This is a genomic window from Pseudoalteromonas sp. SG44-17 (assembly GCF_014164235.1).
Classification (GTDB): domain Bacteria; phylum Pseudomonadota; class Gammaproteobacteria; order Enterobacterales; family Alteromonadaceae; genus Pseudoalteromonas; species Pseudoalteromonas rhizosphaerae.
Genome location: NZ_JACJEV010000011.1, coordinates 57,672 through 115,342 on the forward strand (window position 1 = coordinate 57,672; position 57,671 = coordinate 115,342).

The following is a 57,671-nucleotide window of genomic DNA, read 5'->3' on the forward strand; positions in this document are numbered from 1 at the left end:
AAATAGCTAGCCAATAATCGTGCCGACCAAACTTCACCGTGAGCAAGCAATGCGGCTTCCTGTAAGCTTTGCTGTTGAGTTTGCTGTGCAATTAAGGCTAGCTCTTGTTCTAATACGTTTAATGCCGTATGTCGCGCTGCTGGACTCAATAACTGCTCGATCAAAGTACGTTGATGATTATCAAGCTGCAATAAAATATCACTCACTGCCTGTTGATCACCTTGCTGGTAACTCTGCCATAGCGTAACTAACGTATTAGTAGTTTTACCGGCTGCGGATACCACCACACAATCACCGGCTTCCGTATGGGCTAGAATAATATTTGCTACGGCCTGATAACGCTCTGCAGAACTAAGGCTAGAACCACCAAATTTATGAACTATATTTACCATTTTTTATTACCACAAAGCCGTATGTGCAGGAGTCAGTTTAAATGAGCTTGATTGCTCATCATCTTGTTGTTGAACAGAGGAAGCGATTACTTTTGCGCCGTGCTGAGCTTGACCTGGTTTCACTTTATTGAATACACGATCTAAGTCAGCGATTAAATCTTTTACATCTTCAATGCCCACCGAAATACGGATCAGGGTATCACCTACTCCAGCAGCAAGACGAGCAGTTGCCTCCATACCTGCGTGGGTCATAGTTGCAGGGTGACAAATCAAACTCTCAACCCCACCTAATGACTCAGCTAAGCTAAATTCTTCTAAGCTGGTCAAAAATTCTGCAGCATCATTAATATCACCTTTGATATCAAAGCTTACCATGCCACCAAAACCACGTTGCTGCTGTTTAGCGAGTTCATGCTGTGGATGAGATACTAATCCAGGGTAATATACTTGGCTTACATAAGGGGAGTTTTCTAGATATTGGGCAATAATAAAGGCATTTTCTTGATGCTGACGTAAACGAACATTCAAAGTACGTAAACCACGTAACGTTAAGTAGCTATCAAACGGGGCACCGGTAATGCCAATGTTATTAGCCCACCAAGCAAGCTCATCACCCAACTCTTGGGTAGCGGCGATCACCGCACCACCAACAACATCTGAGTGACCGTTAATATATTTAGTGGTCGAATGCACCACAATATCAACACCAAACTCAATTGGGTTTTGCAAAGCAGGTGATAAAAATGTGTTATCGGCACCAACCAACGCACCGCACTGCTTAGCAATCGTGGTGATCGCTTTAATATCGGTTAACCGTAAGATAGGATTACTCGGTGTTTCAATCCAAATTAGCTTTGGTTTTATCTCAAGAATTTTTTGATGATTTTCAGATTTAGTTAAATCTAAAACCACTAACTTTAATAAGCCACGCTTTTCAAGTGAGGTGAATAAGCGGTAACTACCGCCATAGCAATCATGTGGGATCACTAAGGTATCGTCACTGTTTAGCAGCTGAGTAGCTAAATGCACCGCAGCCATGCCCGTTGTAGTGATAATCCCCTTAGCGCCACCTTCAAGCTTAGCGAGCGTTTCAGCGAGTAAATCACGGTTTGGGTTGCCGCTACGGCCATAATCATATTGGCGCTTTTTATCAAAATCAGCAAATGAGTAGGTGGTCGATAAATGAATGGGAGGCACAACCGCGCCGTGATGTTTATCTGCATCAATACCATTGCGTACTGCAATGGTTGCTTTATTCTTTTGACTCATACCGTCACCTACAATTAAATGGATGTTTAGACGTCTAAAAGGTTAGAGGATCAAATTTAATAAGTCAAAGCATTTATGCGGTTTTAGCCGCAAGATTAGAAGTAAAAACATTTAAGCCGCTAGATGGCTAAAAAACAAGTATTTGACTATCTTTTTTAACACGATAGAATTTCGCCATCTTTGCGCTGCAAAAGGTCGCGCAAACAATTAACAACCTGAGGCAACGATACATCCTATGGCTAAATGGAATGGTGAATATATTCACCCATACGCAGAACACGGGAAAAAATCAGAACAAGTTAAAAAGATCACCGTTTCGATCCCGCTAAATGTATTAAAAGTTTTGACTGATGAGCGTACTCGTCGTCAAATTAATAATCTTCGCCATGCAACAAATAGCGAATTACTTTGTGAAGCATTTTTACACGCATTTACTGGCCAACCACTGCCAAACGATGAAGATTTACGTAAAGATAATCCAGAGAAAGTGCCTGAAGAAGTGAAAAAAATCATGCTTGAAATGGGTCTCGAAGTACCTGTACTCAACGAAGATTAAGTTATCATTTGTATATATTCCTGCTTCAGGAATTGGCTACAAAAAACCTCAGTAACGTAAGTTACTGAGGTTTTTATTATTGTGCCATTACCAATTGCAGCTAAGCAGCTACTCCATGTAGTTTTCCGGCATATCAATTTGTGCAACACCAGAATCAATTGCCGCTTGCGCTACTGCTTTGGCAATGCGCGGTAATAAACGCGGATCCATCGGTTTTGGAATAATATACTGCGCACCAAATTCAAGTGTCTCAACACCCGCCGCTTTTAATACTTCCGCTGGTACTGGTTCTTTAGCAATGCTACGAATAGCGTCAACCGCAGCAATTTTCATTTCATCATTAATTTTGCTTGCACGCACATCTAGCGCACCACGGAAAATAAATGGGAAACACAGCACGTTGTTAACTTGGTTTGGATAATCTGAACGACCCGTTGCCATGATTAAATCATCGCGAGCACCATGAGCAAGCACTGGAGAGATTTCTGGATCTGGGTTTGAACAGGCAAACACTACAGGTCGATCAGCCATTAGCTTAAGATCGTCAGGAGAAAGTAAATTTGGGCCAGATACACCAACAAATACATCGGCATCAGCAATAACATCTTGCAGTGTGCGCTTATCTGTATTGTTAGCGAATAACTGTTTGTACTCGTTTAAATCATCACGACGAGTATGAATAACGCCTTTACGATCTAACATGTAAATATGTTCACGCAATGCGCCACACTTGATCAGTAGCTCCATACACGCAACCGCTGCGGCACCGGCTCCTAAACAAACGATAATCGCATCTTCGATTTCTTTGCCTTGTACTTCAAGTGCGTTGATCATACCAGCAGCCGTTACAATCGCGGTACCGTGTTGATCGTCGTGGAACACTGGAATGCTACAACGCTCGATCAATGCTTTTTCTATTTCAAAACACTCTGGCGCTTTAATGTCTTCTAAGTTAATACCGCCAAACGTATCAGCGATGTTAGCAACTGTATTGATGAAATCTTCGGTGGTATTGTGTTTCACCTCAATATCTATCGAATCTAGACCCGCAAAGCGTTTAAATAATAACGCTTTACCTTCCATAACCGGTTTTGAAGCCAATGGACCTAAGTTACCTAAACCTAAAATAGCGGTGCCGTTAGTAATAACCGCAACCATATTGCCTTTACCGGTGTATTTGTAGGCATTAGCGGGATCAGCAGCTATTTCACGTACCGGTTCTGCAACACCGGGGCTGTATGCGAGTGCAAGATCCTGTACGGTTTCAGCTGGCTTTGTAAGCTCAACGCTAATTTTTCCTGGAACGGGGTGCGAATGGTAATGTAAAGCTTGTTCACGAAAGTCTGACATAACGCGATTTTATCCTGCAAGTAAGTTAAGTTGAAAGTGAGAGTAAGCAGTTCTTATATCTTATAGGGAACGATACCTATATTATAATTAAATTCAAGCAATATCAGGTCTATCCTGTTATATGCTATATCCGTTAATTTTATGCGTTTTGTCAGCATTTTTTGCAAAAAAGCTTCAATTTTCGGCTATAAAAACGCCACAAAGCATCAAAAAACCCATCTTAAAATGCTCATTATGCAACGCTTTAAAGCAAAAATAATGGCCTATGACTAAAAACCATCAAAGTAAGACGTTAACAACATTTAACCGCAAAAGACCTAACTTTACCGACAAAAACGTTTAATTTATCGCTTTAACGAGAATGACAATATAGTCAACAAATCACTATTTGTCTGTTATTTACTCGCTATACTGGATATAAAAGTGGGAAATAGTCACAACATAATGAATGCGTAAAGCTGGAGTACTAGAGCAAGAAATAAAGACTAAAAGGCGGTGTTTTTAATAAATAGCAGGCATAAAAAAAAGCACCCTAAGGTGCTTTTTCCGACAAAACAACAAGAATTACTTGCTGCTAAGTGAACCGAAACGCTTGTTAAAGCGATCAACACGGCCACCTGTGTCTAAAACTTTTTGCTTACCAGTGTAAAACGGGTGACACGCAGAACATACGTCTAAGTGAATGTCTTTACACAGAGTAGAACGAGTTTCGAATTTATTTCCACATGAACATGATGCTGAAATTACTTCGTACTTAGGGTGAATACCTTCTTTCATAGAAACCTCTAGTTAAGGCCGCATCGCTCTCCAAACCCGGAGTCTGGCACCATACGTCGTTAAAACAAATTATTTAGGACGCGTATTCTAAGCAACAACCCCACTTGCTACAAGCTTTAAATGTCGTTTTTGCTAATAAAATGAACAAAAGTTTTAAAGAAGATATTTGCAGGTAGGTTTTCAGCCATAATTTTAGTACATTAACTCCCTTATTCGTTCTTGTTTGGGTTGTTATGAGTTTTGTTGAAGTTGCTATAAAAGTACCGTTGCATCGCACCTTTGATTATCGCATTCCAGAGCAACTCGATGGTTTATCGGTGATGCCTAAAGTCGGTGCGCGGGTATGGGTGCCATTTGGTAATCAGCGCAAAGTTGCGGTAGTACTGGCGCTAAAAACCAACACCGATGTGCCGGTTAATAAACTTAAAGCAGTGCTTGAAGTGATTGATGATGAAGCCGTTTTATCAGAGCGACATATCGAATTATTGCGTTTTACTGCGCGCTATTATTGCTACCCACTAGGTGAAACAATTCATATCGCCCTGCCTGGCGCGCTGCGTCAAGGACTGTGCCCAGATAAAAGCAGTATTAGTATGGTGGCACTAACTGAAAAAGGCGCTAAATTACCGTCTTTAAAAGCAAAGAGCCAACTAAGCTTACTCAAACAACTGGCAGATTCGGGTAAATCATCACTTACAGAATTAAAAGCGCTGGGGTTTAGTAAAAAAACTATCGACAGCTTACTTAACAAAGAGCTGATCAGCCAAACGATTGAACACGACAACCAATGGCAACAACAACTTCCCACCGTAGGCACTAAGCCGACTCTAAATAAAGAGCAAGCAGTAGCCTGTACCACCATTAATCAAGCGGTCGGTTTCAATAGCTTTTTACTAGAAGGTGTCACTGGCAGTGGTAAAACCGAGGTTTACTTACAATGCCTTGAAGAGGTTTTAAAACGCGGTGAACAAGCACTCGTACTAGTGCCTGAAATTGGCCTTACGCCACAAACGGTTAATCGATTTCGTCGTCGCTTTCCTGATACGCCGATTATGCTGTGGCATTCAGCACTGACCGATAACGAACGCTTACAAACTTGGCGCTTTTGTGAAAAAGCCAGTTGCGCAATTGTGATTGGTACACGTTCGAGTATCTTTTTACCATTTTTAAAGCTTGGTATGATCATTGTTGATGAAGAACATGACGGTTCATTTAAACAACAAGATACCTTACGTTACCATGCCCGTGATTTAGCCGCATACCGCGCTTTTCAACATAAAATACCGCTGATTTTAGGCTCAGCAACCCCGGCGCTCGAAACCTTGCATAAGGCAATTCATAATAAATACCAACTACTGAGCCTAACACAACGTGCGCAAACCAGTACCGACAATAAATTTCAGCTGATTGATATGAAAGGCCAGCCGGATCAAGCTGGTATAGCTCATGCCAGTCTTGCCACTATGCGTCAGCATTTAAAACGAGGCAAACAAGTGATGGTATTTTTAAACCGTCGCGGTTTTTCGCCTACCCTGATTTGCCATGAATGTGGTTGGTTAAGTGAGTGCACACGTTGCAGCACTAGTGCGACTTTTCACAAAGCCATCGGCCAGATGATTTGCCATCACTGCGGTGAACAAGAACGCGTGCCGCATCAGTGTCCAGACTGTGGTAGTACACAAATATTTCCTAACGGCAAAGGCACCGAACAAATAGAAGAGTTTTTAACAACCGAGTTTCCTGATACCCCGATTAGCCGGATTGACCGCGACTCAACGCGTCGTAAAGGCAGTTTAGAAAAAGCCCTAGACGATATAAACCAAGGCGGTGCACGGATTTTAGTTGGCACCCAAATGCTTGCCAAAGGTCATCACTTTGCTGATGTGAGCTTAGTATTGATCCTTGATGTCGACGGCGGCTTGTACTCGTGCGACTTTCGCGCCACAGAGCATTTAGCACAATTGGTTACTCAGGTGGCTGGCCGTGCTGGGCGCAGTGGCGAACCTGGTCATGTATTATTGCAAACTCACTTTCCCGAGCATCCTTTATTACAAGATTTAGTCAATAATGGTTATCAAGATTTCGCCCGTTTTGCACTGCAAGAGCGCGATGACGCACAGCTACCACCAATAACTAATATGGCGATTGTCCGCGCCGAAGGTCACAACATAAAGCAAGTGGTCGATTTTTTAACAGATTTAGTTCCAGTCCAAGGTCTAACTGGTATACAATTGCTAGGTCCGATCCCTGCACCGCTCGAGCGAATTGCAGGGAAATATCGCTTTCAATTGCATATTCAAGCGCTCGAACGCCCTCTATTACACCAATATCTCGCGCAAATGGTAGACTACTTAAGTACCAGTAAATTAGCGCAAAAGGTGCGATGGAGCTTAGATGTAGATCCAATAGATATGATTTAAGGTTAGAAGCCCAATACCACCATGGCACAACACGATTTTATTAATAAAAAACCGGGCAACCGTAACAGCAAAAAAACAGCGCCACCGAAAAAACCATTCCCCGTATTATTAGTACTGGTTACCGTGCTACTTGTTGGCGGTTTTAGTTTTGGTTTATGGTATGTCAAAACCAATGCAGATCCAAAGCTGGTTGAACAACAAGCAAACCCAACACCTGCAAAAGTGCAACAAGAGTTGTCTAAACCACGCCCTCCTGAATTCATAAAAGAAATCAAAGAGCATGAAATTCAAGTTGAAGTAAGAGAGCTTGAACAAAAAGGCCCTTATGTAATGCAATGCGGCTCATTCAGAACCCATGGCCAAGCAGAAACCTTAAAAGCTAAAATTGCATTTGCCGGATTAATCGCCGAAATTCGTGAAACAACTGGCACTAACGGTGTCTGGTATAAAGTGCGTTTAGGTCCTTATAAAACCAAACGTTTAGCCGAAAGTGATAAAAACAAACTAAAGCGTAGCAAAATAACTGGTTGCGGAATTTGGAATTGGACTTGATTTTAGCCCATTAACCCATATTAACTCATCATCAATCGCTTTTAACGAGTCGCCCCTGCGACTCGATGATGAGGAATAACATGACCACTATTGTAAGTGTACGTCGCGGCGATAAAGTCGTCATTGGTGGCGATGGCCAAGTTTCACTTGGTAACACCGTAATGAAGGGCAACGCCCGCAAAGTTCGACGCCTTTATAATGGCAAAGTGATCGCCGGTTTTGCTGGCGGCACTGCTGATGCCTTCACCCTGTTCGAACGTTTTGAAAGCAAGCTTGAAATGCACCAAGGCAATCTAACCAAAGCCGCTGTTGAAATGGCTAAAGATTGGCGTAGCGATCGCGCCTTGCGCAAACTCGAAGCATTGCTTGCTGTTGCCGACTCCACAGCCTCACTGATAATTACTGGTAACGGTGATGTTGTGCAGCCTGAAAATGATTTAATTGCCATTGGTAGTGGTGGTAACTTTGCCCAATCAGCTGCAACTGCCCTACTTGAAAACACCGATTTAAGCGCCCGCGAAATTGTTGAAAAAAGCCTGACAATTGCCGGCAACATTTGTGTATTCACAAATAACTTTCAAACCATCGAAGAATTGTAATAGGAACTGCTATGTCTGATATGACTCCCAGAGAAATCGTTCATGAACTTGACCTGCATATAATTGGTCAAGCAAAAGCAAAAAAAGCAGTGGCTATTGCCCTTCGTAATCGCTGGCGCCGCATGCAATTAGATGAAGATCTTCGCGCTGAAGTAACGCCGAAGAATATCCTGATGATCGGTCCAACCGGTGTTGGTAAAACTGAAATTGCCCGTCGTTTAGCAAAACTTGCCAACGCGCCTTTCATTAAAGTCGAAGCGACTAAGTTCACTGAAGTGGGCTATGTTGGTAAAGAAGTTGAAACCATCATTCGCGACTTGGTTGATGTATCAATCAAAATGACCCGTGAGCAACAAACTAAAAAATTCAAACATCGCGCAGAAGAAGCTGCCGAAGAACGTATTTTAGATGCACTACTGACTCCAGCTAAAGATTCGTCTGGTGAAAGCCAACGCGATGAAGGATCTTCAACGCGTCAGATCTTCCGTAAAAAATTACGCGAAGGTCAATTAGACGATAAAGAAATTGATATTGATTTAGCTCAAGCACAACCAAATGTTGAGATCATGGCACCACCTGGTATGGAAGAAATGACCAACCAGCTGCAAGGCATGTTCCAAAATATGGCGGGTGACAAGCGCACTAAACGCAAACTTAAAATTAAAGAAGCGTTTAAATTATTGGTTGAAGAAGAAGCCTCTAAATTAGTAAACCCTGAAGAGCTAAAAGAGCAAGCAATCTTCGCAGCCGAACAAAACGGTATTGTGTTTATCGACGAGATAGACAAAATCTGTAAACGCGGTGAATCATCAGGTCCAGATGTAAGCCGTGAAGGCGTACAGCGTGACTTACTGCCACTGATTGAGGGCTCAACCGTGAGCACTAAGCATGGCATGGTGAAAACTGACCATATGTTGTTTATTGCCTCTGGCGCATTCCAAATGGCAAAACCATCTGACATGATCCCAGAACTACAAGGTCGCTTACCTATTCGTGTAGAGCTTGAAGCATTAACCGCTGACGACTTTAAACGTATTTTAACCGAACCACATGCCTCACTGACCGAGCAACAACATGCACTACTTAAAACAGAGCAAGTAAGTGTAGAGTTTAGCGATGACGCCATCGAGCGCATTGCCAAAGCGGCATGGCAAGTTAATGAAAAAACCGAAAACATTGGTGCACGTCGCCTACATACGGTAATGGAAAAACTGATGGAAGAAATTTCCTATGATGCATCAGAGCAAGCTGGCACCAGTTTAGTCATTGATGCCGCCTATGTTGAGAAGCATTTAGGTGCACTGGTTGAAGATGAAGACCTAAGTCGCTTTATTCTTTAATTTTAAAACTAGAACTTAGGGCCCAGGCTCTAAGTTCTAGGTTCTAGGCTCAATACACAGGCATAACAATGAAACAAGTTATCAAGGTACATCATCATACCGTTAGCAAAACCCTTGATGTCTATTTTGACGATGACACCCACTGTACTTTTAGTAGTGAGTTTTTACGTGTTCATTCACCGTCTGCCGAAGTACAAGGCCATGGTAACGAACCAATGAAATTGGTACTCGGTAAATCGCAGGTTAGCATCAAAAACATCGAGCCAGTCGGCCACTACGCACTGCGTTTAGACTTTGACGATGGCCACAACAGCGGTTTATTTAGCTGGGCATATTTCACCCACCTACAAGCCCAACATGACGATTTATGGCAAACCTACCAACAACGCCTCGCAGAACATAATGCCAATAAAGACAGCGTACCGATCAAGTTTGTACCTTAGCGAGTTTGCGAGAGTATAGTTAGCGAGTTAAAAGGTTCAAGGTGAAAGTTAGCGCAGCTCGGCGTTAAAGTTAACTATGTGGTTGTGGTTGAGTGTAGCGAAGCGTAACGAGAAGGTGCTAGGTAAAGGTTTTAATAAGCCCTAAATAGTCTGATTGCCGTAAGCTACTTACAGCTGCATCGACAGACGATGTAAACAAATTTGTTTATTGATTTTAAGTTGGCCGTTACCGAATTTAAACCGTCAAAGGTAATACTATTGCCTATTGACTGAGTTAAGACTCATATATGTTAGGGTTGCTTTCTGACTTTAAACTTATGATAAATAAAACCAATAACAAATGATATTACTAAGCATGCCGCAATTAGTTTTACACCTAACATTTCAAGAGGAGACTGACCTTTTGGAAAATAATCAAAATATGAAACACCACTGTTAAAGCATTCACCAAAATTTGGCTCAATAATATCAACAAAACCTGAACAAAATAATGCAGAACTACCATAAGATAATATAAATAATATCAGTAAAATCCAGCTTAAAAGTTTCATTGATACTCTCGTAATCCTAACGAGCCTTTAGAATAACTCGTTTTTAATTTATTTTTTATTGATGCATTAACCATAGCCGAGTTGCTATTTTGATTCAATCGCTTAGTAATAATCATGTTAGATTATCAGTTATTTAAGCACGCCAATACTAAGCGCTACGTTTCCCTCATTTACTGCTCATTCCCTTCTCTTTGTGCAAAAAAATTTAGTGAATTATTTACAAAGTGGTTAAGAGGCGCTGCGCTTAAGAGGAAAATAAGCAAATGCTGCGCTAATAACGTGAAGGCTATTACGTTGCGCTTATATGTGTCTGCCTTAAGCTACTGCCTTAACAGCCACATCGTCAGACGAAGTAAACAAATTTATTTATTGATTTAGAATTGACGGTCAAAAAGAACACTAGTGCCTATTGACAGAGTTAAGGCTCATATGTGTTATATTTCTTTTGTTATTGACTTTGAAATCTACTAGCTAACTTTGAATATATACTCACAAATTTTTGCTGTAGAGTTTTAGATGGTACTTCATCATGGCTTTCTGGAAGAGCTTTAAAATGATTTCCTTCACCTAGCCACTCTCTATTTAAACCTGTTTTTTCATTAAATTCTTTTTGTTCTGATTTGTTAGCATAATCAATGACCCATTGTTGCCCGCCATTATCGTAATAGGTAAACTGTCGCGAAAAACCTAATTCTTTATTTAAAGATGAAAAACGTTCTACAAAATGATCTGGTATTATGCCCGTTTTCTCCAATTTCCATCGCTTAGGTATACCGTTAACTTTAAAATCAATCCATTCCCAATCATCTGAATCTGTATCTATTGTTATATCTGAAAAAATCATATCACCATGGGTAATAACTCCCATTCTTTCCATAAACCATTTATATTCAGATCTAGAATCAAAGAACTCTAAATCGTACCAAATACAATCATCTGTATAATTGCGTCCTTTTACAGCAGAATCTCTCCATCCATAGAAATAATATAAAATTGAAAAAGGGTTCTCTTCAATATGTTTTTCCGTTTCTTCTTCCCATGTCATTTCATATACATCACGAAGAATTAGCTCTTTAGTTACACCTTCTGCGAATTCGTAGCCTAAATCTTTAAATACTTTGATTTGTTTTTCAAGATCCATATATAACCCCTTTGATAGCATAGATGAAAGCAAAATTCTCATGAAATATAATGCCACAAGCAGCGGAAAACACACGAACGTTTTAGCGCAGCCAGTGAGTGATTTTCCGATGACTTGGTTTGTTAGAAGCATATTTCCAAAATGTCATTCTACGGCCTCAATCAATCGTCCAGTCATTGAGATACCAACAAGACTAATTGGTGAGTCAGCAGCGAAAACGTAAAACCAAACTATTTGCATTTCCTGGTCTATTGAACAAACTTGGCTCTTTAGGTGAACAAATGCAAAAATCACTTCTTCAACACTGTATTTATCACGAAGAAATGACATAACTTTTTCTGTTGCACTACCAATTGATATTGGTGGTTCGCCATCACCTAAGCCCCAATTAGGACGGTTTAACAAATCATCTGGTGTAATAAATAGCTTTTTACCATTCCTCTCAAAAGTAGAGGACTCAAAGCAGCTGGGAAAGTAAGCATCAGCACTTACATTGATAGAAACTAAAAATAAAAGTAAATAAAGTGCTCTCATATCCATCCGTGCTTATAACACACCAAAACGGTTTATATTATATACTCTTATAATTCCACCAATAATTACCTTTGTAAACAAGTAATTAAAATAGCTAAAATTCAAAGCTTGTTATTTTGCATCAAAACGGCGGTTAATAATGTTATCGGACAAAATTAGGATCCTACTCATCAAAACAGGACTAAGTTTAACTTTTACCAGCGACCGCTTTTGCTCATAAATGCCAGTTAGGTGAAGTCCAAGTCTATTTATCGAAACTGTAAGATAAGATATGAGCCACTACAAATAATCATAACTTTTCTATTATTTAAAGCACTGCACTTTAGAGTAAAAAGATTGATATCGCCCTTGCCTATTTACTTTAAGTTAGCTATCACTTGCTCTCTGGTAGCCTAACTTTTTTATATGTTTTATTACACTTTGGACAAAAGATGTCTAAATCAAACTTATAATTCACACATTGAAAAAAGAATCCATAAACCTTACTGCCAATTTTTATGAATGTGAGGATAAATGCTGTTGCAACCATTAAGTTAAACTCATACATTCCAGCCTTATCAAGAGCCCAGTCAATAACAAACTCAACGATTAAAAGTGCAACCACTTTTTCGTGTTTTTTAATTGCGGCAAAAATTAGAACGGCAAAAGCAATAAAGCGAGCAAAACTTTGCGACTCCTCAGCTAAGAAAGCCACAATCCCAATGGGTATAGATAAACAAAGGCTGAGAAAGATAAACCCAACCATGTCTATTTTTGACATCCAAAAATGTATTTTGAAATCTTTTTTAGCCGCACACTGATTACACTTTAGCAAAGAGGCTCCAATTAACTGGTTTATCGTCGAGAAATAAAACTGAGAGTAACCTTTAACCTAAAAATAAAAAAGTGTGAAAACAAAAAAGCCATAACTTTCAAACAACTCAGGGCTGCTTAAAACTTATGGCTTAGCGCTTAAAGCTCAGCTAACTCCTAGAGCCTAAACCCTAGAACCTAGCTTCTGTTTTTAAACCTTAAACTTATCTATCGCGGCGTAAAGTACCCGAGCTTGCTCTGATACCTCTTCGCTAGTTTGTGCATTTCTTGATGAATGAGCTGAGGCATCTTCGGCGATATCACGAATACGCACGACGTTTTTATTCACCTCAGAAGCAACTTGGCTTTGCTCGTCAATTGCGGTGGCAATATGCGTGCTCATTTCCATAATAGTTTGCACATCTTCGGTAATAGAGTTCAGTAGTTCACCCGCCTTTGTTGCTTGTGCTGCGCTTTCGCCGCCTTGTGTTCGGCATCGTTGCATTATGCTTACGACTTCTTGAGTACGCCCTTGTAAAATCGAGATAATACTCTCAATCTCTTTGGTTGACTCTTGAGTACGCTGTGCAAGTGAACGCACTTCATCAGCAACAACAGCAAAGCCTCGGCCTTGCTCTCCGGCGCGCGCAGCTTCGATTGCGGCATTGAGTGCTAGTAAATTAGTTTGTTCAGCGATACCACGAATAACATCCAATACTGAGCCAATAGTTTCACCGTCTTTTTCAAGCTGTGATACTACGGTAGAGGCATTACCCAGTGAATCGGATAATTGATTGATCTGCTTAACCGTTGCTTCAACTTCTTTGCGCCCCTGTTGAGCACTTTGATTAGTTGATTCTGCTTTTTTGGCTGCGGCCTCGGTATTATGAGAAATGTCTTGAATGGTGGCTTGCATTTCCGTCGCGGCGGTTGCAACCATATCAGCTTCATGCAACTGCTCTTGCATACCCGAGCTCGTTGCTGCGGTGCTCTCCGATAAGTGATCGGTAGCAATATTTAAAGTCGTTAAAGCTGTATTTACTTCGTAAATGAGTTTTTTGAAGTCACTTATAAGACTATTAAAATCAATTGTCATGGTGGTTACTTCATCTTTACCACTGTGTTCTATAACAAGTCTTAAATTATTATTTCGACGAATTTCATTGATGGTGTGATACACCCGTTCAATTGGGACGATAATCGAACGACTTGTAAAGTACACCAAGATCATCACCAGCAAGCTGGCAACAATAAAAATTATTATTGCGAGCATTTGCGTTTTTGCAGCAGTAGACTCAACTTGCTGCTGAGTTGCAGTTGTAATTAAAGTAACTAAATCATCACTTTGTTTAACGCTGTCTCTCATTTTACCAAGTGCACCTGAACCTAAATCCAGACCTAATGCAACTTGCTCATCAACTAACAATTTAAACTTACTTTTATAAATAGCAAGTAAACGTAACAGCTCTGACTGGTCACTTGAAGCTAAGTTTTCGTTGCGAATTTGGCGCTCAAGCTCCGATACACCGTCTTCAAAACGAGTTAAATATTTTAAGTCAAAACGCAGCATAAAATCTTTTTCAGAGCGTCTAAGCTGTAACATCAAAGTGAGTAAATGATAGTTATCTTGTTTGTCTAACAACGTTTCCATTTTATGTACTGCGTCTCGCAGTTCGCCATAAAGCGCATCTTTGGGGTGTAAGCCTATTTTCTTCTGTAATTGCACAACCTTTTGAAAATCATCATTATACTGCTTAGCAAGTACTGCAAATTGCTCTACTTGCACAGTGGCAATATCAAGCTCGGCTGATAATTGAGCCAATTTTTTAATTTTAATCTGCAACTGTTCATATTCTTGATCGAATAACTCTAAGCTGCTTTCTTGTTTATAAAACAAAAAGTCTTTTTCGTACTTGCGCATTGACAGTTCATGTATATCGAGTTTTTCAGCATACTGAATCGTTTCATTTAGTTTTAGCATAATGCGTGCCTCATAAATAATGACGCACAACATAACGACCATAGCGAGACCAACAACTAATGCATTGACTTGTAAACGACGTTTAATAGTCAAATTTTGGAGTAAACTCATTAACAACAGCCTATAAAATAAATCACTGCAAGATAGTATAGTTAAATAACTAACAATTGGCTTACATTATTATTGTTTTTTACTACAGTGTTTTAAAAAATCAGTTGATTTTAAATTTAGCCTACCGAAGACCACAAATTTTGATGTAATTCCTGTGTGTTATGCCACTGTCTTGCAGCTAACCACTCAACTAATGGCTGTGGATCACTTGGAAAATTAATCTGTTTTTGTGAGGTACTATTGAGCCAATCATCCAACGCATTGGGGTTTAAGTAATTCATTACGTGCGCGGCTTTCATTGCTAATAATGTTTGTGCATTGGCGTCTTGTTCAAACTGCCCTGACAATGGTTTCAATAACAGTTTTTTACCTAATTTTAGTGCTTCGCTAGAGAGCTCAAAACCCGCATTTGCGATCACACCACTGGCATTAGCTAAATCATTTAAAAAGCCACCACGTGAAGGGGCTCGTAGATGAATATTCGCGGTTGAACTATTTTGTGCTTGCGGGTGGTAACAATAGAATTCTTTTTCAGGAAACTCTTGTAAGTAATCAATCACACTTCGCAGTTCTTCAAAAGGTAAATATACCAATACTTTATTGTCAACATTGACTGGATTATCATGCTGATGATGAGCAATAAAAGGAGGAATGATATTTTGCGCAAATGGTTGCCAATGCACGCCTAAGTAGGTATCAGCAGGAGCATAATATTTTATGAATGAGCGGCGCAGCAAACTATGCCCAAACATTGGTACTTTGGGTGATAAAAATGCAGCTTGATGACTCATGCCTATGACTGGCACTGCTTGGCGTTTTGCTGCCCATGCGGTGATCGGTTCAAAGTCATTAAACACAAAATCATAACCCGATACATCTAACTGTTTAATGTCTTTTAGTAATCTACATATACGGCTATTTTTCACTGTTTGGTAACTATTGACTTGACCATTTTGAGTAGTAAAAGATAACCCCCGAAAGCTGCGATAATTAGTAAACTCGTCCATATCAAAGTAATTCTGCTGGGCTCGCCCTGAAAACACATAATCTACAGCAATCCCCTTTTGCTTAAACGCATTCGCCATCACCCGTGCTCGGGTTATATGACCATTACCAGTTCCTTGAATGCCATAAAGTATTTTCATAAGGTAGCCACTATCAAGATTGCCAATAAACCACAGCTTCCCCCCATCAATGCACCAAGCACTACATCAACAGGAAAATGTACCCCAAGTAACACCCGCGATGCTGCGACCCCAGTTGCCCACAAAAAACATAACTCTGCGAATTGCGGGAAATACTGCGCTAAGATAACGGCCACTAAAAATGCGCCAGCACTGTGCCCTGACGGTAAACTAAATTTATCACTGGGCGTAATGTAAGCGCCTTTTACTAAACAATCACATGGCCGAATTCTGGCAAAACTATTTTTAGCCACGTAATAAATGGGTCGCTCAATTAAAAAGCCCAGCAATAGAGTCATCGCCATAAGCCGTAATTCAGCTTCACTGCTAAGCCAGCCAAAACCAACAGCGATTAATACATAAAGCCCTCCATTGCCTGTTTTTGAGAAACCTAAAGCTGAATTTTTTAACCATTTTGGGGCATTGCCATTAAATAGCATCAAAAACAAACTTTGGTCCAGTTGGACAACTTTTTTTAGCATGTTGTTCTCACTCATTACTTGCTCCTTTAATTGTGCAAACTCTGTACACAAATTCAGCTTAGGCGGTGAAAATAACAATTGAGTGACGCTTTTAAGACACTAATATTGCTTTTCCTGTTTTAGCGCAATAATTGTTTAAAAAGAGCGCAATTTACTGTTATTAAGTCGTTGTTATTGCATTTAAGAAAGGTATACTGAACATCAGCTCACGTATCTTTAGAAAGGATAGAAAAATGGATTACAGCACTTCAGATTTATGCGATCACTTTGCCGATGTGGTCGATGTGCTCGAACCTATGTTTATTAACTTTGGTGGTCGCCACAATTTTAGTGGCCGTATTAAAACCGTCAAATGTTTTGAAAATAATGAACTGATCCGCGACATACTCTCTCAAGACGGCGAAGAATGTGTATTATTAATTGATGGGGGTGGTTCAACTCGTCGCGCATTAATCGACATCGAGCTTGCTGAACTAGCTGTAGAAAATAACTGGCAAGGCATTGTGGTATACGGTGCAGTACGTCATGTTGATGAACTTGAAGAGCTTGATTTAGGTATTCAAGCAATTGCTTCAATCCCTGTTGCAGCAGACAGCACCGGGGCTGGTGAAGACGGCATTGGCGTTAACTTCGCTGGTGTATCATTTTTTGATGACGACTTTATCTATGCAGATAGCACCGGTATTGTATTATCTGGTGAAGAACTTGAACTGGAAATCGTAGAAGAATAACGAGTGTCAAACCACCTACATATCTATGATGAAGCGACTGTAAAACCTTGGTGTAGCAGTCGCGCTAATGAAAGAAAAGCATGGCAGTCAATAGCCCTACTTGACACTGGTGTTGATCCTTTACAAGCCATGCACGATGCCGCGCAATTTGGTATTAAGTATGTATTACTAGGTATTTGCGAAGATATCGGGCCACGCGCCAACTTAGGCAATGGTGGTGCCGAAGATGGCTGGCAAGCATTTCTTAAACGCTTTTTAAATCAACCTGATAACCAATTTTTAGCGAACGAAAAAGTTTTGTTATTAGGCGAAGTCGCGATCAGCGATTTGACTCTTGCGGCGCGCGATTTATCAAACCAAAATCCTCAGCAACTAACACAATTACGCCAGTTATGCGCCCAACTTGATCAACGTGTTGAGCAAGTGCTGAGCTTAATTTTTACTGCAGGGTTAGAGCCAATCGTTATTGGCGGTGGCCATAATAACTGCCTTGGTATTATTCGCGCATTAAGCAAGCATAAACAGCGCCCAATAAACGCGATCAACTTTGACCCTCATGCCGATTTCCGTGACTGTGAAGGCCGCCATAGTGGTAATGGTTTTCGCTATGCATATAACGAGCAACACTTAAATAATTATCATGTTATTGGCATGCACGAGCTGAAAAACAATCAAGCAATTATTGATGCTTTAGCTGCTGCCCAATTTAGTTATGATAGCTACCAAGCGCTGCAAGTTAGGCGCGAAAAAACCTTAACTGAAGCATGCCAGCAGGCACTATATAATCTAATTGATGCACCACTTGGGGTTGAAGTGGATCTTGATAGCATTTCATTAATGCCCGTCAGTGCGTATACCAATTGTGGTTTTAGTGTTAGCGATGCCGAACACTTTGTGCATTTAGCTGCCAGTCAAGTAAACAGCCAATACTTGCATTTATGTGAAGCAGCCCCCAACCAACATCCTAGTGGTATACAGGCCGGAATGAGCGATGCAGGGCAAATAATCACAGCTCTCGTGAATGCTTATTTACAAGCCAAAGCAAACTAAAAAACGATTACGGATGCTCTATTTGCCATTGTTTTAACCAAGAGATCATGCCAACACTGCTAAGTGGATGACTATAGTAATAACCCTGCGCGGCATAGGCGTTTAAACTTTTTACAAAATTAAGCTGCTCCAGTGTTTCTACCCCTTCGCAAATTACCTTCGCATTTTGTTGGTTATGCATATCAACCATACCACTTATCAAACTACGAACATGGCTTTGATGACTGAAATCAGCAGTTAATGAAGGCGCTATTTTTACATATGCAACGGCTAAATTTGGTAACTTAGCAAGCCAAATAGGGCTATCACCAAGGCCATCCACACAGACTTTAATACCAATGCTATTGATGCGTGCGACCATTGCTTTACCTTGCTCATCTAAACTCATAAACAGATTAAGTGGACACTCGACAATTAAATCGCCAGCTTGTAGTTGATGTTCGATAAAAATGTGATCAAGGAATTCGATAAATTCTTCATTTAGCATTTCAGAGCCAAATAAATTTATACTCAAAGGCATCGTTATGCCTTCCATGCGCAGTGCCATTGCAAGCTCTGCGGCGCGTTCAATAACAAATGTGGCTAATGGATAAGCAAGCCCTGCAACACGTATATCATCAATAAATCGATTAGCCGATAAAATCCCTTGTCTGGGATGTTGCCAACGCAGTAACAACTCTAAAAATTCAATTTTTTCATCGTGATTGCAAATGATGGGTTGGAAATACAATTCAAGTTCGCTAGAAAAATCGATATTTGCTAATTCTTGCAAACGCGCTTGCTGTTCTAATTGCTCTATTCTCATTTGTTGATGGTACACCACCACTTGTTGTTTTGGGTGGCTATCTAAAGCGAGGTAAGCAAACGAAATTAAATTATCAAAGCTATTTTCTTGTTCATCGCAATCAACGAAACTGGCCCGTGCATTGACTTTAATAGTGCAATTAGCCACATTAAACGGCTTCAAGGTGGCCCCTAGTATTTGATTGATTAATTGCTCATGTAGATGTTTTTGCTGCGCTAAATTACATATAAACGCAAAATTTAGGCCACCAAGGTGAGCTAATTTTTGTTCCCCAGCTAAATTAATCACTTCTTCAATAAGCAGTAGCTGCTTAATACGGTTTGCAGACTGCGCTAATAGTAAATCCCCAAAGTCTCGGCCAATATGCTGATTAACCTGAGCAAACCCCTCCAACCGGATAACCACCAACGCAGCTCGTTGTTGATTGTTTTTACGCCAGTCGTAATAGCCTTGGCGTAACTGCTTAATATCGGGAAGATTTAATAACGGCGCAGGCTCCATAAAGTGATTTATATGCGCTGCGTCATCAGCCTCAGCAACAAGTTCTTCATCATCAAAATAGCCAGACATCGCCAGTACAATGCTCGCCAGTACAATTAAATAAAGAGGTAACTCAAGTAGTAAATGAGCCGCTAAGCACACCGTAAATACGAGTGCTGAGCAACAGCTCAAAGTGAGCATAGTCCACTTATTTTGCGAAAATGACAGCCATAAATGCAAACCAATACTCAGTGCAAATAGTAACTCCAAAAAGTTAAAGCCGCCACTTAATACTGCCAACCCAAGTACCCCATTGCTGAGATAGCTAAAGCGCAGTAATGGCTTTTTAACCACGCACAAGGCACAGATCATCGCCATAAAAATAGCGCCGGCTAAAAAAGTAGGCGTCAATATATTGTTTAAAAAAGCGCTCCCTGCAGAATATTCAAGTCCCGTATTTGTTAATAGCGCAATTAAAATCATTTTTTGAGTACAACATTACAACAGACTAATTTAGTCTACCCAAAATCCACAGATTTAACAGTTTATTCACGCCAAATTGATAACTTAATTGTGCTGGGTGGGATATTTGCCAATGAGCTATATCGGCACGCATGCCGACTTTTAACACTCCGCGATCAGTTAAACCCAATGCTTTTGCGGCATTACGCGTAACTCCGGCGAGAGTTTCTTCAGGAGTTAAGCGAAATAAAGTACACCCCATATTCATCATTAATTGCAAAGAACACAAGGGTGATGTACCTGGATTAAAGTCTGTCGAAATCGCTATTGGTACTTGATACTGCTTTAATAGCTCAATTGGCGGCTGTTTGGTTTCGCGTAAAAAATAAAATGCCCCGGGTAATAATACCGCTACAGTGCCTGCTGCAGCCATGGCCTTTACTCCAGCTTCATCTAAATGTTCAATATGATCAGCAGATAACCCATTAAATTCAGCGACTAATTGTGCTCCTTGCTGATTTGAAAGCTGTTCAGCATGACATTTCACTGGCAAATTATGTTTTTTTGCGGCATTAAAAACTCGGCGAGTTTGCTCATTACTAAAACCAACATTTTCGCAAAACACATCGACAGCATCGGCTAAATTTGCAGTGACCACTTGCTCAAGCATCTCATTACAAACCAGATCGATATACTCATCACTGCGACCTTTATATTCCAAAGGTAGGGCATGCGCCCCCAAAAATGTCGTTTTTACATCAATCGGGTGATTTTCACCTAACAAACGTGCCACTTCGAGGATTTTAACTTCATTTTCGCAATCAAGTCCGTAACCAGATTTGATCTCAACGGTACTCACTCCCTCGGCATAGAGGGCATTGAGACGATCCTTCGCGAGCACAAATAAAGCCTCATGATCCGCAGCTCGTGTTGCTGCTACCGTACTAGCGATCCCCCCACCTTGCGCTGCTATTTGCTCGTAACTAACACCTTGTAAACGCTGTTCAAACTCTTCAGCTCTTGAGCCGGCAAACACTAAGTGGGTATGACAATCAATTAAACCAGGTGTTAGCCACTGCCCTTTTGCTGAAAGCATCGGCGTTGCTAATACGTCGAATTTAGGTAAATCGGCTTGTTTACCCAACCACACAATGACACCTTTGCGGATAGCCAATGCTGCATTTTCGATGGCGCCATAAGGGGCTGCAATACTGCAATCCATAGTTGCGATATTGGCATCTGTGATCAATAAATCCCAGTCATTAGCCGGATCATTTGCAGTGATTGTTGTCATATTAACTCCGAAAATTATTTTTTATCAGTCTAACAAGTCATCTTGTATATACAAGGTAAATATGCCATCTTATAGTTAATAACAAATTTAAAAGACCATAATAATTCAAATGACGACACCTAAGTTCGCACAAATAAAGCAATTTATTGTTGATAATATCCGCAGCGGCGCATGGCTTGAAAACCAACGTGTGGCTTCTGAAAATGAATTAGCAGAACAATTTAGTGTTAGTCGAATGACTGCGCGCCGAGCATTAAGCGAGCTCACCGAAGCGGGTATACTGACTCGTAGTCAAGGTTTAGGCACGTTCGTTGCCAGTTTTAAATCGCAATCATCATTGCTTGAAATCAAAAATATAGCAGATGAAGTCAAGGCCCGTAACGGCAATTATAGCTGTACAGTATTAGTGCTTGAATCTATCAGCGCCGTTGCGCCAATTGCGATTGCACTGGGTGTTGAAGTAGATAGCGTGGTGTATCGCAGTGTATTAGTGCATAACGAAAACGAACAGCCACTGCAAGTTGAGGAGCGCTTTGTTAACCCTGCACTAGCAACAAGCTACCTTCAACAAGATTTTACTGCGTTAACTCCGCACGAATATTTATCGAGCGTCGCACCATTAACGGAAGCGCGCCATACGGTAGAAGCAATAATGCCTAACAGCGAAATGTGCCAATGGCTTAATTTATACCATGAAGAGCCATGCTTACAGGTGATTAGGCGTACTTGGTCATCATCTGGGATTGTTAGTTTTGCCCGTTTAGTATCACCGGGTAGTAAGTATCGCTTAGGCGGACATTTAACTTTTAAAAAGTAATATGTAAAAAATAACATTAGAAAGAATATAAAAATCAAAAATGATGCGCTTCACAGCGTATTTTTTGAAACCAATAAGCTTGTATATACAACAGGAGTAATCTATGAACAACAGACTTGATGAATCTCGCGTTATCCGCGCCCCACACGGCGATAAAATCAGCGCTAAGAGCTGGCTCACCGAAGCAGCTAAGCGCATGTTAATGAATAATTTAGATCCTGAAGTAGCCGAACATCCACATGCTTTAGTTGTGTACGGTGGGATTGGTCGTGCAGCGCGTGATTGGCCTTGCTTTGATAAAATCATCGAAACTCTCGACAGACTCGAAGACGACGAAACGCTACTCGTACAATCAGGCAAACCTGTTGGGGTATTTAAAACTCACAGTAATGCACCGCGAGTATTAATTGCCAACTCAAACTTAGTACCTCACTGGGCTAATTGGGAGCATTTTAACGAGCTCGATAAACTTGGTTTGATGATGTATGGCCAAATGACTGCGGGATCATGGATCTACATTGGATCACAAGGCATAGTACAAGGTACCTACGAAACCTTTGTAGCGATGGCAAAACAACATTTTAATGGTGACGCTGCTGGAAAGTGGGTGCTAACCGGTGGCTTAGGCGGTATGGGCGGCGCGCAGCCACTTGCGGCAACCATGGCGGGATTTAGCGCACTCGTAGTTGAATGCGATGAAACGCGTATCGATTTTCGGATCAAAACCCGCTATGTGGATGTTAAAGCAACCGATTTAGATCATGCACTGGAGCTTATCAACGAGGCGTGTGGCAAAGGCGAAGCGCTGTCAGTCGGCTTACTTGGTAATGCCGCTGATGTATTTAGTGAGCTTGTTAACCGAGCTATTACTCCCGATGTAGTGACCGATCAAACCTCTGCTCACGACCCGTTGAATGGCTATTTACCGCAAGGTTGGAGCATGCAACACGCGGCTAAAATGCGTGAACAAGATCCACAAGCGGTTGTCAAAGCAGCTAAGCAATCGATGGCTGTGCAAGTCAACGCAATGTTAGCACTACAACAAGCTGGTGCTGCAACAACTGACTACGGCAATAACATTCGTCAAATGGCATTTGACGAAGGCGTAACAAATGCCTTTGATTTCCCAGGTTTTGTGCCAGCTTATATTCGTCCATTATTTTGCGAAGGAATTGGTCCATTCCGTTGGGTGGCATTATCAGGCGATCCTGAAGATATTTATAAAACCGACGCAAAAGTGAAAGAGCTTATTCCTGACGACAAACACTTACATAACTGGCTTGATATGGCTCGTGAACGTATTCAATTCCAGGGCTTACCTGCTCGTATTTGCTGGGTTGGCTTAAAAGACCGCGCTCGTTTAGCGCTGGCGTTTAATGAGATGGTCAAAAATGGTGAGCTTAAAGCACCGATTGTGATCGGCCGTGACCATTTAGACTCAGGCTCAGTTGCGAGTCCAAACCGTGAAACCGAAGCAATGAAAGACGGCTCAGATGCAGTATCAGATTGGCCATTACTTAATGCATTACTGAATACCGCAGGAGGTGCAACATGGGTGTCACTTCATCATGGTGGTGGTGTAGGTATGGGCTTTAGCCAACATTCTGGCGTAGTCATTGTTGCTGATGGCACCGACGAAGCAGCTGCGCGGGTTGGCCGCGTATTATGGAATGATCCTGCAACGGGCGTTATGCGCCACGCGGATGCAGGTTACGATATTGCAATTAATTGTGCGACCGAGCAAGGCCTCGACCTGCCAATGTTAAATAAGGAATAATCATGTTTAAACTCACCCTAACACCTGGAAAGCTCGATTTAGCAACACTGCGCCAAATTAATTTATCACCAGTGACGTTAACGCTCGCCAAAGATAGCGAGATAAAAATAGCAGCCAGTGCACAAACCGTGCAAGACGTGATTGATCAACACAGAACGGTTTATGGCATTAATACCGGTTTTGGCTTACTCGCCAATACTAAAATTGCTGAACATGAATTAGAGTTACTCCAGCGATCCATTGTACTTTCCCATGCTGCGGGCATCGGTGCTTATATGGATGACAGCACAGTACGATTGATGATGGTATTGAAAATTAATTCATTATCACGTGGCTTTTCTGGCATTCGCCTAAAAGTGATCGAATTCTTTATGCAGTTACTTGCTGCACAAGTCTATCCATGCGTGCCAAAAAAAGGCTCGGTAGGTGCATCTGGCGATTTAGCGCCACTTTCACATATGTGTTTACCACTGCTCGGCGAAGGCGAAATGCGCTATCAAGGTAAACTCATTAGCGCTGCTGACGGTCTTAAAATAGCCGGTCTTGAGCCATTAACACTGGCTGCTAAAGAAGGCTTGGCTTTGTTAAATGGCACTCAAGCCTCTACCGCATTTGCGCTTCAAGGGCTATTTCGGGCTGAGGATTTATATGCACAAAGCTGCGCGATTGGCTCAATTAGTATTGAAGCAGCAATGGGAAGTCGCTCGCCATTTGATGCACGTATTCATGAAATTCGTGGCCAACTTGGTCAAATCGATACCGCGGCAATGTTTCGCGATATGCTCGGTGAACATTCACAGATCAGCGAAGCTCATGTGGATTGTGAAAAAGTACAAGACCCGTATTGCCTACGCTGTCAGCCACAAGTACTTGGTGCGTGTTTAACGCAAATTCGCCAAGCAGCCGAAGTGTTGTTGTGTGAATCTAATGGTGTAACCGACAACCCATTAGTATTTGCTGATGTAGGCGATATTATTTCGGGAGGTAACTTCCACGCCGAGCCTGTGGCTATGGCAGCCGACAATTTAGCATTAGCGATTGCCGAAATTGGTGCACTAGCTGAGCGTCGTATTGCGTTACTCATTGATTCAAACTTATCAAAGTTGCCACCTTTCTTAGTTGAAAACGGCGGCGTTAATTCAGGCTTTATGATTGCACAAGTAACCGCAGCAGCATTAGCATCTGAAAATAAATCATTGGCGCATCCTGCTTCTGTGGATAGCTTACCAACTTCAGCTAACCAAGAAGATCATGTTTCTATGGCAACTTTTGCAGCACGTCGTCTGCAAGAAATGGCTGATAACACGCAAGGCGTACTGGCAATTGAATGGTTGGCATCTGCGCAAGGGTTAGAATTTAGAAAGCCATTGAAGGCATCAGCCAAAGTTGAACAAGCTAAAGCAACACTGCGCACAAAAGTGAGCTACTACGATAAAGACCGTTATTTTGGCCCAGATATCGAAGCAGCTAATTTATTATTACAGCAAGGTGAGTTGTGTAATTTATTACCTAAAGGCGTATTACCGTCGTTTTAAATAGCAAACTGATAGTTAAAACCAAGTGATTCAATAGCCGAACCATCAATGATGCGTTCGGCGCTTTCGTCACTCGTAAATGTAGGGGGGGTTGTTCCGTATTGCTGGCATTTTTGCTGATAGTAATCTGCTTTGGTTGGATGAGCTGGGTTGACTACATTGTAAATTGACGCTGCAACTTGCCAATTCTCCAACACAGTAACAATCGCATTAATAACATCTTGTTGCTGCACCATATTAACGGTTTGGTTGCTCGAACTTTGTAGTTCTTTGCCTGCCACAAAACGCCCAGGCTCTCGCTCTGGCCCAATTAAACCACCGAGTCTAAGTACTTTTCCACCCGCATTTAATACCAGTTGCTCAGCATCAATTAATGGCTGTTGGCGTGCAGTGCTTACTTTAATCTCACTTTGCTCTGTATAGGTTAGATTATCTTGAGCATACACAGCCGTTGATGAACACAACAAAAAGCCTTTTGCATTCATGGTGCCTGCCAGTTCAATGGCTAATTTTAACGTGGCTAAATAATGGCTATCAGCGTGGCGACTACGTGGTGGTATAGCACACACCCACCACGCATTATGTAAATCTAGTTGATGAGCTAATTGCTGATCTGCAAATACTAACTGGCGCTGAAAAGCATGTTGATGCTCTGCGCTGCGATGGGTGCCTTGAACATCCCAACCTTTTGCGAGCTGTTGTAAGCACAATGGCTGACCCAACCAACCTGCGCCCAATACTATTAATTGGTCTTTATTTTTACCCGCCACGTAACATCACCCTTACAATTAAATAGAAATTTGTTCACTTCTCTCATCGCACACAATAGCGATTAAGATAAAGATATGATTAGATAAGAGTGCTTACTCTACTAAATAATAAGAATGTGTGCACTTATGTTACGAAATCTATCATTACGAAAAAAAATCCTGTTATTAATTGGTGGCACTATCAGTGTGCTGTTACTTATTGCCTCGGCTTACTTTGTGAACCATATCGCCGCCTTGTCTCGTCAAAGTATTGAACGTGAAGCATACAGCTACTTACAAAGCGAACAGCTGTCAATGCAGAGCTATTTTGCTCAATATGGCAAAGTTGTAGAAACTTTTGTGAATAATCCTCATCTCGTTAACTGGTTTGACGCATGGGATAAACGCGACCAAACACTCCAAGGCGCGCCAGGCTACGAAGAAGTAAATCAAGACTTTATACGCATTAGTGGCAATGATGAAAATATTCTCTCGGCATTTTTTGCCTCCGCCAAAACCGGTGAATATTTTAAAGAGCATGAACGTACTACCCACTATAATGGCCAGCCGTATTACGCTTATAAACGTGGTTGGTGGCAAGATGCATTAAAAATTAACCGTTTATATGTCGGGCCCATTTCAGTTGATTTAACCACAGGTAATGCCTCTGCGGTTGTGCAACAGCCTGTTTATAATAAGCAACGCGAACTAATTGGTTTTGGTGGCGTCGATTTACAACTGAATAAAATCAATAAAATGGTCGAAGATATTCGTTTTAACGGTCAAGGTTTTGGCTTTTTACTCGATGGCGACCAAAAAGTGGTGCATTTATCAAAACGTACCAACCATAAACTTTCAATCACCGATGAAGGTCCTAACGGTAAAGAGGGGTTAGAAGTACTTGAAAAACAATTTAGCGACACGCAAGGCTTCAGTTCGCTCAACCAGCAAATGAAAAATAACGTCGCTGGTGATGCCAAGGTAACCTTACAAGGACAAGAGTACTTTGTGGTTTATAACCGCTTACAATTAGAGCATCCTTATCTAAACTGGTACGTGGGTATTTTAGTGCCACGCACTATGATTGATGAGCCAGTAAATGACGCGGTCATGACCACCACCAGCTCGGTCATTATTATTTTATTAATCATAATGGCAATGATTTTGTGGGCTACAAAAATGATCTCACAGCCGATCATCACCTTGACCCATATCATGCGCGATATTGCTTCTGGGGATGGCGATTTAACCCAAAAAATTACTATTGATAGCAAAGATGAAGTTGGCCAGTTAGCTCATCATATGAATACCTTTATTGATAAGTTGCACGTTATGATGCTTAATACCGCAGCACAGGCTGAACAACTTACCGATGCGGCGGCACAATTAAAATCGGTTTCGCAACAAACTAATGACGAAATTCAACAAGAAAAACAGCAGGTTGATAGTGTTAGCGCGGCAGTAACCGAAATGGCGACCACGGTTATGGAGATCTCGCGTAATGCACAACACACCAACAATGCAGCTGAGGAAGTCCAACAGATCACCGCAGATGGCGCCACTCGCTCGCAAAATGCACAAAGCGTGATGACCGCCTTAGCTGACCATATTGGCGAAGCTGCTAAAGTGGTCGCAGGCCTAGAGCAAGAAAGTGGTAACATCGGCGCCGTAGTTGATGTGATCAATTCCATTGCAGAGCAAACCAATTTGCTGGCGCTGAACGCTGCAATTGAAGCCGCCCGTGCTGGTGAGCAAGGCCGTGGCTTTGCGGTCGTAGCCGATGAAGTTCGCTCGTTGGCCAGTCGCACACAAGAGTCAACTGATGATATTCGCAACATGATCTCACGCTTACAGCAAATTGCACAGCAAGCTTCAACTATGATGCAACAAGGACAAGAGCGCGCGCAAAGCTCGGTTACACAAACTCAAGAAGTACTAGATGCATTGCAAAACATTGCTGACTCAGTGACTAAAGTACAAGATCAAAGTCATCACATTGCCACCTCAACCGAGCAACAAACGGTGGTTGCCGAAGATATAAATAATAGTTTAGCGGCAATTAATCACTTAGTGAACAGCACTGCAGATCATGCCCTTGAGCTTGCTGATGAAGCCAGAGACCTTAACGAGCTTGCCAGCTTACTAAATAAAACCGTTAATCAGTTTAAGCTTAAGTAAGCCAATATTGATAAGCAAAAGAGTGCTTCGGCACTCTTTTTTGTTGTAGATCAATATTCCCTCGACGCATCCTTTTTATACTAACGAAAATGATATAAAAGGTGCGCGTGATGATTAATTTACCCAAATGGGATCAAAGCTTAATAAATAAGTACAATGTGTCTGGACCAAGATACACCTCCTACCCCACAGCATTGTCGTTTAATGATGGCTATCAACAACAAGACTTGATCAGTGCAATTAACTCATCAAACAGTCGCAGCTTATCTTTATATATCCACATTCCGTTTTGCAGTCAGCTTTGCTATTACTGTGGCTGTAATAAAGTAATAACCCGCCATCAATCAAAAGCTGACTTATACCTAGATTATCTTGAAAAAGAAATCATCGCTCAAGCGCTGCTATTTGATAGCTATCAAGTACAGCAACTGCATTTAGGCGGTGGCACGCCCACTTTTTTAACAACCAGCCAAATGAGCCGTTTAATCGCGCTACTTGAGCTGCACTTTAAGTTTGCTCCCGATGCGGAGCGTGGCATTGAAATAGACCCTCGCTCACTGGCAACTGACATGCTCAGCCACTTGCGTAGCCTTGGCTTTAACCGTGTATCATTTGGCATTCAAGACTTTAATGATGATGTACAGCTTGCCGTTAACCGTCCACAAAGTGCTGATGCAGTAAAAAGTTTGATTGGTGAAGCGCGTGAACTCGGCTTCAAATCAATCAATGCAGATATGATTTATGGCTTACCACTGCAAACCCCTGAGAGCTTTAAAGAGACTATTGAGCAATTAATTGCCCTTAGTCCTGATCGTGTATCGGTATTTAATTACGCGCACTTACCGGATCGCTTTGCCGCTCAGCGAAAAATTAAGGATGCAGATTTACCTAGCGCTCACGATAAGCTCACCATGTTTAAGAATACCTTAGAACAAATGAGTAACGCAGGTTATCAGTTTATTGGTATGGATCACTTTGCAAAAACCAGTAATGAGTTAGCTATTGCACAAAATAGTAAGCAATTACATCGTAATTTTCAAGGCTACACCACTCATGGTGACTGTGATTTACTGGGTTTAGGGGTGTCATCAATTTCACAAATTGGCACTGCTATTTTGCAAAATCAAAAAGAGTTAAAGCATTACTATCACGCGATTGATAATCAGCTTGGCAGTGCAATCAGCAAAGGTATGAAACTTGATAATGATGACGTTATTCGCGCTGATGTGATAAAACAGCTTATTTGCCACTTTGAACTGAATATGCAAAGTATTGCTAATAGCTATCAACTCGACTTTAAAGATTACTTTGCCAGCTCACTGCAAGCTCTTGAGCCGCTAATAGCAGATGGCATGGTAACTATCAATGCAGACTTAATAACCGTCACAGCACGCGGCAATTTGTTTATTCGTATCATTTGTATGTGTTTTGATGCTCATTTACAAAAACAGATTAACGCGACTCGGTTCTCTCGGGTAATTTAATCTGAGTGCACAAGCATAAAAAAAGCAGACCGAGGTCTGCTTTTTTATTGATACTATAAAATTAGTTAAACACCACGTTTTCGCTACCAGGGGCTGCTTTAAACTCTTCAATGATTTTCTCACAGTCAGCTTTAATTTGCTCTGCATGAGTTTCTTCAGCACGCCAGCGAGCGCTGTCTTGTTTAAATATTTCTTTTTTCGAATATTTTTTACGAGCGTCATGAGTTGGCATTTCTTTTACCACTTCATACATCGCAAATATGCCTGGATAACGCCCTGGAAGGTCTTCGTCATCCGTAAAGCTGTATTGCGACATTAGCACCCAAATACGCAAACTCCCTTCTGAGAACTCACATTGCTCTTGGTGCATAGCACGGGCGATTAAATGAATGCTGTCTGCGAGCTTGGCATTTCGCTCTAAGCGTGACTTAGCTAACTTAGCTTGCTGCTTTACCTGCTCTTTCGCGATCAGTTTTTTTTGCGCACTGAGTTTATACAGTAATTGGCCAGCATAAAATGCCAGCCCCGCAATGATCACAGCGCCAACACTCAGAGCCAAGATCATTATGTTCATTATTTATCGTCCTCGTCATCTAACCATTCATTGGCTAAATCATTCGACAAGTAATGATCAAAGTCACTATTAGCTTCTTCGCTAAACTCTTCATCATCAAAATCGTCAGCTTCGTCTTCAATACCAAGCAATTCACATAACACTTGATGACGTGCAATACGGCTGTTGAAGTATTTAGCATCTTTACCTGTTAATAACTGGCCACTTTCATGTAACTCAACCAGCTTCAATAAGCGCTCATCATTTTCTAGCGCTTCTAATTCTTGCTCTGGTGAAAGTTCAGGCTGAACTACTTTTTTCAGTTCAACTTGTGGCTTCAAGTTACGTTTAAGCTCAATAACTGGTTCAGCTGCAACGGCAATTAAAGGGATTGGTTTTTTACTACCAACACGTTTATCTTTATGTTGCTGATTACTATTACTCTCAGGCTGTAAAGCGTCTATCGAGTTACGTGAACCTGGCTTTGCACCTTTGGTCTTTTTAACGCGTTGTTCTTTCAATGCACGCATTTCTTTAAGCTTATCTTTGCTTAAACGAACAGGACCGTTAGACGGGATTTTACGTGACTTTTTAGTTCTACTCATATCTTGATCATCTCACTTAAGAGGTTTTGAGCAACGCGCATTTTAGCGTTGCGATGCTGGCCTTGCCAGAAGAATTCGGTTTGTGCGGATTGAGGTTGGGTAACTCGACTACTTGCGCACTTTCTATACATTTAAGTATAAACAATGGCTATTGTAACAGGACAAATAAAAAGGCGGTAGAGAAAACATCTCTACCGCCTGCTAATCTGAGCGCCATTTAACTGGACACTTCTCCCTTCGACTTTTTAGTCTTTATTATTGTTATTATTTTTGTTGTTCCATGTTGTTATTATTTTTACCTTCCGTGTAACATTCCATTTTGTTTTTATTTTAAACTTCCGTGAGATTTTATTATTCTCGGTCTTCATTGACTCTTTTTTAATATTCCTTCGGTGACATCAACCGATGTCTTATCCCCGATAATCACGTCACACTACTTTCCGTGTAGTTTAGTCCATTTTGTTCTTATTGTTTCAGCGACAGGGGTTAATTTACGCATTAATAATTTTGTTACAACTAATTTATATAATTTTTCTTACGCAATACAAATTGCAACATAACCAAAACATTAAATTACAATGAGTTATAATAAAAATAAAAATAAAAATAGGATTTGGCTTACAGCAGGATATGGTCAATGTCTTACAAGGAAAGAGGTAATATCGACAAAACAAAAAATACAAAAAAAGCAGCCTGAGCTGCTTTTTGTAACCACTATAGATTTTAGGATTAATAATAAAATTAATCTATACTACTTTAGTGTAGTCCACCTAAGTACTTAGAAAGCACTTCGATATCTTTGTCAGTTAGCTTTTTGGCAATATCTTGCATCATGCCATTTAAATCATTATGACGCACACCATCACGGAATTTCTCAAGCTGTGACTTGATGTATTCTGGATGTTGAAAAGAAATTTTTGGAAACTTAGCTAATGATGAGCCATTACCACGTGGACCATGACATGCTGCGCATGCTGGAATACCACGTTCTGCGTCACCTGCTTTATAAAGCATGGCGCCAACGTCAACGATATCTTTAGGTGTCTCACCTTCAGACATGTTAAGTGACGAAAAATAAGCAGCCAAATCTTTCATGTCTTGATCGCTTAATGGCATTGCCATCGCGCTCATGACTGGATCCATACGACCCTCTTTACCACCTGAAGTCATACCTAACTTCAATTCAGTAAGTTGCTTATAAATATAATCCGCGTGTTGGCCTGCAAGTTTTGGGTAGATATTAACCGGCGCATTACCGTCTGGGCCGTGACAAGCCGCACACGTTGCTGATTTTTCTTTACCTGCGTTTACATCGCCATCAAATGCTGTTGCGTTGCTTGCTGACAACGCACCAAGCAATATAGTTAAAGATAGTGCTATTTTTTTCATGGTGAATTCTCTGTTTCCGACCCTGTATCATCTACAATATGGATGTTGTGATTTATATATTCTACACGATAATAAATTCTCTGGCACGTTTTCTACTCATATTAAACTTATAAATTATAGGGTTTTGACCTAGATTAAGCTTTGACCATATCATTTTAGTTGATTTTAGGCTGTTATCTTAGTCCAAATGCGCTTTTTAATAGTGTAGTAATAGTATAAAATGCGCCCCTTAAGTGAACTTTAATTAAGTAAAGTTTACTCGCTGTAATACTTAATTAAGTTTCTAGGAGAGCCTGTGCTCAAATCTCGTATCAAATATAACACTGCATCGTTCGTTACCAGCGCTCCAGATATCACTAAATTGCCTGCTGATACGGGAATTGAAGTTGCCTTTGCTGGCCGCTCCAACGCCGGTAAGTCTAGCGCCCTAAATGCATTAACTGACCAAAAGCTGGCACGTACTAGTAAAACCCCTGGCCGTACGCAACTGATCAACACATTTGAATTAGCCGATGTTGATGATATGCGTCTAATCGATTTACCTGGCTATGGTTTTGCTAAGGTACCGATCGAAATGAAAAAGAAATGGCAAAAGTCATTAGGTGAATACCTGCAAAAACGTCAAAGTTTAAAAGGTATCGTGATCTTAATGGATATTCGTCATCCTCTTAAAGATTTAGACCGCGATTTAATTAATTGGGCAATTGGTAGTGAAATTCCAGTATTGGCACTATTAACTAAAGCCGACAAACTAAAGCAAGGTGCACGTAAAGCACAGGTGCTGCAAGTTCGTCGCGAGTTAAGCAGCTTAGAGGGTGATATTACCGTTCACGCGTTTTCATCTTTAAAAGGCACAGGATTACCTGAAGTTGCTAAGAAATTAGATGAATGGTTCCTAGGGCCAATTGTTGCAATACCACCTACTGATGTTGAACAAACGCCTGAATCAGATGCTTAATCACACGTTTAAGTAAAAACGCTGACCCGCAGATTGAATGAAATAGCCTTGCTTATCAGCTTGTGCTATTTCTGCCCACTGATAAAACACACTTCTTGATACCCGAGCACTACAGCCATACGGTAACTGTAAATACGGCACATCATTGCCCTGATAATCTTGTACTACTAAAGGTTGTTCGCAGGTTACTAGCCAAGTTCGCTGTAAATTATCCACACAACATAACACTTGCCCTTGCTCTGTCATTTCAAAGCGCCAATTTACGATTATAAAGGGAGCATCATGGACAGTAATAGCTATTTTTTCGATTGGTGTTTTTAAGTAAAAAGTATCCTGCTCTTTGCAAAGAACTGAGGCAAACAGCTTAACCATAGCGATACGAGTAATTTTACTGCCACCGTATAACCACTCACCTTGCTGATTGATGATAATTGGCAGCTCGCCACAATGCTGCGGCTGCCATTGAGAAAATGGCTTGCTTGGCTGCTCAAGTGCAGTGGCAAGCTCATTCAAAGAGTGCATTATTTAAGCTTGTTCATCGTTAATGAAAAACTAACAGGTACTGCCGTTGCTATCGATGGTAAACCTGCTAACTTTTGCAATTGCATAATGCCATCAATGACAGCAAAGTCTGCGCCATTTATGATAATTGGGCTCATTGATGAAACGCTGATATCCCCTTGCGATGACAAGTTGGCTATAACATCCAGTGTAATCTCTTTCTTAGCACCATGAAAATCAAGTTCAGCACTAATACCTTTAAATACATGTTGGCCAGGCTTAAGCGCTTTTAATTGCGTGCTTAAATTAGCTGTTATGGTTGCGGTTGGAAACTTCGCTGTTTCAAATAACAACTTGGTCATGCGTTCATTACGGATAGGGATCATCGTTTCAACTGAGCTCAGATCAATATCAACTGAGAAAGAGCCATCTTCAGCTAAACTACCTGACACATTTTTGAAGTGATGCACTTCAGCAATACTATTTGACTTAATAGACACAAAACTTACTTTGCTTTGATCATTGTTAACCTGCCAATCAGCACAGGCAACACCAGAGACTAATAGGCTTGATAACGAAAGACCTAATATCGCAATTGATTTAACCATCACGCATTCCTTTCAAAATGAAAATGAGATTCAATGGTATCACTTGTTCTATGAAGTGCAATCAATAGCATAATAAATAACAGAGACAAAAAAAAACGACCCAACAAATTAATGCTGGGTCGGTATAGCAAACTGGGGAGAAGCTATCAATACGAGCACTCTTTCGAGTGCATCATCAACAGGATGTCCTACAGGATGAGGACGACGCGGACTTTACCAAACTAACCATGATAAATAAACTAAATACAGGTACTAACTAGTCGAATTGATAAACATATAACTAATACTACAAATTGCATGTTAATTTAACTTAATATTAACATTGAATTTCAGCTCAAAATTTGCTCTATTAACTAATTAGAATAAAAACTCCACACACTTTGTCTGTAAACAGCAGTTCAAAGCGTGATCAAACACACACAATAAAAGAGCACTGATCATGAAAAAAATAACCACTCTATACTTATGCTGCCTGCTATTTATCTTCAGTAATAGCGCTAATGCAGGCTATACCCAAACTAAATACCCAATTGTATTAGCACATGGCTTGATGGGTTTTGACGATGTATTAGGTGTCGATTATTTTTATCGGGTACCAGCAAGCCTCAGTCGTGATGGCGCACAGGTTTTCGTCACGGCCGTATCCTCGCTGAATAATTCTGAACAACGAGGCGAGCAGTTACTACAGCAAGTTGAACAGATTATTGCACTAACTGGTACAACAAAAGTAAATCTCATTGGTCATAGTCAAGGTGCGCAAAGTATTCGCTATGTTGCCTCACTACGCCCCGACTTAGTTGCCTCAGCGACCAGTGTTGGCGGTGTTAATTTTGGTAGCCCTGTTGCTGATGTGGTGCGCCAAGGACTGACTCCTGGATCTAAGCTAGAAGGTATAGCTAAAACAGCCTTTGATGCATTTGGCGGGTTAATCGCATTACTCTCTGGCAATAGTCAGTTACCACAAGATGCGCTTGGTGCACTGGAGAGCTTAACCACTGAGGGTGCCCTGGCCTTTAATCAAAAATATCCAGAAGGCCTACCTGCTGAGCAATGCCAGCAAGGACCTATGTATGCCAGTAATGGCGTATATTACTTTTCTTGGAGTGGTACTCGAACTTTAACAAATATATTTGACCCATCAGATGCAGCACTGGCGATCACTGCAATACTGATCCCAGGCGATGACGATGGCTTAGTCTCTCGTTGTAGTAGCCATTTAGGTTATGTATTAAAAGATAATTACCGTATGAATCACCTTGATGAAGTGAATCAACTGATTGGCTTTCATCATTTATTTACAACCGATCCACTGACAGTCTACCGTCAACATGCTAATCGCTTGAAAAAATTAGGCTTATAAACAATGAAGCAGTTGCTCATTTTAGTGTTAGTGATATCTATCACTAGCACCGCTATGATTTTTTTACTCAGCGACGATAAGCTTACAAGTGCAACGCCACCACATGTCGATCAACCGATGGCAATCGATAGCATTTTTGAACACGTTATTTTAGCTAGCCAAGAGTCCGGTGAGTTTAGTGCTTCGCAGGCTCTAGAACAGTGCGAAAAGTTAGCTGCATGCGAAATCAATAGTGAGCTATTTAATCGCTACCTCAGCTTTAAAATAGCGCTGGCAGAGCTGCAGCAACAACTCGCTCATTTGCCGCTAAGCGAACAATTAATTGCAATGATCGCTTTTCAACAACGCTACTTCAATGCAGCTGAAATCACTCTTTTATTTAACGATGATAATGAGTGGCAGCACTATACAATTGCCAAGCTTGAAATTAATCAGAACAACCATATTAGTGATGAATTAAAGCAACAATTGTTATCTAATTTAGAGGGCGAGCAACCTGAGCGTATTACCCAGGCACTTAAACCTAGTAACGATCTAAAAGCTTTAAACACTGAGCTAAAAGATGCCCTGCAACAACAAGACTACAATCAACTGGCAGCGGAATTTGGCGATGCTGCGGCAACAAGGTTAATCGCTCTAGAGCAGCAGCGCCAGCAATGGCAAACATTGAGTGAGCAACTCAAACAACAAATTAAACAGTTAAAACAACACTATGAGCCACAACAAGCAGAGCAAAAAATTACCCAGCTACTTGATGAGCATTTAACCACAAATCAAAAGCGACGGTTTTTAGTGTTATATCCATTGCATTAAATGAGTGACCTACTATAGCGTTAAGAAAGTAGCCGAATGGCCACCTTTTAAAAAACTGACTACCCTATTCACAGACATAAAAAAGCGCGGCTTCACTCAATGCAGCCGCGCTTATATGATTTAAAAAGCTCAGTGATTAATGGGCTTGTTGCCAATTATCTCCGCTATCAGCTTCAACCACTAATGGCACATCTAATTTCGCAGCATCAGACATTAACTGGCAAATTTCTGCGGTGTATTGCTCAACACACTCAGTTTTGATTTCAAATACCAATTCATCGTGTACTTGCATCAGTAATTTAACCGTATTCGGTGCTTGTTCATACACCCATTTGTTGACTGTTAGCATGGCTTTTTTGATGATATCAGCAGCGGTGCCTTGCATTGGTGCATTAATCGCAGCACGTTCGGCTCCTTTACGGCGCGCGCCATTACGGGCGTTGATCTCTGGTAAATGTAAGCGACGACCAAAAATAGTTTCAACATAGCCATTTTCGGCAGCTTTCTCACGGGTTGATTCCATGTACTCAAGCACACCAGGGAAACGTTCAAAATACTTATCAATGTAATGTTGCGCTTCATGGCGCGGTACATCAAGTTGACGTGCTAAACCAAATGCTGACATCCCATAAATTAAACCAAAGTTAACAGCTTTAGCTTTACGGCGCATATCCGTGGTTACATCTTCTAACTCAACACCAAACACTTCCGCAGCAGTTGCACTGTGTACATCAAGACCATTGGCAAACGCATTTAACAAGCCTTTATCTTGCGATAAGTGCGCCATGATACGTAGTTCGATTTGGCTGTAATCGGCAGCCACTATTTTATAGCCATCTGCAGCAATAAAAGCCTCACGAATACGGCGTCCTTCTTCTGAACGAATAGGAATATTTTGCAGATTAGGATCGCTTGAACTTAATCGGCCAGTTGCCGTTACCGCTTGATGGTAAGAAGTATGCACACGCTTCGTTTGCTCATTCACTATCAGTGGTAATTTATCAGTGTAGGTTGATTTAAGCTTAGATAAACCTCGGTGCTCAATAATAACTTTAGGCAGCGGGTAATCGTGAGCCAACTCTTGTAGTACTTCTTCAGCTGTAGAAGGTGCGCCTTTTGGCGTTTTTTTAATAACTGGCAGTTCAAGTTTTTCAAACAACAATACTTGCAATTGCTTTGGTGAGCTTAAGTTAAATGGTTCACCAGCAATCTCATGCGCTTCTTTTTCCAGCTCAATTAAACGTTCACCCAAACGCTGGCTGTGTGCGGCAAGCATTTTACTATCAATCGCAACACCGGTGCGCTCAATATCTGAAATAACGCTGACAAGCGGCATCTCTATATCTTCAAATACCGATTTAAGCTTTTCATCGGCTGCAAGTTTCGGCCATAATACTTGGTGTAAACGAAGCGTAATATCCGCATCTTCTGCGGCATAAGGTGCCGCTTTATCAAGTTCGATTTGATTAAATGTCAGCTGCTTTTTACCTTTACCAGCAATGTCTTCAAAACTGATATTTTTATGGCCTAAATATTTTAGCGCCAACGAGTCCATATCATGGCGAGTACCAACACTATTAAATACGTAAGATTCAAGCATAGTATCGAATTTAATACCCTTTAGCTCAAAACCGGCATTAGCCAATACACTCTTATCATATTTTAAATTTTGACCAACTTTAGCTTTGTTTTCATCAGCTAAAATTGGCCCGATCTTCGCCATCACCGTCTCTAAACTTAACTGTTCAGGCGCGCCAGGATAATCATGAGCAACCGGTAAATACACGGCTTCGCCAGCTTTAACAGCAAAGCTCATCCCGACAAGTTTAGCTTGCATGTAATCAAGGCTGGTTGTTTCAGTATCAAAGGCAAATAGGTCAGCGGCATTTAATTGCTCGACTAAAGTATCTAATTGCTCTGTTGTCAGGATTGTTTCATAATGAGCATCAGCCACTTGCGGTAATTCATTCGCTTCACTAGGGACAGCCAAGTGAGTGTCTGCATCTTTTGGATTATCTAATAACTCAGCTAACCAGCGACGGAACTCACACTCGCCATACAAGGCAATCAGTTCATCACGATTTGGCTCTTGCAATTTAAAGGTATCTAAGTCTGATTCAACTTCAACATCGCATTTAATGGTAGCCAGTTCATAACTTAGCGGTAAATGATCGACTGCGGCGGCAAGCTTTTCGCCGATCTTACCTTTGATCTCACCGGCATGATCAAGCACACCTTGTAATGATCCGTATTTTTGTAACCACTTAACCGCCGTTTTAGGGCCGCATCCATCGACACCTGGGATATTATCTACTTTATCGCCCATCAAAGCTAAGTAATCGATGATCAGTTCAGGACCAACGCCAAATTTTTCAACCACAGTGTCTGGATCAGAAATACTGTCGGTCATGGTATTGATCAAAGTGACATGCTCATTCACTAACTGAGCCATGTCTTTATCACCGGTTGAGATCAATACATGGCGCTGCTGCTCTGAAGCAATACGGGCGAATGTACCAATTACGTCATCAGCTTCAACACCCTCAATACTAATAAGCGGAAAACCCATCGCCCTAATAATATCGTGCAGTGGCGCTATTTGCGTGCGCAAATCATCGGGCATTGGCGGGCGGTTGGCTTTGTACTCACTGTACATATCATTACGGAAAGTTTTACCTTTAGCATCAAAAACCACCACCATATGGCTTGGATCATACTGTTTGATCAGGCTTTTCATCATGTTAACAACGCCGTAAATAGCGCCTGTTGCTTCACCTTTTGAGTTAGTTAAATGCGGTGGTGAATGATATGCACGGAATAAGTAGGAAGAGCCATCGACTAAAATAAGTGGATTTTCAGGGATCTGAGCCATGATGTAATTGGATCCTAAATGAGAGAAAACGAAATATCTGTAAGCATGCCATAAGGGCACGCATAAAACGACTGTGAATTAAGCTTTGTTTAAACCGTTAAATAAGAGTAAGTTGTGGATAACTATGTAGATAACACCCACAAGCTATTCCTCCAAAGTAATTTAAAACTACTTAGAAACAAGTTAAGTGTATGTTTTGTTTTAAAAAGATAATACGAGGTTCTTTTTTTATTATTTTTATCACAATGTGGAAAAACATTTTATTGCTTTGCTTGATTGTGGCTTTTTACAACTAAAAAACGGTTAATTCATTCCTTATAAATAACCGGACGAGCATTCTACCACAATGGATCAAAGATCATAGCGATCCTTTATAATTTTTTCCTATTAGCCAACTTTAAAAAAAGCATATAGCGCGTTTTTGCTCTGCCTCGAGTGGATTGATCAAATAAAAATAATCTTTAACTCATCATTATTGATGATCACAAAATGATCTTAATAAGGCCATAACAGTCAGCAAAAGTCATGCTAAACTTACTTTATGAATAATAAATAAGGGCATAGTATATGAAAAAAATAGCTGTAATTTTAGCAGGTTGTGGAGTTTATGACGGTGCAGAAATCAACGAAGCCGTATTAACGTTATTACATATTGCCAAAGCCGGAGCAAGCTACCAGTGTTTTGCCCCTGATATTGAGCAATTGCACACGATCAATCACCTGAATGGGGAACAAATGACCCCTAACCGGAACGTATTAGTCGAAGCGGCACGCATTGCCCGTGGCGATATCAAAGCGTTAACACTGTTAGATGCTAATGACTTTGATGCTTTGATTGTGCCTGGTGGATTTGGCGCAGCTAAAAACCTGTGTGATTTTGCGATCAATGGTGCGCAAGCACAATTAAACCCTGAAATGCTCCGTGCAGCTAAAGCATTTGCGAATGCCAAAAAACCAGCAGGCTATATGTGCATTGCTCCAGCAATGATCCCATTGATCTACAGTGCTGGCGTAAAAACCACTATTGGTAATGATGTTGATACTGCTAACGCACTACAAAGTTTAGGCGCTCAACACATTGATTGTGCCGTAGATGATATCGTAATTGATGAGCAACATAAACTCGTAAGCACTCCAGCTTATATGTTAGCGCAGTCAATTTTAGATGCTGATGCAGGTATTGAAAAACTAGTCGCTGCGCTTTTGAAAATGAGCTAATTAGGTGCTACAAAAACCGCAAATCAGTCATTCTAAAGTAGGTGCTTTGTTGCGCTGACGCAAAAAATAGTGTTTTTTCATAAGAAAAATACATCGTAGCGTTTTATAAATTGCGGCTTAGCGTTATAATCGTTCTAAATTCCGTCATCTATCGTGATTGATCACGTTCAAATCGAAGTGAGCAAGGCAAAATGAAAAAACTATCAGCAGCATTATTATTGCTAGCAACCACCGCATACGCACAGCCATATGATAACTCTATGACTGAAGATGCGATCAAAAAACGTATCGCGCCTATAGGTGCCGTTTACTTTGAAGGCGATAAAGCAGCAGTTGCTGAAGTGCCAACAGGTCCTCGTACCGGTGAACAAGTTTACCAAGCGGCGTGCTTTGCATGTCATGGTACTGGCGCACTTGGTGCACCAAAATCAGCAGATGACTGGGCTCCACGCTTAGCTAAAGGCGCAGACACTCTATTAAACCATGCAATTAATGGCTTTAACGCAATGCCACCACGCGGTACATGCATGGACTGCTCAGATGATGAAATAAGCGCAGCTATTGATTTCATGAGCAAAAAATAATACTTAATTCTGTACTTTTTTTTATAAAGGGCTGATTTTTTCAGCCTTTTTTATTATACAAATAAATATTAACCTACCTTTATCACTATTTATTATTATCATTTTCTAATACTATTGTCCGCTTGACGATTCAGCAAAAAAGTGAAAATATAAGACCAATAAATATACAATAATAAAAATCGGTTTAATGTCACTGGAAGATATAACAGCTTTACTACATAAGCTGGAGCATAAAAATAATCGTTTAAAAGCTCTAGTCCAAAAGTATAAGCAATCCCACCACTTACAAAATGCCCTGATCCAATTATCAGAGCAAGCTAGTTCTGTTGCCGAATTAACGCTACTTTACCCTGCGATTCATGATATTTTGCAAGATTATATGCCAAGTAAAAGTTTTTACGTGGTGCTGTTAAATCAATTTAGTAACACCCTTGAACTATCTTACTTTGCTGATGAAAAAGATGGTATATCTGTGCCACTTAATCAAGATAATAATTTTATCCAAGGTGTCACTGGGTATGTGTTTAAGCAAGGTAAAACCACCTACTTCCAAGGTGATGAAATGCAGGCTGCTGCCAACAAGGGGTTATTTAAGTTACTTGGCACACCAGCAGAACATTGGGTAGGCGTCCCGGTATACCGAGAGCAAAGTATTATTGGAGTGCTAGTCGCACAAAGTTACGATAAACAACAAAGCTACTCTGAACAACAAATCGAGCTATTAGAAGTAATGTCGCTCTATTTATCAACAGCTATCGAACGAGTAAAAAAACGCGAACTATTAGAGTCTGAAGTAAAAATAAGAACTCGTGCATTAACACAGAGCAATGAAGCGCTTAACCTCGAAGTAGAACAACATAAAAAAACCCTCGAACGCCAGCATATTTTGTTTAAAATTTCAGAGTTAGCGACGCAAACAAAGCATATCAATGAAGTATATCAACAAGTACATGAAATAATAAAATCAATAACTTACGCTGAAAACTTATACATTGCATTGTATGATCGCGAAACAGGTTGGTTAAACTTTCCGTACTGTGTGGATGAATATAGAGATAATACCCAACCGCGTCCTTTCGCCAAAGGTTATAGCGAATTAGTATTACGTACCGAACAAACTCAGCTTATTGATTGTACTAGAGCACAAAAACTACTCAAGTCAGGCGAAGTCGAGCGACTTGGACAAGTCTCTGACTCAAACTCAGCAACCAGCTGGTTAGGTGCACCATTAAAAACTGCGCAAGGTGTAATTGGCTTAATAACTTGCCAAGCCTACAACCATAAGCATATTTTCAATCAAGACGACTTTGAATTAATTACCTTTGTATCACATCAGATAGCGACTGTATTACAAGCACATTTGGCTGCTCAAGCCTTAAAACAAAGTCATCAACAATTAGAGTTTCGGGTTGCTGAAAAAACCAAAGAGATCCGCCAAACCAATATGCATTTACAAATGCAAATTGAAGAGCGTAAAAAAATAGAGCAACAGCTGTATCATGATGCCCACCACGATCCACTTACTGGCTTGCCTAATCGCAGTTTATTTTTAACCCAATTAGAAAAAACTCTACAGCATTATCAACGTTACCCTGAACAACAGTTTGCTGTGCTGTTTATTGATTTAGACAAGTTTAAGGATATTAACGATCAACTTGGTCACCAAGCTGGTGATCAGTTTTTAATTAGCGTCAGTGAGTCTTTCTCACAATGTATTAGGGAGCACGATTTACTTGCGCGTTTAGGCGGCGATGAGTTTGTTATTTTATTAACTCATTTAACTGATCGTCAACAAGCCGAAGATGTTGCTAAGCGATTAATTGAACTAATGAAAAAACCATTTTGCATGAAAGGTATATGTGTACAAAGTGGTGCCAGTGTCGGTATTACCTATTCGAAAACAAACTACAAGCATACGGATGAAATTATTCGTGATGCTGATGCTGCCATGTATTATGCAAAAAATGCCGGTCGCAGCCGGTTCGAGTTTTACCATCCACTGCTTAGTGCCGGCACCAGCCCGTATGAGTTAGAAACCAGTCATCACTTAGACTCTTTACCAATGCATTTTCGCTGCTCTGAAATTATTACACTTGATGAACAGCATCAGTCAGAGTCGCTACTTGAAGCATTTGGTGAACACCCAGTACTTGGTAGCACTAGTTTTGAAATATTAAAGAAGTTTGCCGCTGATAAAGCACAACAACTGGAAGTGGAATTACAGTTATTAACTAAAGCGTGTCAACAAATCCAAACGGCACAACTGCAGATGGTGTTATTCCCTTGCTCGGGCTTATTACTGGAAAAAATTGAATTCCAGGCGTTATGCCAAACAATGCAAAACCACAACATAACGAAACAAATTTGTTTATTGTTTAATGAACAAGAGATCCGTTACGCCTCAGCGGTACAAATTAGTAATTTAAAAGTATTGAGTAAACAAGGCTATTCGATTGGCTTAAATGATTTTGCTAAAGATCGCTGCGAACTTAATTTACTTTGCGATATTAATTTCGATTATTTATTACTTAGCTCTACCTTTAGTAAACGAGTGTTACAACAACAAAGCTTTGATTTACAACTACAGGGTGTACTAGCAATAACTAAGATAAAACAAATAAAAGTAATCGCGAAAGGCCCTTCAATATTAAATTATAGAGCCTTACTAGACACTCATGGTTTATCACTATTTATTGGTAGGCAGCATGCAATTAGTTCTACAGCAACACTCCCAGCTGACTCTTCGAACGAGCAAATTTTAAATTAACGATATGCGTCGCGGATAACCAGTTTATTATCCGCAGCTCAGATGAACTACTCAGGCTTTTTCAGCATAGCACGTAAATTAGCAACTCTGGCTTGGCCCTTTTCCATTCGTTCGGCTTGCGTATTTGGCGCTTTTTTATTTTCAAATGCTAAATCATCTTGCGGTAGCTCTTGTATAAAGCGGCTCAACTCGGTTTGTGATGTTTCGCCAAATTGACGACGAATTTTCGCATAGGTCATGGTCAGCTCTTGCTGAGCACGAGTGATCCCCACATAAGCTAAGCGACGTTCCTCATCAACGTTTTCTTCATCAATACTTACTTGATGCGGTAATAACCCCTCTTCCATGCCTACCATAAATACGTAAGGATACTCTAAGCCCTTAGAGGCATGCAGCGTTAGTAATTGCACTGCATCGGCTTCATCTTCTTCTTCGTTACGTTCTAACATGTCACGCAACGTTAACTTACTCACCACTTCAGCAAGCGTCAACGGCGGATTATCCGCATCACCTGTGAGCATATCGGTGATCCAACGGTACAACTCAGAAACATTCTTCATGCGCATTTCTGCGGCTTTCGCACTCGGTGATGACTCGTATAAATAAGCTTCGTAATTTATTTGTCTGACTAAATCTTTTACCGCTTCAAGGGTATCACCACGTACCGCATTATCTGACAGCTCAACCACCCAACGTGCAAATCCCGCTAACGAGTTTAAACCGCGACCTTTTAAGCGATAACCTAAGTCATTATCAAAACAGGTGGCAAATAAACTGGCATGTTTTTCATTGGCTAGGGTACCCAACTTTTCCAGCGTAACTGTGCCTATTTCACGGCGCGGAGTATTCACAATACGTAGAAACGCATTGTCGTCATCTTGATTCACCAATAAGCGCAAGTACGCCATTATATCTTTGATCTCAGAGCGTGAGAAAAACGACATTCCGCCACTGATCTTGTAAGGTATTCGGTTACTCATTAACGACTTTTCAAAGCCACGCGCTTGGTGATTACCACGGTATAAAATAGCATAATCTTTATAACTGGTGCGTTTCATAAATTTATGCGAGATGATCTCAGCGACGACCCGCTCTGATTCATGCTCTTCATCACGACAGCCAATCACTTTGATCGGCTCGCCATTTTCTAACTCACTAAACAGTTTTTTATCAAATTCATGAGGGTTATTGGCAATCAAGATATTAGCAGCTTTTAAAATACGCTTCACACTGCGATAGTTTTGCTCAAGCTTAATGAGCCGTAAACCTGGAAAGTCTTTGCTTAATAACACTAAGTTTTGTGGTCGAGCACCGCGCCATGAATAGATTGATTGGTCGTCATCACCTACCACGGTAAAACGCGCACGCTCACCCACAAGCAACTTAACTAATTGATATTGACTGGTATTGGTATCTTGATATTCATCCACCAGCAGGTAACGGAAACGTTGTTGCCAACGCTCACGCGAGGTTGCATTATTGATCAGTAATAAGGTGGGGATCATGATCAAGTCATCAAAATCCAAAGCATTATAGGCGCGTAACTGGGTTTGATAACGCGCATACAATTGCGCAAATAGCGCTTTTTGTGGCTCTCGCGCTTCGCGAATCGCTTGCTCTGGTAAAATAAGCTCGTTCTTCCAGCTGCCTATTTGCATTTTTAATAGATTGAGTAAATCTTTGTCTTTTTTTAGCTCTTCTTCAGTTAAGTCAGCAATTAATTGCCCAGTATCTTGATCATCAAATAATGAAAAGCCAGGTTTAAAACCCAGCGTTGTTAGTTCTTTTTTAATGATCTCAAGGCCTAAGGTATGAAAGGTAGATACCCACAAGCCTTTTGACTCTTTTTTACCTAACGTTTGAAAAACTCGCTCGCGCATCTCTTTCGCCGCTTTATTAGTAAAGGTCACCGCGGCAATATTACGTGCTTGATACTCACATTTTTGTACTAAGTAAGCGATTTTATTAGTAATTACACGAGTTTTTCCTGATCCCGCCCCCGCCAGCACTAGGCATGGACCACTAATATATTTTACCGCTTCATCTTGTTTAGGATTGAGTTTCATATCGACCAAAGAGATTGCATTAAAGACGGGCAATTTTAACGTAATCACTACAATACGCCTAGCCAATAAGGTAACATTAGCCATTATCATTTACGCGACAGTAAGGGACAGACATGATCAACCCAGCAAAACTTGAAGAAATTGCCAAACAGATTTCCAGTAACATGCCGCAAGGCGTTAAAAACCTTGCCGATACGTTTGAAGCGAAAACCAAACAAGCTATTCAAAATAAGCTTGCTGAGATGGACTTTGTCAGCCGTGAAGAATTTGATGTACAAAGCCAAGTACTAATTCGCACCCGCGAGAAGCTCGTTGCATTAGAAGCGAAAGTTGCACTACTTGAGCAACAACTCAGTAGTAATAAGCAAAGCGAGCAACCCGAATAATAATACCGTTTTAGTTATTACTTCAGGCAGCTTCGGCTGCCTGATTTGTTTTACGCCTTGCATACACGCGAACACCTATATACGATACGTATACGTTTTATATATAGGCACTGTTATGGGTATCGTAAAAATCAGCGATCAACTGCACGAAGAGATCCGCAAAGCCAGTACCACTATGGTACGATCTATAAACTCTCAATCTGAATACTGGATAAAGATAGGCATGCTAGCTGAGCTTAATCCAACCATGACCTACTCCGAAATAATCAAACAGCAACTTGCACAAGCCGATGTAACAGCTGGAGAATCTTTGCATGAGTGAAATAATTATTAAAAATCCCGCACAAATAGAGCTAATGCGTGAGTCTGGTCGCCTACTGGCAAAGGTGTTTGCCTATTTAGATCAACAGGTCAAAATCGGCATCACCACCATGGAGATCAATGATTTAGTAGAGCGCTATATTGTTGATGAACTTGCTGCACGTCCTGCCAGCAAAGGCCAATACGATTATCCTTATGTGTTAAACAGCTCAGTAAATGAAGTAGTCTGCCATGGTTTTCCAGACTCTAAACGCGCATTAAAATCAGGCGATATCGTCAATTTAGATATTACCCTTGAGAAAAATGGCTTTATTGCCGATTCAAGTAAAATGTATATGCTTGGTGAGGTGTCACCGTTGACCAAGCGCTTAGTCGAAAAAACTTATCAAGCAATGTGGCAAGGCATCAAGCTCGTAAAACCGGGAGTGAGGTTAGGCGATATTGGCAACGCTATCGCTAATTTTGCCCATACTAATGGCTATAGCGTTGTACGTGAATACTGCGGACATGGTATTGGTGAGCAAATGCACGAAGAGCCGCAAGTTTTACATTATGGTAAACGCAATACCGGCGTTGAACTTAAAGAAGGCATGACCTTTACCATTGAGCCGATGATCAACCAAGGGGCGGCAAAAGTAAAAACTAAACCGGATGGCTGGACTGTGGTTACTCGTGATAAAAAGCTTTCTGCGCAGTGGGAGCACACTATTGTCGTCACCGCTGACGGCTATGAAGTACTGACTTTACGCGAAGAAGAAATTGCCATTGCGACGATATAAGTCAGGTTAACACCATGGCCATTTTATTAGTAAATGATCCATTGCCCCATTTGAGCTTTCAAAAATTCGTACCCGATCAACGCTTAACTGATTGGGTGCAGTGTTATTGGAAAATAGGTTCAACAACCACACAAACAACACAGTTCTTTACAGAAAAGCTCTACCCTGATGCAGGCGCAAGCCTAACAATTGATTTTAGCAATGCGACACCCGTTATTACCTTCGCATTTAATCGTCAAACGCAGGCAACAACTTTCAGCAATCAGGATTATTTAGTCAGTATTCGTTTTGCGCCTACTGGTGCTTATCACTTATTAGGTATAACGCTACACGAGTTAGCTGAAGAAAATTATCTACTCGGTGAAGATTTTACCCCAAGCTGGTATCACAGTTTAATAGCATGTGTTGAACAAATGCAAAGCAGTCCACTAACCAGCCAACTGTATTTACTCGAGCAGTGGTTACTCAGCCAAGCAATCAACAATCAACTCGTAAAAAGCAATACCATTAAAGTGATCAAGCAGCTTATTCAACTCAATAATTCCACTAGCTGTATAGGCAAACAACTTGGCCTGACACGACGTACTCTTGAGCGTCGCTTAAAAAAAGAAGCCGGGGTTAGTCCAACTCAATTACAGCAATTTTACCGACTAAAAGCCGCACGCACGCTACTTGCTGACAGCCAAACACCGATAACAGATATAGCCTTACAATGTGGCTATTATGATCATGCTCACTTTTGTCATGCCTTTCATAATTCTACTTTTGAAACACCACTGCAATATCGCAAGCGAAAAACACCGAAAGTATAGAGGGTGTTTTCACCATATAAAAAAGCCAAATGAAAAAAGCACATCGACTTAGCCTTTAAAACTAAGATTACAATTATTGAAGGTAGCCGCCGCCCAGATAGGGCGCAGTGCTTAGGTTACGTACTTATTCTACTACGTAACGTTCAAATACTTTAAGCCCTGAACTTTTATAGTTAACATCAACTTCATCGGCACAAGTTACTACTGACTCTAAGTCGTGTAAGTGACCATTTGCAAGACCATAAACCCATCCATGAATAGTCAACTCCTGACCACGTTGCCATGCTTCTTGGACTATATTAGTACGGCATACATTGCGTACTTGCTCTATCACGTTCAATTCAATCAGGCTATTGAGGCGGTCTTTCTCAGCGAGTGCATTAATCTTTGAGGTGTATTTCTCTTTTACATCACCGACGTGACGAAGCCAGTTATCAATTAAACCAAATTTAGCATCGTTAAGTACAGCCTGAACCCCACCACAACCATAGTGGCCAACAACCATAATATGCTTTACTTTCAACACTTCGACAGCGTACTGCATCACTGACAAACAGTTATGATCGGTATGCACCACTACATTCGCTACATTACGATGAACAAATAGTTCACCTGGCATTAGATCTACAATTTCATTAGCAGGTACACGAGAGTCAGAACAACCAATCCACAGATACTCGGGGTTTTGTTGCATGGATAGGATTTTAAAAAATTCCGGATCATCTTTACACGTTCGTTCAGCCCAGCGTTTATTATTTTCAAATAAGTTTTTTAACTTTCTCATTTCATCTCTTTTCTGTCTTTGGCGGTTGCTTGGATCAGGATATTACGTGGCGTTAATTGTTTTTCGCAAAACGTCTGCACACTGACTTGGTAACCTTGTTGTTGCAAATATAAAGCACGATCGAGCACAAGCCAAACCTCAATTGCTCTTCTAAACACATGACGGACCAGTTCGATGCGTTCAGTGACTTTTTTGCGCATTTTGCCTTTTCTTAAAAAGTATTCATAATCAATACCTTGCGGTATATCTAGTGCCTTTTTATCTGCTGCCCATGCACAAAAAGCTTTAAATGAATCTGAAAAAATAGCTTTATTAACTGAGGGGACACTGACATAATTTTGTTCGCTGGTGAGGCTTTTGCGCAAAGCATCAAAACCCAATCGCCATTGCACTTCAGTTTTACGAACTTTATCTACCCGAGAAGGCGCTGTCACCGTTTCTTGTAGTGCTAATTTTAAATCACGATGCGTTAACTGCAGTTGGCTACGCTTACCGGCATCGCTCATAGCTTGATAATCATTCGGGGTGAATAAGTGATAGCAACACGGCGATAGACTGATTTTTTGCGTTTGCGCGCTAGCCGCGTTACTCATAAACGCCTGATGTAATGCCCCGCAGGCATGCAGCGCCACTGCATGTTGTGCTTGTTGAAAATACCCAGTTACATCATCTTTGAGCACATCGGCTTGACTAAAGTGCATGGCTAACCCTTGTAGCTGAGCACTTTGCTGGCCTTGCTCACATAAATGTTGTTGCAATTCGATGCTGTGCACACTCGGCGCACGGTTAAATGCCAGCATACGTCCTAAATGGCCTTTACCCGCACACCATTCTAATACAGGTAATTGTGATTCTTGGCCAAGCGCACAAACAAAATCTTGCAGCTGCGCAAACTTGCGCCCTTTAATACCATTGCTGATCCAAAACGGATATTCGCTACGCGTAGTGGAGGCTTGAGGTAAGTAACACAATGTAGCTAAGTTATTGACTACGGGAATATACGGGCTAAAAAATTGATACAAGGCATCTTGATTGCTATCGAGATCGGCAACTTGTTGATCGCTCAACAGCGTTAATGGTTGTTCTAATTCAGGCCATGGCAGCTGATCAAAATCGAATGCAGTGCATTGCCAATAATGGCGAGTACTATGTAATAAGTTATCTAGGGCTGTAAACTGCTCAGCAAGGATCATGTGATTTTAGCGATGGTCATTTCATTTATGCATTATACGCTTTTTCTGAACATCAAGCGTAAATAAAGTGGTATAGATAACAAACTAATTATAATTGCCGCAATAAGCATCCACGACATTTTAATTTTTTCAGGTTCAACATACTGGTAAATAAAGCCATCTTGCGCCTGATTAAATTCGTCTTGCTCAATCCCGTATAGGTCAGCAATCAACCGCCATTTCGCTATCGACATAGATCCTAAATTAGTGCCCGGTGGTAAAATATAATCACTCAATACTTCAGCTTCATAGGCAAGCTGAGAAAAACTTTTATTGGGTGCGTATTGGTGTTGAGTTAATGCAATTGTTTCATCCATATGCATCATTGCATAGCGCCAGCCCTTTAAGCTGGCCTGATAAAATGCTTCAACTGTTTGCGGATGTTGTTCGAGCATATTCTCTGTGGTGTAAAGAATATCGCTATACACATTAATTCCATACTTCTGCGGGCAAATAAGTCTATAGTCGATGCCTTGCTCACGCATAATATACGGCTCATTAGTCACGTACACTTGCATCGCATCAATACTCCCAGCTAACCAATCCGCACTGCTGTTACCACTTTCATAAGAAGGTAAATTATTCGTTTGGATACCACTGCGTTCGAGCATTACCAATAATTCGGCATTTTCTTTGCGGCTGATACTGCTAAGACGCTTATTGACAAAATCCCGAGGATGAAAAATATCGGAGCTTTTTTTTACCATCCAACAATAAGGAGAAAATTGTAAAATAGCAGCCATTGCCACCAAGGGTTTACCAGCGATCCGTTGCTGTAAAATACCTGAGTGCCCGACCCCGAAGTGAGCTTGGCCCGCCAACACTTTAGTGAAGGTATCTGGGTTATCAGGATCTGCCGGTAAAATAGTGACGTTTAGCCCTGCCGCTTTGTAAAAGCCTTGTTGCTGAGCCATATAGTAACCAGAAAATTGAAATTGATGCGTCCACTTTAGTTGTAAAGTCACATCCGCTGCCGCAAAACTTTGCCCGCTGAGTATAAGCAAAGTGGCATAAAGCTTAAGTTTCAGTCCTTTAAATGACAAATCGTGATCTAATAAGTTAGCTAATATTGCTATAACTATAGATAAGATATTCGATTAACCCAAGACTTTAAGTTTGCAAAGAGACAAAAAAACACCTCAATTGAGGTGCTTGCTTATACTAAAACCACTTCAAGATACATAATTCGTATCTTGAAGTGGTTTTAGTATATATCTTTAATTATTAACCGCTTTCACCCTATCGATGGGACGTTGAGTAGTTAAAAATTGGGTAAAACACGGATTCAGTGTTTCATCTTGCACACTGTAACCTAAGCGATTTAAATGCTCGTTGAATATCTCATACTGACTAGGCTCAATCGCAAACCCTGCTAATACATTTCCCATCGAACCACCATGATTCCGATAATGAAACAAAGTAATATTCCAATTGCTGCCTAAAGTATCTAAAAAGCGCGCCAGTGCGCCTGGATATTCAGGAAATTCAAAGCGTAATAACCGCTCATGCATCTGCTCAGGTGCTTTACCACCAACCATATAACGAACATGTAATTTAGCCAGTTCGTTATCTGATAAATCACAAAATTGATAGCCATTGGTGGTTAAATCAGCTGTGAGCTCATCTAACTCTTGCTGACCTTGGCGCAGTGCAACACCAACAAATATTTGCGCTTCACCAGGGCCTGCGTAACGGTAGTTAAATTCAGTAATAGCGCGACCACCTAATGAGGCGCAAAACTGTTTAAAGCTGCCTTTTTCTTCATTGATGGTTACTGCTAACAACGCTTCGTTTTTCTCTCCCAGCGCAGTACGCTCAGCCACATAACGTAAGCGGTCAAAGTTTAAGTTTGCGCCAGATAACACAGCTGCTAAATGCAGCCCTTTTTGGCCTGTTTGCTGACACCATTTTTTCAGCCCAGCCGTTGCCAGCGCACCTGATGGCTCAGCAATCGCACGGGTTGAAACAAAAATATCTTGCATCGCCGCACATATTTCATCACCGGTTACAGTGACTACTTCATCACAAAACTTTTGCGCTAAGCGAAAGGTTTCGGTACCAATAATTTTTACCGCAACACCATCGGCAAAACTACCAACCCGTTCAAGCTCGACGGGTTTGCCTGCTGCAAGTGCCGCTTGTAAACAGGCACTTTCATCAGCTTCTACACCGATTACTTTGATATCTGGGCGCAATGACTTTATATACACGGCCATACCAGCAAGTAAGCCACCACCACCAACTGGAATAAATACCGCATCAAGTTGATTAAGCTGCTGCATTAATTCACGTGCAACCGTGCCTTGCCCTACTATCACATCAGGATCATCAAATGGAGGAACAAATATGCCGTCGCGCTGCTCAGTAAGTTCCAGTGCATAAGCTTTGGCAGCATCAAAATGATGACCATGCAAAACCACTTCGCCACCAAGCGCACGTACCGCATTGACTTTGATTTCAGGGGTCGTCACTGGCATTACAATCGTTGCTTGATGCCCTAAGTGTGATGCACTGAGCGCCACCCCTTGAGCATGATTACCAGCTGAGGCGGTGATCACCACTGAACCGGCTGGCAGTTTAGCCAGTTTGTTGTATGCACCACGCAGTTTAAACGAATAAACTGGCTGCTGATCTTCGCGCTTTAGCCATACTTGATTACCAAGACGAGCACTGAGTTCAGCCATTTCGCTAACCTCAGTAACTTTTGCCAGTGGTTCCATATTAGCCTGGATAATAGCGCGAAAATAATCGAGCTCTTGAGAAACCATAATTAACTAAGCTCCTCCAGTTTGGCTAAATCACGCACCGCGCCTTTATCAGCACTGGTTGCAAGTAGCGCATACGCTTTTAGCGCAGATGATACATAACGTTCACGATCGAGTGGTTTGTACGCTTGTTTACCACGAGCAAGTTGCTTTTGCTTACGCGCTTCAAGTTCTTCATCTGTTAACGCTAACGTGATTTCGCGGGTAGCGATATCGATAATAATTTTATCGCCGTTTTCAACGTAAGCAATGGCACCGCCACTGGCCGCTTCTGGTGAAACGTGGCCAATTGATAAACCTGACGTACCGCCCGAGAAGCGACCATCGGTTATAAGTGCGCACTGCTCAGCCAAACCTTTTGATTTTAAGTAACTGGTTGGGTAAAGCATTTCCTGCATGCCAGGTCCGCCTTTCGGTCCTTCGTAGCGAATAACGACTACGTCACCGGCTTTTACTTCGTCATTTAAAATGCCTTCAACTGAATCGTCTTGTGATTCATACACCACGGCGGTGCCTTCAAAGTGTAGCATTTCATCAACCACACCCGCGCTTTTCACAATACAACCATCAACAGCTAAATTACCCGATAGTACGGCTAAGCCGCCATCTTGGCGAAACGCATGTTCAACGCTACGGATACAACCATGTTCACGGTCATTATCGCCTTCATCCCAACGACATTCTTGGCTCATTGCTTTGGTGGTACGAATGCCCGCAGGTCCCGCTCGGTAAAACTTTTGCGCTGCTTCGTTGTTTGGATCAGTGGCATCCCATTTTTTAACTAGCTCTGCCATAGTCATGCCAGCAACATGGTTTACCGACAGATCCACTAAGCCAGCTTTGCCAAGCTCGCGAATTATTGCCATCATGCCACCAGCACGATGCACATCTTCAATATGGTATTGCGCGGTTGCAGGCGCTACTTTACATAAGAAAGGTGTTTTACGAGATAACGCATCAATGTGCGACATATCAAAATCAACACCGGCTTCTTGCGCAGCTGCAAGTAAATGCAATACGGTATTTGACGAGCCACCCATAGCAATATCAACCACCATGGCATTCATAAACGCGGTTTTATTAGCAATGGCGCGCGGTAGTACATCTTTATTATCTTTTTGGTAATACTCACGGCATAAATCAACAATTCGTGCACCGGCTTCAACATACAGTTGTTTACGATCTTTATGAGTCGCAAGTGTAGTGCCGTTACCTGGTAGTGCGAGGCCAATTGCTTCGAGTAAACAGTTCATTGAGTTGGCGGTAAACATGCCCGAACACGAGCCACACGTAGGACATGCTGAGCGCTCTACTTGCTCTGAGTCAGCATCACTTACTGATTCATCAGCACCTTTTACCATGGCATCAACTAAATCTAGTTTGATATCAATATTGGCAAGCTTAGTTTTACCTGCTTCCATTGGGCCACCAGACACAAAGATTACTGGAATATCTAAACGAAGTGCCGCCAGCATCATTCCTGGGGTGATTTTGTCGCAGTTAGAAATACATATCATTGCATCGGCGCAGTGACCATTTACCATGTATTCAACTGAGTCAGCAATTAAGTCGCGCGATGGTAATGAATACAACATACCGCCGTGGCCCATGGCAATACCATCATCAATGGCGATAGTATTAAATTCTTTTGGCACACCACCCGCTTGAGTAATGGTTTCTGCCATAAGCTCACTGAGTTGGTTAAGGTGCACATGACCCGGTACAAATTGCGTGAATGAGTTTACAACCGCAATAATCGGTTTGCCAAAATCGCTATCTGTCATTCCTGTTGCACGCCATAATGCACGAGCACCTGCGCGCTTTCGACCTTCAGTTGTTGTTGCACTTCTTAATTTAGCCATAGTTACCTCAGTGTTTGCAGTTACTTTTAATATGTAACTGACATCCTCATTCTTAAATTTTTATTGCTAGAGGGAAAGACCCAATAGCCCTGTTGATTTAGTTTTCACAGCAAACTACATTGCTTGCTGTTGTAAATTTTCTAGTGTTACTTGCTTAACGTCCACCAGCTTATTGAGCTGCGTGGTTAATAAGTGAATTGGCTTATCACTGTCGACCGTCATAGCCACATAATACTGACCATCATCCATATTCAATTGAAAATGGGTTAAATCAAAACCACGATGACGAACTACACGCAAAAAGCGCTCAACGGCGATACTTTGATTTTTTAAAGCGACTGTTAAACTGTGTTTCATTTTCCACTCTCCGTCATCATTTCGTCATTCGCGGCACCTGGCGGTACTAGCGGCCAAACATTTTCTTTATCGTCGATACAGGCATGTACTATATAAGGACCTTTACTATTTACTAATGCTGTAATTGCATCATCAACTTGGTTAGCGTGGGTGATCGTTTGCCCAGCAATACCAAATACGGCAGCCAATTGCACAAAATCAGGGTTGTCTGATAAATCAGTTTCAGAATAACGCCCTTCAAAAAATAACTCTTGCCATTGACGAACCATACCTAAACGTTGGTTATCCAAAATTAATATTTTTACCGGTAAATTGTTACGACGAATAGTGGCTAACTCTTGAATGTTCATCATGATTGAACCATCACCAGAAACAGTGATCACAAAATCATTTGGTCGAGCTACTTGCGCACCAATGGCCGCAGGTAAACCAAAGCCCATAGTGCCTGCACCACCACTACTTAAGTGGTTGCTTGGATGACTAAACTTCATATGTTGTGCCACCCACATTTGGTGCTGGCCTACATCACAACACACAACGCCTGTACTTGGCATCCGCTGGCTTAGTTGGCTTAATAAATACGGGGCATATACTTTTTCGCCCGGATAGTCATAGCGCCATGCATGTTCAATCATCATCTCTTTGGCATGATCACGCCATGCTTGTTCAGTTACAAAGCACTCTAATTGCGGCAATGAGGTTTTTAAATCAGCAACTAACGATGCTTTAGCTGGTTTACGCTTACCAATTTCAGCAGCATCTATATCTAAATGGATCACTTTTGCTTTAGCCGCAAACTTGCCTAAATTACCTGTTACACGATCATCAAAGCGCGCACCGATACATACGAGGACATCACACTCTTGTACCGCTAAATTTGCAGCTTGGCCGCCATGCATGCCCAACATACCTAAGTTATATTCGTAATCAGGTAATACACTGCCCAATGCTTTTAGCGTTGAAACCGCAGGCATTTGGGTTTTTTCTAAAAATTGCATTAGCTGTACTTGCGCATCAGCCGCCTGTACACCGCCGCCAACATAGGCAACAGGCCGCTTGGCTTCGCTTAATAGTTGGTTAGCAATAGCCACTTGCTTTAAATCTAACACCGGTAAGTAATCATCAGCCGCAAGCCAAGGATGAAAAGGCACTTGCGCCATTTGAATATCTTTTGGTATATCTACTAACACAGGGCCTGGACGACCTGATTGCGCTAAATGCATGGCTTCTTGCAGTATTTCGGCTAAATCTTCAGGACGTTCAACCATATAACTGTGCTTAGTGCAGGATAATGACATACCTAATACATCAATCTCTTGAAACGCATCAGAGCCTATGGCAGCAGTTGGTACTTGGCCTGTGATCGCAAGTAATGGCACTGAATCCATCATCGCATCAGCAAGCGCGGTGATTAAGTTAGTAGCCCCAGGGCCTGAGGTCGCAAAACACACCCCAAGTTTACCCGTGCTACGAGCAAAACCAACCGCCGCAAAACCTGCACCTTGCTCATGACGAGTGAGATAATGCTTAATTGGCGCACCATACAGCGCATCGTAAATTGGCATGATTGCCCCACCAGGGTAACCAAATACTTCTTTTACGCCGTGTTTGGCTAATAAATCAATTGTTAACTCTGCGCCTGTCATTAAATAATCCTCATTCCTCAGTGACATATCTATACTTAACTATTGCTAAACCCTGAAACTAAAAAGCCCCCCGACTGGTTAAGTGCGGGGGGCTTTTATAATGCTTTACGTATTTTTAAAGCACTAAGTAGCCCCCGCGGTAATAATAATCACCACGACGTTAATTAGGACTAGGTTTAGTGCGTTTGTAAGCATGTAATAAATACCAAAATTTGTTAGTTTACGAAGGAATATTAACTCCCCCGCTGTCTTTTTATATTAGTACCGCGATGGGAGAGCTAAGTCAACCTTAAAATCAATCTAAAAAACCGCTCACCACCTGACTTTAAAGGCATAAAAATTCAATATGAAAGCCTATATAGATTAATTTACCTCATATATGGAACTATTGATATTTCATACCTCGTTATAACCAATTACTGGTTTGATTAATTTTTGACGAAATCACAATAAATCATTCCTTTTAAATCATCTAATTCAGGAAATGACTAGCTATCCTTAAGTGTTTCTTAAGTCTTGGACTCTACTATGCAGGTATTAAATTATTATTATTGAGTTCTCAATTTATGTTGGTAGGCCAATTTTTCAGTTCAGGTT

52 protein-coding genes (2 of these 52 cut by a window edge) are annotated in these 57,671 nt (G+C 41.2%); 24 read left to right on the top strand and 28 right to left on the bottom strand.

The annotated features are described in order from the left end of the window. Both metL and metB read right to left on the bottom strand, forming a co-directional pair. Nucleotides 1-392, bottom strand: the start of a protein-coding gene (gene metL, locus H5182_RS10080; protein ID WP_182759962.1) for a bifunctional aspartate kinase/homoserine dehydrogenase II. Its footprint begins 1,954 nt before the window's first position; the window shows 392 of its 2,346 coding nt (coding positions 1-392); it begins with the start codon at nucleotides 390-392; the stop codon falls past the left edge of the window. A 6-nt stretch (nucleotides 393-398) separates the two neighbouring features. After that, complete coding sequence (gene metB / locus H5182_RS10085) at nucleotides 399-1,661, bottom strand: cystathionine gamma-synthase (protein ID WP_182759963.1); 1,263 nt, start codon at nucleotides 1,659-1,661, stop codon at nucleotides 399-401. Between the two features lie 235 nt (nucleotides 1,662-1,896). Between metB and metJ the strand changes: the two genes are divergently transcribed. Continuing rightward, a complete protein-coding gene (gene metJ / locus H5182_RS10090) occupies nucleotides 1,897-2,217 on the top strand; it encodes a met regulon transcriptional regulator MetJ (protein WP_016709540.1) in 321 nt (106 codons plus the stop codon). Nucleotides 2,218-2,325: 108 nt separating this feature from the next. Here the strand turns inward: metJ and H5182_RS10095 are convergent, their stop codons facing one another. Both H5182_RS10095 and rpmE read right to left on the bottom strand, forming a co-directional pair. Beyond that, a complete protein-coding gene (locus H5182_RS10095; RefSeq protein ID WP_145238508.1) occupies nucleotides 2,326-3,567 on the bottom strand; it encodes a malic enzyme-like NAD(P)-binding protein in 1,242 nt (413 codons plus the stop codon). A 564-nt stretch (nucleotides 3,568-4,131) separates the two neighbouring features. Next, nucleotides 4,132-4,344, bottom strand: coding sequence for a 50S ribosomal protein L31 (rpmE, locus tag H5182_RS10100; protein WP_145238505.1), 213 nt, complete (start codon nucleotides 4,342-4,344; stop codon nucleotides 4,132-4,134). A 233-nt stretch (nucleotides 4,345-4,577) separates the two neighbouring features. Here rpmE and priA point away from each other — a divergent pair, with 233 nt between their 5' ends. The 5 genes from priA (at nucleotide 4,578) to H5182_RS10125 (ending at nucleotide 9,698) form a co-directional block, all read left to right on the top strand. Then, nucleotides 4,578-6,764, top strand: a complete 2,187-nt coding sequence (priA, locus tag H5182_RS10105) for a primosomal protein N' (RefSeq protein ID WP_149982625.1) — start codon at nucleotides 4,578-4,580, stop codon at nucleotides 6,762-6,764. 21 nt (nucleotides 6,765-6,785) lie between these two features. Continuing rightward, nucleotides 6,786-7,316 (top strand): SPOR domain-containing protein, encoded by a 531-nt coding sequence (locus H5182_RS10110; protein ID WP_182759964.1) that lies wholly within the window; start codon nucleotides 6,786-6,788, stop codon nucleotides 7,314-7,316. A gap of 80 nt (nucleotides 7,317-7,396) precedes the next feature. Further along, nucleotides 7,397-7,915, top strand: coding sequence for an ATP-dependent protease subunit HslV (gene hslV / locus H5182_RS10115; RefSeq protein WP_145238496.1), 519 nt, complete (start codon nucleotides 7,397-7,399; stop codon nucleotides 7,913-7,915). An 11-nt stretch (nucleotides 7,916-7,926) separates the two neighbouring features. Further along, nucleotides 7,927-9,255 (top strand): HslU--HslV peptidase ATPase subunit, encoded by a 1,329-nt coding sequence (hslU, locus tag H5182_RS10120; protein ID WP_182717691.1) that lies wholly within the window; start codon nucleotides 7,927-7,929, stop codon nucleotides 9,253-9,255. A gap of 68 nt (nucleotides 9,256-9,323) precedes the next feature. Then, nucleotides 9,324-9,698 (top strand): gamma-butyrobetaine hydroxylase-like domain-containing protein, encoded by a 375-nt coding sequence (locus tag H5182_RS10125; RefSeq protein WP_182759965.1) that lies wholly within the window; start codon nucleotides 9,324-9,326, stop codon nucleotides 9,696-9,698. Nucleotides 9,699-9,988: 290 nt separating this feature from the next. On the opposite strand, the gene H5182_RS10130 is transcribed toward H5182_RS10125, so the two are convergent. The 7 genes from H5182_RS10130 to H5182_RS10160 form a co-directional block, all read right to left on the bottom strand. After that, nucleotides 9,989-10,249, bottom strand: a complete 261-nt coding sequence (locus H5182_RS10130; RefSeq protein ID WP_145238485.1) for a hypothetical protein — start codon at nucleotides 10,247-10,249, stop codon at nucleotides 9,989-9,991. Nucleotides 10,250-10,697: 448 nt separating this feature from the next. Next, complete coding sequence (locus tag H5182_RS10135; RefSeq protein WP_182758645.1) at nucleotides 10,698-11,390, bottom strand: hypothetical protein; 693 nt, start codon at nucleotides 11,388-11,390, stop codon at nucleotides 10,698-10,700. Nucleotides 11,391-11,534: 144 nt separating this feature from the next. Beyond that, entirely contained in the window at nucleotides 11,535-11,924 is a 390-nt protein-coding gene (locus H5182_RS10140; RefSeq protein WP_182735066.1) for a hypothetical protein, read from the bottom strand. A 373-nt stretch (nucleotides 11,925-12,297) separates the two neighbouring features. Further along, entirely contained in the window at nucleotides 12,298-12,738 is a 441-nt protein-coding gene (locus tag H5182_RS10145; RefSeq protein WP_182758646.1) for a hypothetical protein, read from the bottom strand. A 189-nt stretch (nucleotides 12,739-12,927) separates the two neighbouring features. Next, the gene (locus tag H5182_RS10150; RefSeq protein ID WP_182759966.1) at nucleotides 12,928-14,808 is read right to left on the bottom strand and encodes a methyl-accepting chemotaxis protein; all 1,881 of its coding nucleotides are present in this window, start codon (nucleotides 14,806-14,808) and stop codon (nucleotides 12,928-12,930) included. A gap of 116 nt (nucleotides 14,809-14,924) precedes the next feature. Continuing rightward, nucleotides 14,925-15,953 carry an MJ1255/VC2487 family glycosyltransferase gene (locus H5182_RS10155; RefSeq protein ID WP_182759967.1) on the bottom strand — a complete coding sequence of 343 codons (1,029 nt, stop codon included), beginning with the start codon at nucleotides 15,951-15,953 and terminating at the stop codon, nucleotides 14,925-14,927. Further along, a complete protein-coding gene (locus H5182_RS10160) occupies nucleotides 15,950-16,489 on the bottom strand; it encodes a phosphatase PAP2 family protein (protein ID WP_145238476.1) in 540 nt (179 codons plus the stop codon). The genes H5182_RS10155 and H5182_RS10160 overlap by 4 nt, the downstream gene beginning before the upstream one ends. Before the next feature lie 218 nt (nucleotides 16,490-16,707). On the opposite strand from H5182_RS10160, the gene rraA reads away from it, so the two are divergent. Together rraA and H5182_RS10170 are read left to right on the top strand one after the other, a co-directional pair. Then, entirely contained in the window at nucleotides 16,708-17,205 is a 498-nt protein-coding gene (gene rraA / locus H5182_RS10165; RefSeq protein WP_145238473.1) for a ribonuclease E activity regulator RraA, read from the top strand. Nucleotides 17,206-17,208: 3 nt separating this feature from the next. Next, nucleotides 17,209-18,255, top strand: a complete 1,047-nt coding sequence (locus H5182_RS10170) for a formimidoylglutamase (protein ID WP_182735063.1) — start codon at nucleotides 17,209-17,211, stop codon at nucleotides 18,253-18,255. A 7-nt stretch (nucleotides 18,256-18,262) separates the two neighbouring features. Here the strand turns inward: H5182_RS10170 and H5182_RS10175 are convergent, their stop codons facing one another. Beyond that, nucleotides 18,263-19,918 (bottom strand): GGDEF domain-containing phosphodiesterase, encoded by a 1,656-nt coding sequence (locus H5182_RS10175; RefSeq protein ID WP_182759988.1) that lies wholly within the window; start codon nucleotides 19,916-19,918, stop codon nucleotides 18,263-18,265. A 130-nt stretch (nucleotides 19,919-20,048) separates the two neighbouring features. After that, nucleotides 20,049-21,296: an imidazolonepropionase gene (gene hutI, locus H5182_RS10180; RefSeq protein ID WP_182731683.1), complete on the bottom strand. Its 1,248-nt coding sequence runs from the start codon at nucleotides 21,294-21,296 to the stop codon at nucleotides 20,049-20,051. Nucleotides 21,297-21,405: 109 nt separating this feature from the next. Between hutI and hutC the strand changes: the two genes are divergently transcribed. The 3 genes from hutC (at nucleotide 21,406) to hutH (ending at nucleotide 25,425) form a co-directional block, all read left to right on the top strand. Next, on the top strand, nucleotides 21,406-22,113 hold the full coding sequence (gene hutC, locus H5182_RS10185) for a histidine utilization repressor (protein WP_145238461.1): 708 nt from the start codon (nucleotides 21,406-21,408) through the stop codon (nucleotides 22,111-22,113). 103 nt (nucleotides 22,114-22,216) lie between these two features. Next, nucleotides 22,217-23,890 carry a urocanate hydratase gene (gene hutU / locus H5182_RS10190; protein ID WP_145238458.1) on the top strand — a complete coding sequence of 558 codons (1,674 nt, stop codon included), beginning with the start codon at nucleotides 22,217-22,219 and terminating at the stop codon, nucleotides 23,888-23,890. Nucleotides 23,891-23,892: 2 nt separating this feature from the next. Further along, nucleotides 23,893-25,425, top strand: coding sequence for a histidine ammonia-lyase (hutH, locus tag H5182_RS10195; protein ID WP_182759968.1), 1,533 nt, complete (start codon nucleotides 23,893-23,895; stop codon nucleotides 25,423-25,425). On the opposite strand, the gene H5182_RS10200 is transcribed toward hutH, so the two are convergent. Further along, a complete protein-coding gene (locus H5182_RS10200; RefSeq protein ID WP_182735061.1) occupies nucleotides 25,422-26,195 on the bottom strand; it encodes an NADP-binding protein in 774 nt (257 codons plus the stop codon). The genes hutH and H5182_RS10200 overlap by 4 nt on opposite strands. A gap of 126 nt (nucleotides 26,196-26,321) precedes the next feature. Here H5182_RS10200 and H5182_RS10205 point away from each other — a divergent pair, with 126 nt between their 5' ends. Both H5182_RS10205 and hemN read left to right on the top strand, forming a co-directional pair. After that, on the top strand, nucleotides 26,322-28,352 hold the full coding sequence (locus tag H5182_RS10205; RefSeq protein WP_145238449.1) for a methyl-accepting chemotaxis protein: 2,031 nt from the start codon (nucleotides 26,322-26,324) through the stop codon (nucleotides 28,350-28,352). A gap of 110 nt (nucleotides 28,353-28,462) precedes the next feature. Beyond that, on the top strand, nucleotides 28,463-29,836 hold the full coding sequence (gene hemN, locus H5182_RS10210; protein ID WP_182759969.1) for an oxygen-independent coproporphyrinogen III oxidase: 1,374 nt from the start codon (nucleotides 28,463-28,465) through the stop codon (nucleotides 29,834-29,836). 61 nt (nucleotides 29,837-29,897) lie between these two features. Here the strand turns inward: hemN and H5182_RS10215 are convergent, their stop codons facing one another. From H5182_RS10215 to H5182_RS10225, 3 genes are all read right to left on the bottom strand, one after another. Next, nucleotides 29,898-30,410 carry a DUF2489 domain-containing protein gene (locus H5182_RS10215; protein ID WP_220493612.1) on the bottom strand — a complete coding sequence of 171 codons (513 nt, stop codon included), beginning with the start codon at nucleotides 30,408-30,410 and terminating at the stop codon, nucleotides 29,898-29,900. Then, on the bottom strand, nucleotides 30,410-30,994 hold the full coding sequence (gene yihI, locus H5182_RS10220) for a Der GTPase-activating protein YihI (protein ID WP_145238440.1): 585 nt from the start codon (nucleotides 30,992-30,994) through the stop codon (nucleotides 30,410-30,412). Before yihI ends, H5182_RS10215 begins: the two co-directional genes overlap by 1 nt. Nucleotides 30,995-31,750: 756 nt before the next feature. Then, nucleotides 31,751-32,383: a cytochrome c gene (locus H5182_RS10225; RefSeq protein ID WP_182735060.1), complete on the bottom strand. Its 633-nt coding sequence runs from the start codon at nucleotides 32,381-32,383 to the stop codon at nucleotides 31,751-31,753. Between the two features lie 295 nt (nucleotides 32,384-32,678). Here H5182_RS10225 and yihA point away from each other — a divergent pair, with 295 nt between their 5' ends. Further along, the gene (yihA, locus tag H5182_RS10230; protein WP_145238434.1) at nucleotides 32,679-33,341 is read left to right on the top strand and encodes a ribosome biogenesis GTP-binding protein YihA/YsxC; all 663 of its coding nucleotides are present in this window, start codon (nucleotides 32,679-32,681) and stop codon (nucleotides 33,339-33,341) included. Here yihA and H5182_RS10235 read toward each other — a convergent pair whose 3' ends face one another. Continuing rightward, complete coding sequence (locus H5182_RS10235; RefSeq protein WP_145238431.1) at nucleotides 33,342-33,863, bottom strand: DUF1285 domain-containing protein; 522 nt, start codon at nucleotides 33,861-33,863, stop codon at nucleotides 33,342-33,344. Then, nucleotides 33,863-34,450 (bottom strand): YceI family protein, encoded by a 588-nt coding sequence (locus H5182_RS10240; RefSeq protein WP_145238428.1) that lies wholly within the window; start codon nucleotides 34,448-34,450, stop codon nucleotides 33,863-33,865. The genes H5182_RS10235 and H5182_RS10240 overlap by 1 nt, the downstream gene beginning before the upstream one ends. A 439-nt stretch (nucleotides 34,451-34,889) precedes the next feature. Between H5182_RS10240 and H5182_RS10245 the strand changes: the two genes are divergently transcribed. Beyond that, nucleotides 34,890-35,810 (top strand): triacylglycerol lipase, encoded by a 921-nt coding sequence (locus H5182_RS10245; RefSeq protein ID WP_182735058.1) that lies wholly within the window; start codon nucleotides 34,890-34,892, stop codon nucleotides 35,808-35,810. Nucleotides 35,811-35,813: 3 nt separating this feature from the next. Next, nucleotides 35,814-36,623 carry a lipase secretion chaperone gene (locus tag H5182_RS10250; protein WP_182735057.1) on the top strand — a complete coding sequence of 270 codons (810 nt, stop codon included), beginning with the start codon at nucleotides 35,814-35,816 and terminating at the stop codon, nucleotides 36,621-36,623. 136 nt (nucleotides 36,624-36,759) lie between these two features. Here H5182_RS10250 and polA read toward each other — a convergent pair whose 3' ends face one another. Next, nucleotides 36,760-39,495 (bottom strand): DNA polymerase I, encoded by a 2,736-nt coding sequence (gene polA, locus H5182_RS10255; protein ID WP_182759970.1) that lies wholly within the window; start codon nucleotides 39,493-39,495, stop codon nucleotides 36,760-36,762. 567 nt (nucleotides 39,496-40,062) lie between these two features. On the opposite strand from polA, the gene elbB reads away from it, so the two are divergent. The 3 genes from elbB to H5182_RS10270 all read left to right on the top strand — a co-directional run bounded on the left by elbB (nucleotide 40,063) and on the right by H5182_RS10270 (nucleotide 44,064). Then, nucleotides 40,063-40,713, top strand: a complete 651-nt coding sequence (elbB, locus tag H5182_RS10260; RefSeq protein WP_182735055.1) for an isoprenoid biosynthesis glyoxalase ElbB — start codon at nucleotides 40,063-40,065, stop codon at nucleotides 40,711-40,713. 191 nt (nucleotides 40,714-40,904) lie between these two features. After that, nucleotides 40,905-41,297 (top strand): cytochrome c5 family protein, encoded by a 393-nt coding sequence (locus H5182_RS10265; RefSeq protein ID WP_145238413.1) that lies wholly within the window; start codon nucleotides 40,905-40,907, stop codon nucleotides 41,295-41,297. A 193-nt stretch (nucleotides 41,298-41,490) separates the two neighbouring features. Further along, nucleotides 41,491-44,064, top strand: coding sequence for a diguanylate cyclase domain-containing protein (locus tag H5182_RS10270; protein ID WP_392352781.1), 2,574 nt, complete (start codon nucleotides 41,491-41,493; stop codon nucleotides 44,062-44,064). A gap of 47 nt (nucleotides 44,065-44,111) precedes the next feature. Here H5182_RS10270 and rep read toward each other — a convergent pair whose 3' ends face one another. Then, nucleotides 44,112-46,130, bottom strand: coding sequence for a DNA helicase Rep (gene rep / locus H5182_RS10275; protein ID WP_145238754.1), 2,019 nt, complete (start codon nucleotides 46,128-46,130; stop codon nucleotides 44,112-44,114). A gap of 113 nt (nucleotides 46,131-46,243) precedes the next feature. Between rep and H5182_RS10280 the strand changes: the two genes are divergently transcribed. The 4 genes from H5182_RS10280 (at nucleotide 46,244) to H5182_RS10295 (ending at nucleotide 48,428) form a co-directional block, all read left to right on the top strand. Then, the gene (locus H5182_RS10280) at nucleotides 46,244-46,516 is read left to right on the top strand and encodes a ubiquinone biosynthesis accessory factor UbiK (protein ID WP_145238407.1); all 273 of its coding nucleotides are present in this window, start codon (nucleotides 46,244-46,246) and stop codon (nucleotides 46,514-46,516) included. 115 nt (nucleotides 46,517-46,631) lie between these two features. Beyond that, on the top strand, nucleotides 46,632-46,838 hold the full coding sequence (locus H5182_RS10285; protein ID WP_145238403.1) for a ParD-like family protein: 207 nt from the start codon (nucleotides 46,632-46,634) through the stop codon (nucleotides 46,836-46,838). Then, the gene (map, locus tag H5182_RS10290; protein ID WP_182759971.1) at nucleotides 46,831-47,616 is read left to right on the top strand and encodes a type I methionyl aminopeptidase; all 786 of its coding nucleotides are present in this window, start codon (nucleotides 46,831-46,833) and stop codon (nucleotides 47,614-47,616) included. The genes H5182_RS10285 and map overlap by 8 nt, the downstream gene beginning before the upstream one ends. 14 nt (nucleotides 47,617-47,630) lie before the next feature. After that, nucleotides 47,631-48,428, top strand: a complete 798-nt coding sequence (locus H5182_RS10295) for an AraC family transcriptional regulator (protein ID WP_182759972.1) — start codon at nucleotides 47,631-47,633, stop codon at nucleotides 48,426-48,428. 124 nt (nucleotides 48,429-48,552) lie between these two features. On the opposite strand, the gene can is transcribed toward H5182_RS10295, so the two are convergent. The 7 genes from can to ilvG all read right to left on the bottom strand — a co-directional run bounded on the left by can (nucleotide 48,553) and on the right by ilvG (nucleotide 57,074). Next, complete coding sequence (gene can, locus H5182_RS10300) at nucleotides 48,553-49,212, bottom strand: carbonate dehydratase (protein WP_182731681.1); 660 nt, start codon at nucleotides 49,210-49,212, stop codon at nucleotides 48,553-48,555. Then, nucleotides 49,209-50,405, bottom strand: a complete 1,197-nt coding sequence (locus tag H5182_RS10305) for a methyltransferase (protein ID WP_182759973.1) — start codon at nucleotides 50,403-50,405, stop codon at nucleotides 49,209-49,211. Before H5182_RS10305 ends, can begins: the two co-directional genes overlap by 4 nt. 32 nt (nucleotides 50,406-50,437) lie before the next feature. Continuing rightward, nucleotides 50,438-51,472: an ABC transporter substrate-binding protein gene (locus H5182_RS10310; RefSeq protein ID WP_404936213.1), complete on the bottom strand. Its 1,035-nt coding sequence runs from the start codon at nucleotides 51,470-51,472 to the stop codon at nucleotides 50,438-50,440. A 189-nt stretch (nucleotides 51,473-51,661) separates the two neighbouring features. After that, nucleotides 51,662-53,212 (bottom strand): threonine ammonia-lyase, biosynthetic, encoded by a 1,551-nt coding sequence (ilvA, locus tag H5182_RS10315; protein WP_182759975.1) that lies wholly within the window; start codon nucleotides 53,210-53,212, stop codon nucleotides 51,662-51,664. 2 nt (nucleotides 53,213-53,214) lie between these two features. Next, a complete protein-coding gene (gene ilvD / locus H5182_RS10320; protein WP_182731678.1) occupies nucleotides 53,215-55,071 on the bottom strand; it encodes a dihydroxy-acid dehydratase in 1,857 nt (618 codons plus the stop codon). A gap of 114 nt (nucleotides 55,072-55,185) precedes the next feature. Continuing rightward, nucleotides 55,186-55,428 carry an acetolactate synthase 2 small subunit gene (gene ilvM / locus H5182_RS10325; RefSeq protein ID WP_182731677.1) on the bottom strand — a complete coding sequence of 81 codons (243 nt, stop codon included), beginning with the start codon at nucleotides 55,426-55,428 and terminating at the stop codon, nucleotides 55,186-55,188. Beyond that, nucleotides 55,425-57,074, bottom strand: coding sequence for an acetolactate synthase 2 catalytic subunit (ilvG, locus tag H5182_RS10330; RefSeq protein ID WP_145238374.1), 1,650 nt, complete (start codon nucleotides 57,072-57,074; stop codon nucleotides 55,425-55,427). Before ilvG ends, ilvM begins: the two co-directional genes overlap by 4 nt. 566 nt (nucleotides 57,075-57,640) lie before the next feature. Between ilvG and H5182_RS10335 the strand changes: the two genes are divergently transcribed. Next, nucleotides 57,641-57,671, top strand: the beginning of a protein-coding gene (locus tag H5182_RS10335) for a phosphoethanolamine transferase (protein WP_182731676.1). The gene runs 1,637 nt beyond the window's last position; the window shows 31 of its 1,668 coding nt (coding positions 1-31); it begins with the start codon at nucleotides 57,641-57,643; the stop codon falls past the right edge of the window.

Bases quoted from the DNA above. Each gene is read 5' to 3' on its own strand.
- metB (WP_182759963.1), bottom strand. From the start codon at position 1,661: ATGAGTCAAAAGAATAAAGCAACCATTGCAGTACGCAATGGTATTGAT.
- H5182_RS10265 (WP_145238413.1), top strand. From the start codon at position 40,905: ATGAAAAAACTATCAGCAGCATTATTATTGCTAGCAACCACCGCATAC.
- H5182_RS10175 (WP_182759988.1), bottom strand. From the start codon at position 19,918: ATGGCGATGATCTGTGCCTTGTGCGTGGTTAAAAAGCCATTACTGCGC.
- H5182_RS10150 (WP_182759966.1), bottom strand. From the start codon at position 14,808: ATGAGTTTACTCCAAAATTTGACTATTAAACGTCGTTTACAAGTCAAT.
- rep (WP_145238754.1), bottom strand. From the start codon at position 46,130: ATGAAACTCAATCCTAAACAAGATGAAGCGGTAAAATATATTAGTGGT.
- map (WP_182759971.1), top strand. From the start codon at position 46,831: ATGAGTGAAATAATTATTAAAAATCCCGCACAAATAGAGCTAATGCGT.
- ilvD (WP_182731678.1), bottom strand. From the start codon at position 55,071: ATGGCTAAATTAAGAAGTGCAACAACAACTGAAGGTCGAAAGCGCGCA.
- polA (WP_182759970.1), bottom strand. From the start codon at position 39,495: ATGGCTCAGATCCCTGAAAATCCACTTATTTTAGTCGATGGCTCTTCC.
- H5182_RS10140 (WP_182735066.1), bottom strand. From the start codon at position 11,924: ATGAGAGCACTTTATTTACTTTTATTTTTAGTTTCTATCAATGTAAGT.
- rpmE (WP_145238505.1), bottom strand. From the start codon at position 4,344: ATGAAAGAAGGTATTCACCCTAAGTACGAAGTAATTTCAGCATCATGT.
- H5182_RS10215 (WP_220493612.1), bottom strand. From the start codon at position 30,410: ATGAACATAATGATCTTGGCTCTGAGTGTTGGCGCTGTGATCATTGCG.
- H5182_RS10155 (WP_182759967.1), bottom strand. From the start codon at position 15,953: ATGAAAATACTTTATGGCATTCAAGGAACTGGTAATGGTCATATAACC.
- elbB (WP_182735055.1), top strand. From the start codon at position 40,063: ATGAAAAAAATAGCTGTAATTTTAGCAGGTTGTGGAGTTTATGACGGT.
- H5182_RS10285 (WP_145238403.1), top strand. From the start codon at position 46,632: ATGGGTATCGTAAAAATCAGCGATCAACTGCACGAAGAGATCCGCAAA.
- H5182_RS10135 (WP_182758645.1), bottom strand. From the start codon at position 11,390: ATGGATCTTGAAAAACAAATCAAAGTATTTAAAGATTTAGGCTACGAA.
- can (WP_182731681.1), bottom strand. From the start codon at position 49,212: ATGAGAAAGTTAAAAAACTTATTTGAAAATAATAAACGCTGGGCTGAA.
- H5182_RS10295 (WP_182759972.1), top strand. From the start codon at position 47,631: ATGGCCATTTTATTAGTAAATGATCCATTGCCCCATTTGAGCTTTCAA.
- H5182_RS10130 (WP_145238485.1), bottom strand. From the start codon at position 10,249: ATGAAACTTTTAAGCTGGATTTTACTGATATTATTTATATTATCTTAT.
- H5182_RS10245 (WP_182735058.1), top strand. From the start codon at position 34,890: ATGAAAAAAATAACCACTCTATACTTATGCTGCCTGCTATTTATCTTC.
- hutU (WP_145238458.1), top strand. From the start codon at position 22,217: ATGAACAACAGACTTGATGAATCTCGCGTTATCCGCGCCCCACACGGC.
- H5182_RS10095 (WP_145238508.1), bottom strand. From the start codon at position 3,567: ATGTCAGACTTTCGTGAACAAGCTTTACATTACCATTCGCACCCCGTT.
- rraA (WP_145238473.1), top strand. From the start codon at position 16,708: ATGGATTACAGCACTTCAGATTTATGCGATCACTTTGCCGATGTGGTC.
- H5182_RS10225 (WP_182735060.1), bottom strand. From the start codon at position 32,383: ATGAAAAAAATAGCACTATCTTTAACTATATTGCTTGGTGCGTTGTCA.
- ilvA (WP_182759975.1), bottom strand. From the start codon at position 53,212: ATGGTTTCTCAAGAGCTCGATTATTTTCGCGCTATTATCCAGGCTAAT.
- hutI (WP_182731683.1), bottom strand. From the start codon at position 21,296: ATGACAACAATCACTGCAAATGATCCGGCTAATGACTGGGATTTATTG.
- hutH (WP_182759968.1), top strand. From the start codon at position 23,893: ATGTTTAAACTCACCCTAACACCTGGAAAGCTCGATTTAGCAACACTG.
- priA (WP_149982625.1), top strand. From the start codon at position 4,578: ATGAGTTTTGTTGAAGTTGCTATAAAAGTACCGTTGCATCGCACCTTT.
- ilvG (WP_145238374.1), bottom strand. From the start codon at position 57,074: ATGACAGGCGCAGAGTTAACAATTGATTTATTAGCCAAACACGGCGTA.
- H5182_RS10235 (WP_145238431.1), bottom strand. From the start codon at position 33,863: ATGCACTCTTTGAATGAGCTTGCCACTGCACTTGAGCAGCCAAGCAAG.
- H5182_RS10305 (WP_182759973.1), bottom strand. From the start codon at position 50,405: ATGATCCTTGCTGAGCAGTTTACAGCCCTAGATAACTTATTACATAGT.
- H5182_RS10160 (WP_145238476.1), bottom strand. From the start codon at position 16,489: ATGAGTGAGAACAACATGCTAAAAAAAGTTGTCCAACTGGACCAAAGT.
- hutC (WP_145238461.1), top strand. From the start codon at position 21,406: ATGACGACACCTAAGTTCGCACAAATAAAGCAATTTATTGTTGATAAT.
- H5182_RS10125 (WP_182759965.1), top strand. From the start codon at position 9,324: ATGAAACAAGTTATCAAGGTACATCATCATACCGTTAGCAAAACCCTT.
- metJ (WP_016709540.1), top strand. From the start codon at position 1,897: ATGGCTAAATGGAATGGTGAATATATTCACCCATACGCAGAACACGGG.
- H5182_RS10240 (WP_145238428.1), bottom strand. From the start codon at position 34,450: ATGGTTAAATCAATTGCGATATTAGGTCTTTCGTTATCAAGCCTATTA.
- ilvM (WP_182731677.1), bottom strand. From the start codon at position 55,428: ATGAAACACAGTTTAACAGTCGCTTTAAAAAATCAAAGTATCGCCGTT.
- H5182_RS10250 (WP_182735057.1), top strand. From the start codon at position 35,814: ATGAAGCAGTTGCTCATTTTAGTGTTAGTGATATCTATCACTAGCACC.
- hemN (WP_182759969.1), top strand. From the start codon at position 28,463: ATGATTAATTTACCCAAATGGGATCAAAGCTTAATAAATAAGTACAAT.
- yihI (WP_145238440.1), bottom strand. From the start codon at position 30,994: ATGAGTAGAACTAAAAAGTCACGTAAAATCCCGTCTAACGGTCCTGTT.
- hslU (WP_182717691.1), top strand. From the start codon at position 7,927: ATGTCTGATATGACTCCCAGAGAAATCGTTCATGAACTTGACCTGCAT.
- H5182_RS10205 (WP_145238449.1), top strand. From the start codon at position 26,322: ATGTTACGAAATCTATCATTACGAAAAAAAATCCTGTTATTAATTGGT.
- H5182_RS10110 (WP_182759964.1), top strand. From the start codon at position 6,786: ATGGCACAACACGATTTTATTAATAAAAAACCGGGCAACCGTAACAGC.
- hslV (WP_145238496.1), top strand. From the start codon at position 7,397: ATGACCACTATTGTAAGTGTACGTCGCGGCGATAAAGTCGTCATTGGT.
- H5182_RS10280 (WP_145238407.1), top strand. From the start codon at position 46,244: ATGATCAACCCAGCAAAACTTGAAGAAATTGCCAAACAGATTTCCAGT.